This window comes from Variovorax sp. OV700 (assembly GCF_900099805.1).
Taxonomy (GTDB): domain Bacteria; phylum Pseudomonadota; class Gammaproteobacteria; order Burkholderiales; family Burkholderiaceae_C; genus Variovorax.
Window position 1 is genome coordinate 1 of record NZ_FNDR01000021.1, and the last position, 48,298, is coordinate 48,298.

Sequence of the window (48,298 nt, forward strand, 5' to 3'; positions counted from 1 at the left end):
GAACCGCGTGCCCCGTGGCGACAAGTTTTTTCACCGTCTCGGGCGTAACGGCCACACGGGTTTCGCCGGCCGTCGTCTCGGCAGGCACGCCTATCTTCAATGTCACAGCGCGGCACCCAGCGAAGCGCGCAGCAATTTCCCGACGGCCGACCGGGGGAGCTTTGTCCGAAATTCGATGATCTTCGGCCGCTTGTACGCGGTGAGGTTGGCCTTCATGTGTTGCCTTATCGCCTCTTCAGTGAGGGCATCACTGCGAGGCACCACAACCAGCTTCACGGCTTCTCCCGTGAGCTCATCAGGAACGCCGACAGCCGCGCACTCGAGCACCTGGTCCATTTCAATGGCCACGGCTTCGATCTCGCTGGGATAGACGTTGAAACCGCTCACGAGCATCATTTCCTTCTCTCGACCAGAAATGCACAGATAGCCGTGTTCATCAATGCAGCCGAGATCGCCTGTCAGGAAAAAGCCGTCTTTTGTCATGAATCTGGCAGTTTCTGCGTCGCGCTGCCAATAGCCTTTGAACAGCTGTGGGCCTCGGACTGCAATTTGTCCAATCTCTCCCAGCGGCAGGGTCTCGAATTTTTCGTCAAGGATCAGTACTTCAGTTGACGGTGCCGGCGGCCCGACGGTTCCTTGGCGAATGTCGCCGTGAGGCGGGTTGCAGCTTACGGTTCCGGATGTCTCGGAAAGTCCGTATCCCTCGCTAATGGCACAACCCGTTCTTTCGAGCCACCGGGCGGCGATGGGACGCTGCGTGGCCATTCCGCCAGCCGTTGTAACTTTGAGATGTTGCCAATCGACTGTGTCGAACTCAGGGTCATTCATCAAATTGCTGAACAGCGTGTTGATGCCGGGCAGCATGTGAAAGGGGGCTTCACGCAGTTTCGCCAGCATCTTTGCCGAATCACGAGGATCGGTGATCAGGAGCATGGTTCCGCCCAGTTTGATGCTCGCCAGAAGTGTTATGAAGGAAACGATGTGATATAGCGGCAATGCGCATGCGAACACAGGGACTGGTATGTCCGCCAATGCGGGCTGAAACCAGGCGGAGTTCTGAGCTGTGTTGGCCAGTAGACCTTCATGTGAGAGCATTGCTCCCTTGGAAACTCCCGTGGTCCCGCCGGTGTATTGCAGAACCACGGTGTCATTCTTGTCCAGCTTTGGCATTGAGTAGGTCGCGGACATCCCAAGCGAGAGCGCTTGAGGCATATCGACGACTGATTTGGCGCCGGCACGGTCTGCGCGAAGGCTTTCTCGTGTGGGTTCCAAGGCAACGCGCAGATTGCACAGAATCAAATGATCAATCTGCGTCTGGGGGAGGCCGTCCTTCACTGCATCGAACTGACTCTCGAGCAATATGGCCGCCTCAGCCTCAGCGTCCGAGACTTGCAGCAGGAACTCCCGAGCGGTGTAGGCGGGATTGACGTTGACCAATACCATCCCCGCTCGAATCACCCCGATTGCCGCTATCACGTACTGAGGTGAATTGGGAAGAGCGACGGCTACTTTTGCCCCCGCCTCGAGTCCCAGCGTCTGCAGATACGCTGCGATTCCGAGGCTCAGTGAATCCAGATTTGAATAGCTGAGCTCACTGCTTTCGTGGCGAATGGCAATGCGATCGCCAAACTGATAAAACAAACCACTGAAGAAGTCGGCAAGGGTCTGGTACTCCTTCAAGGGCTCGATGGTGTGAGGAACTTGAGGTGGATAGCATGCCAGCCATGGGCGGTCGTTCATGAGTTGCTCCCGCTACTTCGCAGTTGCAGGAACGCCAGCGGTTGCCGGGAGCTTGATGAGCATTTTTCCGGTGTTTCCACCCTCAAACATGCGCTGGAGGGCAGTGGGGAAGGTATCGATACCCTCGAGCACATCTTCGTAAGACTTGATCCAGCCGGCGGCCAGCCAACCTCGCAATGCATGCAGTGCCTCGGGATAACGCTTTTCATAGTCGAAAATGACGAATCCTTCCATCGTGGCTCTGTTCATGAGCAAAGACATGTAGTTTTTTGGCCCACTGCCACGGGCTACGTTGTTGTACTGTGAGACGGCCCCGCAAACCACAATACGCGCACCGCGGCGAATGCGACCGAGAGCCAGATCAAGTACTTCGCCCCCGACGTTGTCGAAGTAGACGTCGACACCCTCCGGGCATGCTTTTGACAGCTGCGCGCGTGCGTCAGACTGCTTGTAGTCGACGGCAGCATCAAACCCAAGGTTGTTTACGAGGTGAGCACATTTCTCTGCCCCGCCCGCAATACCGACGACGCGACATCCCTTGATCTTGGCGATTTGGCCGACCACCGAACCTACAGCCCCTGCGGCGCCAGATACCAGGACCGTGTCGCCGAATTTGAGTTTTCCTATTTCGAGAAGACCGAAGTACGCCGTAAAACCAGGCGTGCCAAGGGCGCCCATGTAAGCCGTTGCTGGCACATTTGAAATATCGATCTTCGTGAGATCGTCGGCATTCATGGTTGCGAACTCTTGAACACCAAAAGCGCCTAGCACAGCGTCACCGACACTGAATCTCGCGTCCTCGGACTGCAGGACCAGACCTGCTCCTGCGGCCCGCATGACATCACCGATAGCGATGGCCTCCATGTAGGACTTGCCTTCATTCATCCACGACCGCATGGCGGGGTCCACAGAAATAAAGGTGACCGCTACAAGCACCTTTCCCTTCTCTGGCGCCTTGATTGCCGTTTTTACCTGCTGCCAGTCGCTTTCTTTGGGCAGCCCACTGGGACGCTGCCTGAGAACGAACTGCTTGTTGGAAAGTTGCGAAAGGTCGGTCATGGGATATCTCCAGAGTTGGAAGTGTTTAAAGTTGCCGATGGGTCGAAAGATTTGCGAATTCAACGACTTGGCTGGCCATGAGCTGAATCTGCTGCACAACGGAAGTCGATTGGCACGCGCCTACAGAATCGAGCGGAGCTTCGGAGATGTTGATGGCGACGCCCATCGGGGTCGGCCACCCTCTCAGGGCATGCACTATCTCCCTCAAGGAAGCCATCGTTCCGACGGCCGCCTGCCATCCCCCCGCTACGGCCATGCACCCGACCGCTCGTTCGCTGAAGTAGGGGCGCTTATCGCTTCTGGTCTCCTCGGCATAATCAAGCGCGTTCTTCATGAACCCGGACACGGTGCCGTGATAGCCAGGCGACGCGATGATGATTCCGTCGGCTCTGCGCAATTCTTCAACGAGCTGCTGGGCTGCACCGTCTGCGGCCGCGCTGGGTTCATAAAGCGGTAAACGAAGCGAATGGGCACCGAGGAAGGTTGTCGTTGCCCCGGCCTTCTCAGCGGCGCTCAGTGCAAGCTGTAGATAGCGCTCGGCACTTGAACCGGGTCTTGTCCCGCCCCCAATGCCAAGGATGCGTGGCGAGGAATTGGTCATCATGCGGCCTCGAAATACTGCAGTTGAGGCCCGCTTTCAACGGCGGACCAGTACTCGCGGATTAGCCTGTCCACCAAAGCGGCTGTCGGCTCAATCGCATTGAGCGATCCCACTCCATGGCCGGCTGACCACACCTTCGTCCAACGCTCGATGTCCGCGTTGTGCACCGGCTCAGCAGACGCGAGTTCGTCCGCATTGATGCCGACCGCGGCCAGACTCTTGCGCAACCAATACGCCGGCACGCCAGAAACAGCTTTGGTCAGGATCAGGTCGTCAATATCCGAATCCAGCAACATTCGACGATACGAGTCGCTGGCCATTGATTCGGGGCAAGCGATGAATGCCGTACCCATGGACGCCAGGTCCGCACCGAGCGTTTCCGCAGCCCGAATACCCGACCCATTGATGATTCCCCCGCCCAAGACGATCGTCCCGCCGAAAAACTCCCGAATGGCGGGCACCATTGCAAAGGCGCTCATCATCCCGGTGTGTCCCCCCGCGCCAGCAGCCACCAGGACTAGCCCGTCGACCCCGAGCGATACGGCTTTTCGGGCATGTTGAACAGAGTTCACATCGGCAAACACCCGTCCGCCATACGAATGCACGCATTCGATGACCTCTTTCGGACTTCCGAGGGCCGTAATGATCAGTGGTGGCCGATAGCGCGCCACTACCTCAAGGTCTTGGTTGAGCCGCTGATAGCTTTTATGCACCAGCAGGTTCACGCCCCACGGCGCATCAGCCGGTCCCAGCTGAGTTGAAATCCGATGAAACCATTCATCCAACATTTCAACAGTCCTGGCATTCGCCGCCGGAACGGTCCCAATGGCACCTTTGCGGCACGCAGCCACTACCAGCTCGACGGTAGACACCAGAAACATCGGTGCGATCAGGAGCGGCAATTTCAACCGGCTGAGCCAGTCTTCAGGCATTGTCATTTGCGTCCTCAAAGCATTGCGGAATTCGTTGGAAGGCCGAGATACAGCCGGCCCGTGAGCTCATACGTGGACTCGCTGACCATCATGTGCTGGGACGCAGTCAAGACATCGCGCAGGCAGCGCTGTAGTGGAGAGTCGTCAAAGATCGCGCTGCCCCCTGCGCAGGAATACACCCGGGTGACGACTTGGACCGCCTCTTCGCTTGCGTGGGTCGTCGCCAGTCGAAGGTCTCGGCGTAGCGCCACAGAAATCTCCCCCGAGTCGGTGGACGCCGACCATGCACGGTCAACTGCGTCAATCAAGAAAGCCCGAGCGGAGCGAAGCTGGGCTTCCGCCCTTGCGACATGCTGCTGAGTTGAGGCGCGCTCTGCCAGAAGACGGGCGCTGCCTTGGGGCGTCTTTTTTGTTGCGAGCTCTATCAAGCTGTCGATGGCAAGACGTGCAATGCCGAGCGCCACCGCCGCAATGCCGACGCCCAGAATGCAAAACACCGGAAACTTGAACAATGCGCCTGCGATCGGCACGTCTGTAAGGATGGATGCCGACAGGCTGGCAGGGACGAATGCATCTTTGACGCTGTACTCATTGCTCCCTGTTCCGCGCAAACCGAGCGTGTGCCACGTGTCGGCTATCGATACTTGCTCCGCCCGAAAAACCATGGAACGATTTTCAAGTGTTCCGTCTGCCAATTTTTCTGGCTTTCCATCCTTGTCCAAAATCACGCACCCGCCGGTGATGAAATCGGCGTTGTACGAGGCTGATCCCCACATCCAACTGCCATTCACCAAGAAGCCGGATACCCCGTCGACCACCGTGCGGACCGCAGTCCCGCGCGGCGCGAATACGCCGGCCATTTTGATGTTCGGATTCTCGAAGAGTAATTTTGCTTCGGGACTGGGAAGATAACCCCCGATGATGGTCGATGTGTTCGAGATAAACGTGCACCATGCCGCAGCAGCATTGGCTTGCGCCAGCTTTTCTACGACGGCCACGAATGTATGCACATCCGCCTCCAGACCGCCGAGTGCGCGTGGAACGAACATTCGATAGAGGCCGGCCTGCGCCAGTCTTTCGGCAAGTTCGTTCGGCAGATGTCGTTCTTTTTCTACGGTGTCGTTTGCCGCTTGCAAGATGGGGGTCAATTCTTGGCATGCGTAGAGCAGTTCATCACGCTGCGTCAACTCTGATGGTTCGTAATCAAACGTCATGGGTAATCTTTCGTTCATTGGCGAATAGAGATTTCTGCATTCACGCGCCGATCACCGCACTGGTGCCGCCATCGACGACAATGGCATGACCGGTCATGTGTTTTCCGGCTGCAGAAGCCAGCAAAAGAGCAGCGCCTTTGAGGTCGTCTGGATCGCCCAGTCGGCCAAGAGGCGTGGTGCTGATGATTCTTTCCTCACCGAACGCCGCAATCACCCCATCTGCCATCTTGCTTGGGAACAGCCCGGGAGAGATCGCATTGACGTTGATTCCATGCTTGCCCCATTCGGCGGCAAGTGCACGGGTGAACGTGATGACGGCTCCTTTGCTGGTGTTGTAAGCGACGCATTCCATCGGCGCCGGATTTCCGCCGAGCCCGGCAATTGAGGCGATGTTGATGATGCGACCCCGCTTGCGCGGGATCATGCTTCCCACGGCAGCCTGTTGGCTAAAGAGAAAAAGACTTCTGATATTCAGGTTCATGACGCGGTCCCACGCTTGAAGCGTGTGGGTCTCAGCCGATGCACCCCAGGAAGTCCCCGCGTTGTTGATCAGGATGTCCAAATGACCGAGCGTGTCGAAGGTTTTGCTGCAAACGCGTTGAACTTCGGACGGGTCGCTGGAGTCAGCCGCAATCCAGGAAGCGTCGATCCCGAGATTTTTCAGATGGGCGGCTGCGGCTTCGAGCTCGGCCTCCTTTCTTGCGGTCAGCATGAGCCGCGCACCAGCACTACCGAGCGCTTCCGCAATTTGGAGGCCGATGCCCCGTGATCCGCCGGTAATAAGAGCAGTGGATCCTTCGAGGTCAAAAAGAGTGTTGGAATAGTGATTCATAACTTGGCCTTAGTTCTCCAAGTGGAGTAATTGAGGGTAAATTTTTTTGGTTGTCGCTCAGGGTCGAGACATTCGACAGGTAGAAGGTCTTGAAACTTCTTCAGCGGTGAACTCCCGAACAGGGGCGAACGTCTTACCCGTGCCTTCGGCGCTGTAGGGAACTTGAGCGCTGACGCTCGTCCAAACAGTTACAAATAAAGGCTGCTGAAGTTGATGGTCCGATTTTCTCATTTCGACCAAACCATTAAAGCCTTTAAATTTGGCTCCTTCCATTTGCTCTGCTACGCGAATCACCTCCGCGGATTGCGCTTGGTGGATTGATTTGCTTAACAATTCGAAGACCAGAGCAACACCATGCGTGTAGAAATCCTCGTTGAATCGCTTCTGGAATTCTTTCATCCAGACGTTCATTTGACCGCCCATGTTGTAGTGGCTGTAAGCGACTTGAAACACGCGATTGTCATCAACTTGGCGAAGTGCGGTTGGAGTCCCGGCAACCACGGCGTAGTAGGTGTAGAAAGAGCCTTTCCAGCCGCTTTCTTCTGCGGCCTTGATAAGCAGTGAAAGGTCTGTACCCCAACTCCCCGTGATGATCGTATCCGCCCCGGATGCGCGCACTTTTGCCATGTAAGGCGCAAAATCGCGTATTTGCGCGAGCGGATGGCGATCGTCGCCAACAATTGTGATATCCGGTCGCTTATCTCGCAACCCAACCTTCGCAGCCTCTGCAATTTGGATGCCCGAGGAATAATTCTGGTTGATTAGATAGACCTTTTTTACCATTGGCCTGTCTTTAATGAAGCTTGTCAACGCCTCCATTTTCATTGCGGTGTCGGCTTCGAAGCGAAAGTGCCAATAGCTGCAGTTGCTGCCAGTCAACTCCGGATCGGTCGCGGCGTGATTCAGATAAAGAACTTCCTTTCCTGGATTGCGTTGATTGTGCTTTTCGATCGCGTTGATTAGCGCCAGTGCCGGCGCTGAACCGGTGCCTTGCGCAATGAACCGAATATCCTGATCCATTGCACTCTTGAGTGCTCCGAGAGTTTCAGATGGACTCAATTTGTTATCGAAGCCAACGATTTCGAATCTCACGCCCGCAGGGTTGGAGGCGCTGAATTGTTCCGCTAAGTATTGATAGGACTTCAGCAGGCTCGTGCCTACGGAGCCCATCAGCCCGGACAAGGGTTCGATCACCGCGATTTTCACGACCTGGCCCTTCAGTGCAGGCTTCTGGTTTTGCGCCAGTGCTTGTCTTGAAAGAGCTAACCCAGCCACTGCCCATGTCGCGATGCGGGCAAAGTGCCTCCGCGTGAAGGTTGAAGGTGCCATCAGGAAAGTACTCCAAGTGGATAAGTTTCGGTCTGGGTAATCTAACTGCCGCAGGATGGGGCGGACCTAGTACTTACCCGAGAGCTGTCGCGATGGCGTCTGAAGGTGATCTAAGGGAAGACTCCAAACGACTGACGACGCGGCGCCCCTGTTGCAATCCTCGAGGTGTCGGTCCCGATGGTCGAACGTTTTCTTCTGCTAAGCTGATGATCCAAACGACCCTTAAGAGCCTTCCGTGAGTGCCTTTGTTGAACCAGATTTGCCACTGAGCGCGCGTGGGTCTCAGCGTCACAAAGACTTGATCGCAGCGGCGCTTCGCGTATTGGTTCGCGACGGGCATCACGCTGTAACTTTGCGAGCGGTTTCAGTCGAAGCCAATGCAAGTCATGGATCGGTCAATTATTACTTCGGCTCCCGAAGCGCCCTGATGTGCGCAGTCGCCGAAGACGTTTGCCGACGAATTGCAAACAACATTACTCTTGTCACTCCTAAGCTTGGGAAGTGCGCGGATGATCCCGATCGGTTTGCCACCGTCCTTGCGGACCACAACATTAAATATATGGTCAACGACCATGCAATGGGCATGGCGATAACCGAACTTTCGCTTGCGGGGTCGCGCGACCAAGAGTTAGGTAGCGTGCTTGTGAAATGGGGAAAGACACATGCCCGTCTGATGCGGGATAGCTTTCTGAAACTTGGATCCAGGGATCCAGATTTGGATTATGCGTTTGTGTTGAACTGTGTTTCCGGTCTCATCATGGCCCAACTCGCCATACCCCGGCGCGACTTCGAGGCGCGTATTCTGCAGCCCTCCTTGCTTCGGCTGGTTCGCGCCATCGCCAATGAAAAATCGGGTGATCGCTCCGGCGACATTTCCTGATTGCGGGTCGACAAGTTCTTGCGAGATCGTCCAATAGCGCTGCATCCGATTGCCGCGGCGGGCAAAGCGTCGTGCTCGGTGCTGGCTCAATCGAACTGGACTTCGTAGTCCACCTGATGCCTGGCGATACGGACGCCAACCAACTCGTCGCGCACTCGCAAATGTTCCGGATGCACGGCATATGCGGCAAGTGCTTCCCAGGATTCAAACTCGCTGTACAAGACGACGTCGCAGGCATATTCCACTCCGCTTGCATCGTTGCCGACTTCCAGGTGAAGCAGCCCGGGAATACGGCCACGCAGGCCTTCGAAGCAACTTCGCAGACGCTCGATGTTTCCCTGCTTTTCCTCGGCCGTGGGGCCACTCACGTCCCACATGACGATGTGCCGAATCATTGCGTGCCTCGGTTCAGTGCGCGGGTTTGTCGTTGTCTTGCGTCCATGATGCGCTTGCGCCGCGGCTCAGCCGCCTGCGCCTGCCGCGCAAGCACGGCATCGATGATGGTGCGATGGTCTAGGTCGCGCATGATGGCTCTCCTTCAGTCCAGCTGCAGTTGGGTCCGCTGCGCGACCGCACCCCACTTGGCAAAGTCCTCCTGGCTTCGCCGTTGCGCCTCTTGCGTGCTGTAGCCCTCGACACGCAGGTCCATCTCCGCCAGCCGCGCCTTGACGGCTGGAGCCTGGAGCGCGGCGCGCACGTCGCGCTGAATTTTCTCGACCGTGGCGACCGGCAGGCTCGATGGCGCCATCAGGGTTTCGAAGAAGGTGGCGTCGAATCCCGGATGTCCGCTCTCGGCGACGGTCGGAACCTCAGGCAGCAGGCCCGATCGTTCTTTTCCGGAGACGGCGATCGCGCGCAGCCGCCCGCTTTGGACATGCGGCAGGACGATGGAGGAGACGATGAAGCCGCAGTCCACGTGGCCTCCCATCACGTCCTGCGCGGCCGGACCCGGACCTTTGTAGGGAACATGGGTGAGTTTGGTTCCGCTCGTCGCCAGCAGCATCTCCATTGCCATGTGGCTCGGTGTTCCTGCACCGCCGGAGGCGTAGAGCCGCGTCGGGGGCAACTGGACGAACTTCGCGAGCGACGTGATTTCTGCGGCGGGGTTGCACACCAGCGTCTGGTTGAAACTGGCGAAGTAGGTCACGGGCTTGAGCGAAGACCGCAGATTGAAGCTCAGCTTCCTGTACAGGTGAGGATTGATGGTGAGGATCGTGTCGGGCCCCACGAGCAGGGTGTGTTCGTCCTTGGCTTGGGCGACTTCTCCGGCGGCCAGGTTGCCTCCCGCGCCCGTCTTGTTCTCGATGACCACTGGTTGGTTCCAGGCGGCCTGAAGCGCCGGCTGTATCAACCTGGCGATCACGTCGCCTGGCGTGCCTGGCGGAAATGCCGCCACCAGGCGCACCGGCTTGGCAGGCCAGGTCTGCGCGAATGCAGAGGGAGCGATCGCCATGGCCATGGCAAGGGCGGAAAGCCGAAGAAGCAGGGTCGTGGCTTTCATGCCGGGTCTCCTCTCGTCGAAGCGACGGAAATTGTTGAAGGCATCAGTCGGCGCGAATGCCGCGCTCCCGGATCACGGCGCCCAGCCGCTTGAAGTCGGCCGCGCCCTTGTCGCCGAAGGCTGCAGGCGTGAGCGGCTCCGGCACGTTGCCGAGGGTTTCGATGGTTGTCCTGACGGCCGGCAGTGCCAGCGCGCGGTTGACTTCGGCATTGATCCGCTGGATCACCGCCGGCCGCGTGCCGGCAGGCGCGTAGAGGCCGAACACCGCATCGGCGTCGAAGCCCTTGAGCCCGAGTTCGTCGAGCGTCGGCACCTCGGGCATCTGGGGCGCCCGCTTGAGGCTTGCCACCGCCAGCATGCGCAGCTTGCCGGTCTTGACGTGCTGGATGCTGATTCCCGGGTCGAAGAGGAAGTCGATCTGACCGCCCAGCAGATCCGTCAGCGCGGGCGCCGCGCCGCGGTAGGGCACGTGGATGGCTGTGGTCCCTGTCTGGCCCGTCATCATCTCGGCGGCGAGGTGAGGCGAGCTCCCGTTGCCGGGCGATCCGAACGAGCGCTTGCCGGGGTTCGCCTTGAGGTCGGCGACCAAGCCCTTGAAGTCTTTGACCGGGCTGTCGGCACGGACCACCAGGTAGAACGGCACGCGTGCGACGGATGCGACGGGGACGAGATCCTTCGCTGGATCGAAGGGCATCTTCGCGTAGATGTGCGGGTTGATCGACACCATGCCGCCGGAACTCATGAGGAAGGTATAGCCATCGGACGGCGACTTGGCGACGAAATCGCCGCCGAGATTGCCGCCGGCACCACCCCTGTTCTCCACGAGCACCGGCTGGCCCAGGGCTTCGTGCAGCGGTGCGCTGATCACGCGGGCCAATTGGTCGGCCGCGCCGCCGGGCGCGAAGTTGGCGACGATCTTGATGGGCTGCTTCGGCCAGTCCTGGGCCTGGGCGATGCCGCACGGCCCGAGGCCGAGTGCCAGCGCCGCGGTTGCGAGCAGGGATTTCATGGGGTGTCTCCTGCGCTTCATCAGAACGGATAGTGGCGGTCGGTGGTCTGCACCGTGAGCCAGCGCAGTTCGGTGAAGGCGTCGATGCCGGCCTTGCCGCCGAAGCGGCCGTAGCCCGAGTCCTTCACGCCGCCGAAGGGCATTTGCGCCTCATCGTGCACGGTCGGCCCGTTCACGTGGCAGATGCCGGAGTCGATGCGGTTGGCCACATCCCAGGCACGCGCGATGTCGCGCCCGAACACGGCGGAGGACAGCCCGTAGGGGTTGTCGTTGGCCACGCGCACCGCTTCGTCGACGCCGTCGACACGCACCACCGGTTTCACAGGACCGAAGCTCTCTTCATGGTAGATGCGCATCTGCGGCGTGACATGGTCGAGCAGCGTGGCGGGCATCAGCGTGCTGTCGGCCTTGCCGCCGCACACGAGCTTCGCGCCCTTGGCGAGCGCGTCGTCGATCAGCGCGTTGCAGCGCTCGACGGTGCTCGCATCGACCACCGAACCCAGCACCACCGGCCCTTTGCGCGGATCGCCCAGCGGCAGCTGCACGGCCTTGGCGGCGAGCTTCGCGACGAAGGCGTCCGCGATCTTGCGGTCCACGATGATGCGCTCGGTGCTCATGCAGATCTGGCCGCTGTTGGCGAAGGCGCCGAAGGCCGCGCCGTTGACCGCGGCATCGAGATCGGCATCGTCCAGCACGACGAGCGGGGCCTTGCCGCCAAGCTCGAGCACCGCCGGCTTCAGGTACTTCGCGCAGGTCTGCGCGATCAGCCTGCCGACGCGGGTGGAGCCGGTGAAGTTCACACGACGCAACGCCGGATGGGCAATGATCGCTTCGACCACCTCGGCTGCATCGGCCGGCGCATTGGTCACGAAGTTGACGACGCCCGGTGGGAAGCCGGCATCCTTGAACGCTTCAACGATCAGTCCGTGGGTCGCAGGGCTGAGTTCCGAGCCCTTGAAGACGACCGTATTGCCGCAGGCCAGCGGCGTGGCGATCGCGCGCACGCCGAGGATCACCGGCGCGTTCCAAGGCGCAATGCCGAGCACTACGCCGGCCGGTCGACGCAGGCCCAAGGCCAGGCTGCCGGGCACATCGGAGGGGATGACCTCGCCGCTGATCTGGGTCGTCATGCCGGCCGCCTCCTGCAGCATGCCGGCCGCCAGGTGCACGTTGAACCCGGCCCACGGGGTGCCAGCACCTGTCTCGGATGCCATGGCATCCGTCAGGGCCTGTGCCTTGGCCTCGATGGCCTGTGCCGCCTTCAGCAGCAGCGCCCTGCGTTCGCCCGGGCCGGTGCGGGACCAGGCCGGAAACGCGGCAGCGGCGGCTTCGACCGCAGCCACCGCGTCGGCCTTCGTGGCGGCCGGCGCAATGGTCGCCACCGTGCCATCGAGCGGATTGCGGCGCTCGAAGGTGGCCCCGTCTGCGGCCTGGCGGTCTTCGCCATTGATCAACATCGATATCGTGCCCATTGTCTTGTCTCCTTGTAGATTCGAAAAAGCGAAAAACCGTCAGGCCACTTCGATCTCGACCAGCATCGGTGCGGTCGATTGCAGGGCCTGGTGCAATGCGGGACGCAGTTGCTCCGCGGTGTCGACGCGCAGCCCCTTCATGCCTTGCGCGCCAGCCAGCGCGACAAAATCGAGATCGGGCAGGTCGGTGCCCGGAACATGCGCGTCGGGCCGGTAGCCGAAGATGCGGGCGAACTCGTACAGCGCGGCATAGCGGCGGTTCTTCAGGATCAACACCGTGACCGGCAGCGCCAGCTGGGCTGCGCTCCACAGCGCCTGGATGGCATACATCGCCGAGCCATCGCCCACCAATGCAATGACCCTTGCGCCGGGCTTGCCAAGTGCCACGCCCACTGCGGCCGGCAGGCCGAAGCCCAGGCCGCCGCTGCACATGGTGTAGAAGGTTTCCGACTCGAAGACCGGCAAGTGGCTGTGCATCACGGGCCGTGCGCTCGGTGCTTCCTCGACCAGGATGCTATCGCGCGCGCGCACGTCGGCCAGCGTCTGCAGGACCCACGCGACCGGCAGGCGCTCGCCGGGCTCGGGCTCTGCGACGCGCGGTGGCCGCACATGGGCAGGTGGTGCCGGACGATCCTGCGGCGCGCTGCACTCAAGCAGATCGAGCAATCCCAGGCGGATGCTGCCGACCACGGAGGTTCCTGTCGGCGCCCAGGCCGCGACCTGCGGATCGTCCGTCAGCTGCACCAGCTCGGTCCCTTCGGGCAGGTGCGGCCCGTCGCCCGGAACATGGTAGGTGAACGCCGGCGCACCGAGCGCAAATACCAGGTCGTGGCCGGCGAGCCGCTCGACGATGCGCTCGCGCATTGGCGGCAAGAATCCTCCCCACAGCGGATGATCTTCCGGGAAGCTGCATCGGCCCGACATGGGCGCGACGTACACGCGCGCGTTGTGCCGCTCGGCCAATTGAACCGCCTCTTTCCAGGCCTCGTCGCGATCGACCGCGGCACCGACCACGAAGGCCGGGGAGCGGGCACCATCGAGGGCCGCGGCAATGCGCGCAAGAAGATCGGGATCTGCGCGCACGTGGCGGCTGACCTCTCGCGCATCGACCGGCAAGGTCTGGACGTCCCAGTCGTCCGACGGAATCGAGACCAGCACGGGGCCGCGCGGCGGCGTCATCGCGATGTAGTAGGCGCGCGCAATCGCCAACGGAACGTCTTCGGCCCGCGCCGGCTCGACGCTCCACTTCACGTAGGGCCTCGGCAGCTCGGGCGCCTGCGTGGAGCCGAGGAAGGGCTCGAAGGGCAGGATCGACCGCGCCTGCTGGCCGGCCGTGATCACCAGCGGCGTGCGGTTGCGAAAGGCCGTGAAGATGTTGCCCATTGCATGGCCGACGCCGGCGGCGGAGTGCAGGTTGATGAATGCCGCGTTGTGCGTGGCCTGCGCGTAGCCGTCCGCCATGCCCACGACCACGGACTCCTGCAGTCCGAGCACGTAGCGGAAGTCTTCGGGGAAGTCGATGAACATCGGCAGTTCCGTCGAGCCCGGGTTGCCGAACACGCTGGTCATGCCGAAAGCGCGCAGCAGCTTGAAAACCGCGTCTCGCACGGTCAGGGTGCTGCCGGCCGAGAGGGGCGCTTGCGCGGGAAGTTCGACGTGTCGCTCCATGAATGCTCCTAGATGAGGGCCGCAGTTTTGCGGTTCGCTTGGTATTCATCAATACAATGAAATGTCTAGAGCAAAATAAGCTGTATGCATACTGAAAAGCTGGACATGAACCTGCTCCGCCTGTTCGAGGCGGTGTACCGCCTGGGCAGCGTCAGCCGCGCCGCCGATGCGCTGGGGCTGTCCCAGCCGGCGGCCAGCCAGGGCCTGACGCGATTGCGGCTCGCGCTGGGCGATGCGCTGTTCGTGCGCGCCAACGGGCGCATGCGCCCGACGCTGCGCGCGGAGCGGCTGGCAAGCGTCGTTCAGCCGGCCGTCGCCGCCATCGAGGATGTGCTGCGGGACGAAGATGCCTTCGACCCCTCGCGCTCGCAGATGACCGTTCGGCTGCATCTGAACGACATCGGCGAGGCGCGGCTGCTGCCGGAACTGATGGAAGCCTTGCACCGCCAGGCACCCGGCATACGGGTGCATACGACGCCGCTGCCGCACGGGGAGATCACCGATGCCCTTGAAACCGGGGCTATCCATTTCGCACTCGGGTTTCTGCCCTCGGTCAGCGGAACGGAACGCGTTGAGCTCCTGCGCGACCGCTACGCGGTGGTGGTGCGGGCGGGGCATCCGATGGCCAAGGCCTCGAAGGCCTCGGATGTCCGCATGACGATCCAGGACCTGCGGCGCCTGGAGTACGTGGCCGTGCGCTCGCACTCGGAGACCTTGCGCATCCTGCAGCAGCTCGGCCTCGATGGACGGCTGGTGCTGAACTCGGCGCACTTCCTTGCGCTCCCGGCCATCATCGCGCGCACGGATTTCGCGGCTGTCATGCCGCAGGCGATCGCACGCAGGTTCATCGAACCGAAGCGCTACGCGGTGCTTCCGGCGGAGCTTCCCCGCAGCGCCTTCACCGTGTCGCTCCATTGGAGCCGCCGCTTCGAGTCGGATCCGGCGCACCACTGGATGCGGAATCTCTTCATTGGCCTTTTCAAGGACTAGGCCGCACTCGCGATCAACAGTGAGCGCTCTGCGCCATAGAGCTTCACACGCTTCCCATCAGCGGAGCGTGATGCCCGCCGTCTGGATGGTCCTGGCATAGCGCACGCGTTCGGCGGCGAGCGTGCGCGCCATGTCGGAGGGCGTGCCGCCTGCGATCTTGAAGCCTATGTCCTCGAGCTTCGCCCGCGTCCCCGGCGCGGAGATCACGGCCTGGATGTCGCGGTTGATCTTCGCCACCACCGCGGCCGGCGTGCCGGCCGGCGCGAAGTATCCCTGCCAGCTCTCCACGGCAAAGCCGGGCAGGCCGGACTCGGCCATGGTCGGCACATCGGGCAGGGCGCTCGAGCGGTACGCGGTGGTTACGGCCAGCGCACGCAGTTTGCCGGCGCGCACGTGGTCGGTGACCGCGGCCAGCGTGATCAGCGTGGCATCCACATGGCCGGCGAGCACGTCGAGGGTGGCGGGGCCGCCGCCGGAGTAGGGGATGTAGTTCACCTGTGCGCCGGTGTCCTGCGCGATCATTTCGTGCGCCACGTGGGCGATGCCGCCGTTGCCGGGCAGGCCGAGACTGATCGACTGCGGCTGCGCCTTTGCGCGAGCCAGGTAGCCGCGGAAGTCGTTGATGCCGGTCCTCGGGTTGACCACGAGGATCTGCGGATTCACCACCGCCTTGATCACCGGCCTGAAGGCCTTCTGCGCGTCGTAGGGAAGGCGCTCGAAAAGAATGGCGTTGAGCGTCAGGCCCTCGCCCTGCTGCAGCAGCGTGTGGCCGTCGGCCGGCGCCTTGGCCACGCGCGCGGCGCCGATGGTGCCGCTGGCGCCGGCCAGGTTCTCGACCACCACCGGCTGGCCCCAGCGTTCGGTCAGGCGTTCGGCGATGAGTCGCGTGAGCTTGTCGGCGCTGCCACCCGCGGCCACGGGCACCACGATGTGCACCGGTTTCGACGGGAATCCGGCCGCATCGTCGGCAGCGGCAGCGGCAGCGGCAGCGGCAGCGGCAGCGGCAGCGGCGAAGGGGTGAAGGCTTGCAAGGGCCAGGGCGCTTAGCAGCAAGGCGCGGCGACGTGCAGAGGGCATGAGGAATGTGTGCATCAGGCTGCGCAATCTAGAGGCGCATCCGCTCCAGGCCAACGAAGCAAACCGGATATGCGTAATCGAAAAACTTCGTTGGGAGCGCGCAGCCTGCTGCGTAGGCTGTCCGCAGCCTTGCTTTTCTTCTCTTGCCTGAAAGCCCCCATGAGCCTTAGCGAACTGTCCATCGAAACCGCGGGAAACGATGTCGCCAGCGACCGCGCGCGCGCCGTCGAAGCCTTCCTCGCGCAGGTCCGAAGCCTGCTGCTTCCCGGCGCAGCCGTCTCCCACGACACGTTGCAGCCCGTGGCCGATGCGCTGGTTCGGCTGGGTCAGCGCCGCGCGCTGTTTCCGGCCGCCCACTTCCCGGTCGATGCCGAGCACCCCGCGCAGGTCTACCGGCTGGCCGAGGACGTCGACGGCGGGTTCGCGCTGTACCTGTCGGCCGGCGTGGCAGGCAAGGCCCAGCCGCCGCACGACCACACGACGTGGGCGGTGATCGCAGGCGTGGAGGGCAACGAACGCAACGAGCTCTACCGCCGCGAGAAGACGAGCGACCGGGCACGCGATGCGCTGGTGCACCAGCGCACCGTCGACGTGGCCGCCGGAAGCGCCGTCGTGCTGCTGCCCGACGACGTGCACACCATCGAGCTGGTCGGCGGCCAGGACGGGCGCCACCTGCACTTCTACGGCCGTGCGCTCGAGCTGCTCGACAAGCGCGTGGTGTTCGAAGGCGCGGAGGGCGGCAGCTACCGCTATTTCGCGGCGCCGAAGAACATTCGCCACCCGGCGATCACGCCGCAGGCATTGAAGGCAGCCCTGTCCGACGGCGAGGAGATCGCGCTGCTCGACGTGCGCGAGGCCGGCGTCTTCGTGCGCAGCCACATCCTGCTCGCGGCCTCGGCGCCGCTGTGGCGGCTGGAGGTGCTGATCGACCGGCTCGTGCCGCGCCGCAGCACCCGCATCGTGCTGACCGATGCCGACGAAGCGCTCGCGCACCAGGCGGCGGCCAAGCTAGTGTGTCTGGGCTGGCGCAACGTGTCGGTGCTGGCCGGCGGGACGCAGGGGTGGGCCGCCGCGGGCTATGAACTGTTCAGCGGCAGCAACGTGCCGAGCAAGGCCTTCGGCGAGATCATCGAGCACCAGAAGCACACGCCCTGGATCTCCGTCGACGAACTGCACGAGCGCGTGGAGCGCGGCGACGACATCGTCGTGGTCGACAGCCGCACGCCGGAGGAATTTGCCGACTTCAGCCTGCCGTTTGCTCACAGCCTGCCGGGCGCCGAACTGGTCTACCGTATCCAGGAGCTCGCGCCCCGGCCCGAGACGCTGGTGGTGGTCAATTGCGCCGGCCGCACGCGCAGCATCGTGGGCGCGCAGACGCTCATCGACGCGGGAGTTCCCAATCCCGTGGTTTCGCTGAAGGACGGCACCATGGCTTGGCTGCTGGCGGGTCGCAAGCTCAGCCACGGCCGTGCTGCGCCGTTGCCCGAACCGGGCGAACACGCGCGGCAGGCGGCCCGTGGCCGTGCCGAGAGCGTGGCGGCGCGCGCAGGCGTGCGCCGTATCGACGCGGCCACGTTGGCGCGCTTCGAAGCCGAGTCCGACGAGCGCTCGCTCTACCGCTTCGACGTGCGCACGCGCCAGGAGTACGAGGCCGGGCACCTCGAAGGCTGGCGCTGGGCACCTGGGGGCCAGCTGGTGCAGGCGACCGACGAATACGTGGGCACCCGCCGCGCCCGCATCGTGCTGGCCGACTGGGACGGCGTGCGCGCTTTGACCACCGGCGCGTGGCTTGGGCAACTGGGCGGCCACGAGGTGTTCGTGCTTTCGCCACCGGCCTTGCCGGTGCTGGTGCTGGGCCCCGAACCCGTGCGCGTGCTGCAGCTGCGCGCGGGCGCACCGGAGATCGCGCCGCGCGAAGCCGCCGCCGCTCTGGAGGCCGGCACCGCGGTGGTGTTCGACGTGGAGCGCCGGTCGGCCTACGAGCGCCGGCATATCGCGGGGGCGCGCTTCTCCGTCCCCGACCGGCTGCAGGAATTCATCGCCGACCTGCCCGTGTCGCAGCGCATCGTGCTCACCTCGTCGGACGGCGTGCTCGCGCGCGTGGTGGCGGCGGAACTCGGCGCGCGCATCGGCCGCGAGGTTCATGCACTCGCAGGCGGCACCCAGGCCTGGGCCGCCGCGCGCTTGCCCACGGCCAGCGGGCCGGAAGGCGTGCTGACGGGCGACGACGATCATTGGTACAGCCCCTATGCACACGCCGATCTTGCCAAGCGCGACGCCGGCTTCAAGCAGTACCTGGACTGGGAGGTGGGCCTCGTGGCACAGCTCGAACGAGAGGGTGATGTGGGCATCCGCCTCGTTGCGCCGGCTGCATCCTGAGCCCCTTCGGGCAGAAGGCGCCGGGTCAGACGGGTGATGTGCCCCGGAATGGGCCCCCGCTGAACTTCAACGGGCCTCGGTAGCCGACAGCGCTTGCGCCAGGTCGGCGATCAGATCCTGCGGATCCTCCAGCCCGATGTGCAGCCGCACGACCGACGCGTCGCCGGTCCACTGCCGGTGCTCGCGCAACCGCTCGGGCTGAGCGGCCAGTGCAAGGCTTTCGTAGCCGCCCCACGAGGCGCCGATGCCGAAGAGCGCGAGCGCATCGACGAAAGCGTCGGCAGCGGCCGGCGTGGCATGGCGGAATTCGAAGGAAACCAGCCCGCTCGCCCCGCTGAAATCGCGCTTCCACAGCGTGTGGCCGGGATCGGTGGGCAGCGCCGGGTAGAAGACGCGCGACACCTGCGGCTGCTGATGCAGGAACTCAGCCACCGCGGTGGCATTGCGCTGGTGCTGCGCCAGCCGAACCGGCAGCGTGCGCAGGCCGCGCAGCGCGAGGTAGGCATCGTCGGCGCCGATGGTCAAGCCCAGCGCCTCATAGGCGGTCGAGAGCTTTGCGGCCAGCGCCGGGCTATCGACCACCACGATGCCCTGCATCAGGTCGGAATGGCCCGAGATGTACTTGGTGGCCGCCTGGATCGAGATGTTGGCGCCCAGCGCAAGCGGCCGATGGAACCAGCCGCCGCTCCAGGTGTTGTCGGTTGCCACGGTCACGCCGCGGTCGCGCGCAATGGCGCTCAGCGCGGGCAGGTCCAGCACCTCGTAGAGCAGCGAACTCGGCGATTCGAGGTACAGAAGCCTCGTATTCGGCCGCAGCAGGCTGGCCAGGTCGTCGTGCGTCGGCGAGAAATACTCGACCGTGATGCCCAGCCGCTGGAGCAGCGTGCTGTCGACCCGGCGCAGGGGCGCATACACGCCGTCGGCCACCAGCGCATGGTCGCCGGGCGAGAGCAGCGCGAGCAGCACCAGCGTGATCGCCGACAGCCCCGAAGGCGTGAGGAAGGCGTGGTGCCCGCCTTCGAGACCCACTACCGCGTCTTCGAGTGCGCGGTGGGTGTCCAGGCCATGGCGGCCGTAGGAGGCCACGCGTTCGCCCGCCGCGCGGCGGTGGTGGTGGTCGGCATGCGCGGCCGTGTTCTCGAAGCGCACGGTGCTTGTGCGCACCACAGGCACGTTGACCGGCCCCGCGCCGTCGCGCAGCGCGGCGGCGCCCGCATGCAGCAATCGGGTCGAGGAGCGCAGGTTTGCTGCCGGAGCTTTCGCGCTCATGCCACCGCCTTGCCCGGCTTGAGCTGCGTGGCGTTGTAGTTCACGACCGCACCGGTTTCCAGGTTCACGCCGATACGCTGCGAGAGGGTTTCGAGCGGACGGCCATACAGGTGGAAATGCAGCGTGGGCGTGTCGCCGATCACGTGGATGCTGTGCAGGTCGTCGGGCAAGAAGGCGATCGGCGTGCCCGGCTGCACCGTCATTTGCCGCTCAAGCTCCAGCCGCACCACGGTCGGGTCGCTGCGGTCGTCGGTGCGGCGGTAGATGCGGTTCTCCTCCTGCCCCTGGACCGCCACGATGGCGGCCCAGGTCGTGTGGTTGTGCGGAATCGACGTCTTTCCCGGGTTGATGGAGTTCAGATAGAGCGCCAGGTCTTCGTTGCCATCCTCGGGATTCAGTCGGTAGCGCGTGGAGGCGCCCACGCCTTCGGTGACAGCCGGTGGCGGAAAATCGGCGCTGGTGAACAGTTCGGTCAGTCCCGCGAGCTTTTCGAGGCGCGCCGTGATGCGCACAAGAACGGCGCGATCGAGGGGGTACGTGTTCGCGATGCGGCGGATGTCGGTCAGGGCCTGGTCGACGGCGACGCGGCGCTGGGCGGCCAATGCAGTGCCAGAGAGGCTGTGAGATGTGTTCATGGCTTCACGGGAGTGGTGGGTTCAGAGCGCAAAGCGCAGCCGCTCGAAAGGCAGCGCTTCGGCAAGGGGAGCGGGTCGTGCAGGCGCCGTGCGCGCGCCTTCGCCGAGCGCGCGGCGAAGGAAGGCGCGGGTGCGTTCGCTTTCGGGCCGCCCGAAGATGCGCGGCGCGGGGCCGTGTTCGACGATGACGCCGGCCTCGGTGAAATACACCTGGTCGCTGATCTCCTCGGCAAAGCGCATCTCGTGCGTCACCAGCACGCAGGTCAGGCCCTCCTGAACCAGGTCGCGGATCACGGTCAGCACCTCGCCGACGGTCTCCGGATCGAGAGCGGAGGTCACCTCGTCGAACAGGATCAGTTCGGGGCGCATGGCCAGCGCCCGCGCGATCGCGACGCGCTGCTGCTGCCCACCCGAGAGCTCGCCGGGATAGGCCGCCTCCTTGTGAGACAGGCGCACCTTGTCGAGCAGGGCGCGCGCCTCTTGCTGGGCTGCGGCGCGGTCGCGGCCCGCCACACGCGTGGGCGCGATCACCAGGTTTTCCAGCACGGTAAGGTGCGGAAACAGGTTGTACTGCTGGAACACGAAGCCCACCCGCTTGCGCAGTGCGATGAGCTCGGCCTCGGAGCGCAGCGTGTCCACCTGCGTGTCGCCCACACGGATCGTCCCGCGTTGCGGCCGCAGCAAGCCGGTGATGCAGCGCAGGATGGTCGATTTGCCCGATCCCGAAGGACCGATGATGGACACGGCCTGGCCCCGCCGCACCTCGAGGTCGATGCCCTTGAGCACCTCGTTGGCGCCGAACCGCAGGTGCACGTCGCCGAGCGCCACGAGCGGGGCTTCCTCTGCGACAGACGTGGAGCGGGTTTTATCAATGGCGGTCATGGCGGCGCTCCAGCGCGCGGGTGGCGCGCGCAATCGGATAGCAGTAGGCGAAGAACAGGCCCAGCAGCGTGAAATAGACAAGGATGGTGAAGTCGGTGCGCGCGACCGTGTTGCTCGCGATCTGTGCCGTGTCGACGACGTCGTGCACGCCCACCAGCGAGGCCAGCGCCGTGCTCATGGTGATGCTGGCGTACAAGTTCATCCACGGCGGCAGCATGCGGCGCAGGCACTGCGGCAGCACGATCAGGCGGAAGATCTCGCGGCGCCTGAATGCCAGCGACTGCGCGGCCTCCCACTGCGCGCTCGGGATCGACTGGATCGCGCCGCGGAAGATTTCCGCTACGTTCGCGCTGGCCGGCAGGGCCAGGCCCAGCACGACCTTGATCCAGTCGGGAAAGGGAAAAGTCCACGACACCAGGTGAAGCTCGAACGGAAACACGTACGTCGTGAAATAGACCAGCACCAGCACCGGCGCATTGCGAAAGACCTGCACGTACCATCGCGCGGCAACGCGCAGCACCCGAAGCGGCGAGAGCGCCAGCGCTCCGACCAGCAGTCCGGCCAACGTGCCCAGCGCCATTGCGAGCACACTGATCTCGATGTTGGCCAGCAGGCCGCGCAGCAGCGTGGGCAGCCATTTCCAGAGGTGGACGAAAGCCATGGGCGTGGTGCCTGTGCCGGCCCAGAACACCATGAGCGCCAGCGTGGCCCACGCCGCCAAGACCCAGGGACGGCGCCATGCGGGCGTGCCGGCCTGCGCGTCGAGAGCGGGGGCGCTGCCCTTCGGAAGTGCGAACTCACTGGCCATAGCCGGGCATCCTCAGGCGTACTTCGAGCCAGCGGCCCGCCAGGCTCACGAGCCAGGTCAGGAGGCCGAAGAAGATCAAGATCAGCAACAGCAGTTCGAGGACGTTGTCGCGCTGCGTCCAGATCATGATGGATTCATAGGTCACGTCTCCCACCGCGATGGCCGAGGCCACCGCGGTCATCTTGACCAGGTCGACCAGGTTGTTGACCAGCGAGGGCAGCGCGAAGCGCAGTGCCAGCGGCAGCTCCACGCGCGACAGTAGCTGGCGCTGCGAGAAGCCGAGCGAGCGCGCGGCCTCCAGCGTGACGCGCGGCACGGCCTCGATGCCCGCGCGCAGCGCCTCGGCGTGGAACACGCCCTTGTGCAGCGACACCACGATCACCACCCACACAAATGGCGTGAGCGGATTGCCGCCGGGTAGCTTCACGTGCTGCGTGATCAGCATGTTGAGCACGAGAAACGCGCAATACAGCTGCACCAGCGTGGGCGTGTTGCGCGTGAGTTCGACGAATGCGCGCGCCGGCTGCACCAGCCAGGAACGGCCCGAGGTCAGCGCCGCCGCGATCAGCACGCCTGCCGCGAGGCTCGCCGGAATGGTCAGCAGGCACAGCTGCAGCGTAACGCCGAGACCGCGCAGGAAGGCGCCGCGCTCGCCGGTGTCGAGCACGAAGGCGTAGTTCAGGCCCACCGCCCTGAGGGCGGCCACGGCCTGCGCGAGCAGCGTTTCGCTCATCGACGCTCAGGGCGCCTTGAACCTGGCCTGCAGTTCGGGCAGCAGTGGCTGCGGCGGCTCGATGCCGTTGCGCTTTTCGGTGGCGATCAGCCAGCCGCTGCGGTGCCATTGCTGGACCACCTTGTCGACGGCGGCAATGGTGTCGGCCTCGCCCTTGCGGGTCCACACCACCGACGGCGCGGGCAGGATCTCATCGCGGATCGGCGCCGCGTATGCGGCCCATTCGGCGTTGTTGCGCAACAGTGGCTGGATCAGCGTGGCGTCGTGCACGGCCGCCACGCAGTTACCGCCGCGCAGCGCGAGCAGCGATTCCGCAGAGCTCTTGAAGCCGCGCACCTGGGCACCGTATTGCTCCTGCAGCGGCTTCACGTAGCTGCTGCCCTGGGAAGCGCACACGACCTTGCCGCGCAGGTCTTCCCACTTGGCGATGCCGCTGGTCTTCTGCACCGCGGCCGTACCGCCTACGCGGTAGAAAGGCGTGGGCGCATGGCCGAGGATCTCGCCGCGGTCGGCGTTGTACTCCATCGAGGCGATCAGCAGGTCGACCTTGCCGGACTGCAGGAACTGCACGCGGTTCGAAGGCTGTACTTGCACCAGCTCGGCCTCGACACCGAGCTGCTTGGCCAGGTCGCGCGCCAAGTCGGGGTTCCAGCCGACCAGCTGCTGTGTGGCGGGGTCGATCGAGCCGAAGGGACCGCCGCCCACCACCACGCCGATGGCGACCTTGCCACGCTGCTTGATGCGGTCGAGCGTGGCGTCGGCATGCGCCGCGCCGGCGCACAGGCCGAGCACCGCGGCAAGCGCGATGACGGTGCGGGAAGAAACCAGTGAAGAGGGGAAGGAGGGCCGCGGGTGGGAAGTCATCGAATGCGTCAACGAATGCGAAATGCTAGAGAGTCGAAGAGAAGGCAGGCGGCGATCTTCCGGGGCCGCGGCTGCTGCCGCAACGAACGCCTTCGACTATCGATATGCGTTTTTTCACCCGGGAAACCGCATCGCATCCTCAGACCAGTTGGTTGTTTAGAACCGACTCTTCGGTTGTTGGAGCTTCATCACCCCGCTCCTACAGTGATGGTCATCGCCACCAAGCCGGATGGTGAATGAAGAAGCAATGCACAGGAACCCAAGCGGCGCTCACGCGCAATCCACGCTTCGTGCGCTCGAGGCCAGGTTTGCGAAGCACGGCGGCATAGTCGTTGACGTGGACATCCGTGTCGATCACGGGATGGTCGAGGCCGGCCAAGCTGCGACGTCCATGCCCTCCCGAGACCGGAGATCGAGCTGAGGTGTTCGATAGGACACAAAGTGTCCTATAATGATGTTCCTTCATTCGAACGGCTGGACCGCCGCTATCAAGGAGCGTTGAACATGACTACTCCCGCAGACCAACCATCGCATCTCGCGGAACGGGATGTCCTTCCCGCATGGACGGGCATCGTTCGGCACCTGCACATCACGCCTCGAGCCTTCCTTCCCATGGAGTCATTCGATCAGTTGACGCTCGTGGCCGGCAAAGGCATCGAAGGGGACAGGTACATGATCGGCCGGGAGTCCGGCTTCTACTCCCACAAGCCGGAGGAGGGGCGGCAGATCACGCTTTTCGAGATCGAGACGCTTGAGGCCTTGGCGCGCGATGCAAAGATCCAGATGCTGCCCGAGGAGCATCGCAGAAACGTGACCGTGCAAGGTGTGCCGCTCAATCATCTCGTCGGCCGCCAGTTCTGGGTCGGGGAAACGCTTCTCGAAGCCACCCGGCTGTCCACGCCGTGCCGCCACATCGAGGAGATCCTCGGCAAGGCGGTGTTCGATCCATTGATCAACAGGTCGGGGCTCAATTGCCGGATTCTGAAAGGCGGCGTCATCCGCGTGGGCGACGCTGTCCGCGGGGCGTGATATGCCGAAGGCGATCAAGCATCTTCAAGCTGTCGTTCGTGAAATCGACGCGCCCCTGGCGGGAGTCAAGCGGCTTGTGTTGACCGACCAGGACGGCTGGCGTTTGCCTGCGTTCAGGCCCGGAGCGCACATCGATCTTCATCTGGGCAATGGGCTCGTACGTACCTATTCCTTATGCAACGATCCCGCCGACTGCAGGAGATACGTTGTTGCGGTCAAACGCGAAGAGGAGGGGCGCGGCGGGTCTCGCCACATACACGACGAGCTTTGTGCGGGGCAGGTCATCGGTGTTTCGGTACCGCGCAGCGGGCTGGAGCTCTCGTCCACCGGAATGAACATCTTTGTTGCGGGCGGCATAGGCGTCACACCGTTCGTCTCGGCCATCCTGGCACTGGAGCGTGAAGGCAAGTCGAACTATCAGCTGCACTGGGCCAGCATGGGCGAGCCGAGCCTGATCGACATGCTGGAGCCGGCGGTAAAGGGTGGACGGGTCCACTTGTACAACACGCTCGAGGTCAGTCCGCCCGACATCCGATCCATCGTGGAGGGCTTCGGCCCGGACGCGAAGGCATTCTGCTGTGGGCCCACGGGGATGCTCGATGCATTCGAATCCGCTGTCGCCGAGTGGCCCGAAAGCCGCAAGCACGTCGAGCGGTTCACCGCGCCCAAGCTTGTGCCAACCCTGAACGCGCAGCCGTACAGCGTGGTGCTGGCCAAGAGCGGACGCGAGATGGAGGTGCAGCCCGAAGTGGGCCTTCTTGCCACGTTGGAGGCGATGGAGGCGGACATTTCCGTCTCATGCGCAGGCGGCATCTGCGGCGCATGCCGCACACGCTGGACCGAGGGGCCGCCCATCCATCATGACCGGGTACTGAGCGCTCAGGAGCGCGCGCATGAAGTGATCGTGTGCGTTGCGGAGTGCGCAGGGCCCCGGCTGGTGCTCGACCTCTAGGCTGCTGGGCGAGACACTCGTGCCAGAATCGGACCCCGCAGCAATTTCCAGAGGGTTGCAAGCAGCCGATCGGCCTGCCGTAGACCCGTTCAAAGCCTTGGCACTACACCTCAAGTACCTGCGCGTCCAAAGCGGACTGACGCTGGAGAATCTGGCTCGAGATTCAGGGCTGACGCGCAGCTATTTGTCGAAGATCGAGCGGGGCGTATCCACCCCGTCGATCGAGTCGGCGCTCAATATCGCCAAGGCCCTGGGCGTGACGGTGGACCGGCTCTTCGGACAACAGCCGGAGGAAGACGTCGTTTCGATCGTCCGGGGCAACGGATCCATTGCGGGAGATCCCACGACGCATCTCTCGCTGGTCGCGGGCCTTCGCGACGATCGCGTGATGCGGGCATTCATCGTGCGGCCGGGAAAAACCCAGAAGCGCGGCCGGATCATGAGCCACCATGAGGGCGAAGAAGTCCTCTTCGTTCTCACCGGCCACATCGAGATGCAGATCGGGGCGCGCAAGGAGCGGCTGGAGCCAGGCGACTGTGTGCAGTTCGACTCCACCATTCCGCACAAGCTCACGGCGCTCACCGACGAACCGGCCTCGGCCCTGGTCGTGATTGCCGCCACCGCATAGGCCCTCAGGCGCGGCTCGCCCCGCAGCCTGAACCCAGCCTCAGCGGGACGGCGCGAGCACCCCATTCGAAGAGAATCGCCGCAGCGTGGGCGCCGGCTTCAGCGGCGCTCCGGTGAGCTGCTGCACCGATTCAAGCGATGCACCCTCGAAAAGCGCCTGCACGACGAATCCATCGGCGGTGACGTCGATGATCGCGAGATTCGTGAACACCTTGGCCACGACACCCACTGCCGTGAGCGGCAAGGTGCAACGCTCGACCAGGCGCGGCTGGGCGTCGCGCGTGGTGTGCTCCATCATCACCCAGATCTGCTTGGCTCCCACGGCAAGATCGATCGCTCCGCCGATGGCCGGCGGCGCACCGTTCAGATCGCCCGTGGTCCAGTTGGCCAGGTCACCGTGCTGGGAGACCTGGAACGCACCGAGGATGGCGATGTCGAGGTGGCCTCCGCGCATCATCGAGAACGACAGGCTCGAGTCGAAGAAGGAGCCGCCGCGGGCGAGTGTGACGGGCATCTTCCCTGCATTGATCAGGTCCAGGTCTTCCTCTCCCTCGGCCGGTTTTGGCCCGACGTTGAGAATGCCGTTCTCGCTGTGGAGCATGACCGAGGTATCGGAGGGAAGATAATCCGCCACGCTCGTCGGTGCTCCGATGCCGAGGTTGACGAACCCTTGCTTGGGAAGCTGGTGTGCGACCAGGCGCGCGAGTTCCAGTCTGGATAGCGAGTTCATGCGGGCCTCGAGAGAAAGACGCGGTCGACAAAGATGCAAGGGGTGATGATGCCTTCGGGGTCGAGCTCGCCGGGCTCCAGGAGTTCGTCGACTTCCACCGCGACCACCTCTGCGGCAGTGGCCATCACCACGGAATGATTTCGTGCCGTCTTGTTGTAGTTCAGGTTGCCGAGCACATCGGCCTGCCGACCCTTCAGGAGCGAGAACTGCGCGTGCAAGGGCTTCTCCAGAAGGAACTCGCGGCCGTCGACCACGACCTTCTGCTTGCCCTTCTCGAACACGGTGCCTACACCCGTGGGAGTGAGGAATCCGCCAAGGCCCGCACCGCCGGCCCGGATGCGCTCGACCAGCGTGCCCTGCGGGACCAGTTCGAGTTCGACATCGCCGGCCCGGTATTGGTCGGCGAACACGTCCGCGCTTCGCGGATAGGAACAGATGATCTTGCGGACGATGCGCGCACCGAACCACAGCGAAAGGTCCTGGCCGCCGGAGCCTGCGTTGTTGGAGATGACGGTCAGTTCGCGCACCCCCAGGTCCAGTACCGCCTCGATCATCCCGCGCGGAACGCCCGCGCCGCCGAAACCGCCGACCATCACCGTGTCTCCGTCGCGCAAGCCAGCTACCGCGGCGCTCGCATCCTTGACGACCACATTTCTCATCGATCAGATTCCTTTTGCGCGGGCGAAGGCCCGTAGTCTTTGGCCAGGCCCTTGGCGATGCGGTCGAGCAGCATCTGACTGGTGCCGTCGCCAAATGCCGCCAGCCTTGTTTCGCTCGACAGCATGGAAAGGCGGTGATCGGCGCTCGCGCCGGTGGCGCCCATTGCACGCTGGCACTGGTCGAGTGCCCAGACGGCCACGTCGACGGCGAACTTCTTCGCCTGCGCGGCCAGCGTCAGGGCCGCCTTTCCCGTTTGCACGGCAATCGCAGCGCGCAGCACGAGTGCATTGGCTGCTTCCAGGCGCAGGGATACCTCCGCGAGTTCCCATCCGAGTCCCTGGTGCCTGAGCAGCGGCTTGCCGAAGGCTTGCCTTGATTCCGCGTAGCCGACCGTCTCTGCCAAGGCGGCCCTGGCAGAGGCGACGCACATTGCCGCGACGTGAACGCGTGCGGCATTGACGGATGCCATGGAAGACTTGAACGCCTGCCCCGGCGGGTCGAAGAGACACCAGTCGGGAACGAAATGATCCTGGAAGATCAGGGAGGCCAGCCTGAAGGACCGTGCCCCCGGCATGACGAGCTCTTCCCTGCGCAGCGTCGGCCCGTCAACCAGGGGCACCAGAAAAGACGCGATATCGTCAGCTTCCGCGCCGGCTGGGTCCTCAACTCTTGCAAGCAGGTTGGCGCACTGGATGATCGAACCGTTGGTGATCCACGACTTCGTGCCGCTGATCAGCCATCCGCCGTCCACGCGCCGTGCCATTGTCTTCAGCGCGGCCAGGTCGCTGCCGCCGTCCGGCTCCGACATGGCGGGGGCGCACAGCGTGCGCCCGCCCAGCATGGCGCCGAGGAGCTCGGCACGTTGCTTCTCGGAGCCGAAGCGGGCCACGCGAGTCACGGAGCCCTGCAGATTGTTGATGGCAAAGGCGGCGGCAAAGCCATGCTCCGCCATCGTCTGGGCCACACGGATCTTGCAGAGGAACGAGGCATCGTGGCCGCCGAATTCCCTTGGTGCTTGAAGCCCCAGGAAGCCTTCCTTTGCCCACCTGTCGATCCACGAAACATCGTAGGCGCGACCCTGCGTGTGCGACTGCAGGAGATGGGCGCTGAATTCGCCGCGGCAGAAGTCGCCGGCGGTCTCGACCAGCGATCTTTCCGCCGCGGACAGTCTCTCGTCGTAGAGGTCGTAGAAGTTCATCGGGTTCGAATACTCGGGTGGGATTCGTTCAGCGGGCCAGGGGCGTCGTCAGTGTCTTCGCCCAATCGTTCCAGAACACGATCTCCTTGGCCACCTGCTTGGTGTACAGATCGGGTGTCGACGCCTTTACCGGGACGGCGCCGAGCGTCTCCAACTGCGCCAGGAACTCGGGGCTCGTCACCACCTTGTCGAGCGCCGCCGCAATCTTCTGGACGACGGGGCCCGGCGTGCCGGCAGGTGCCGCAATGCCGAACCAGGGCGAAAGATCGATCGGCTTGCTGCCGGCTTCCTGGAGCGTGGGAAGGTCCGGGAATGCGGGCGAACGCTCCGGCGCGGCGACTGCAAGGGCCTTGATCTTTCCGGCGCGGATGTGCTGGGCGACCGTTGCCTCGGTGAAAAAGCCGACCTGCACCACGCCGGCCATGAGATCGGTGATGGGCTGTGCGCCGCCCTTGTAGTTGACGAACGTGAGTTGCGTGCCGTTGCGTGCATCGAACAGCGTTCCGCCGATGTGCGATGTCGCGCCGAAGGTGCCGCCGAAATTCAGCTTGCCGGGGTTTGCCTTGGCGTAGGCGATGAGCTCCTTGATGCTGTTGACCGGCACCTCGGGATTCACGACGACGAGGTTGCGCTGCTTGGCGACGTTCCTGACGTAGGCGAAATCCTTGAGCTGGTCATAGGAAAGCGTCGGATTCAAGGCTTGGCCGCGCGTCTGCGAGGACTCCACCGCGACGAGCAGGGTGTAGCCGTCCGGCTTCGCTTTGGCCACGGCGTCGGCACCGACGATGCCGCCGGCGCCCGCGCGGTTGTCAATGATGATCGTGCCATTGAGTTCCTTGCCCAGAGCCTGGGCAATCACGCGGGCAACGATGTCCGTGGGCCCCCCTGGCGGGAAACCCGCCACGAGCTTGATGGGCTTCGACGGATACGGCTCGTCGGCCAACGCGGTGGTGATGGCCAGGCAGGCGAGGCCGGCGGCGACAAGCCAGTTCTTGATGGAGTGGGGCTTCATGGGGCTTCCTTCTGCAGAAGTGAGGAGGTGGTAGAAGTATTGGCTACAGGACACATTGTGTCAATTAGGACTCGTATCAGGGTTTACGAGCAAGACTCGGGCCTGCGCTCAAGTCGGGAGAAATCTGCAGATTCGATCCTTCGGTCTCGCAATGAAGTGCGAATCGCCCAATGAAAGTGCGTGCGCGTCCGCATGTTGGTGCGACTCGGCGGATGCGCGAACGCCTTCGAGAAAGCAGTGGATGATCTCTAAGCGATCGGTCTAAAATTGCCGCATGATAGAAAAACCCAGAACGGCCGTGGCGCGCGGCAAGCGGCCTTCGCCGGCGTATGCGGCAACGCGCGATGTACTGATCCGATGCGGGATGGAGCTGCTCACCGAGCAGGGCTTCAGTTCGACGGGCCTGGATGCCGTGCTGAAGCGGGCGACCGTGCCCAAGGGCTCGTTCTATCACTACTTCGCAAACAAGGACGCATTCGGAGCGGCCGTGATGGACGCGTATGACGACTACTTCAAGCGCAAGCTCGATCGGTGGCTGCTGAACCAGGAACGCGCACCGCTCGATCGGCTTGCCGACTTCATTGCCGATGCATCCCGGGGCATGCGCAAGCACCGCTTCACGCGCGGCTGCCTGGTTGGCAACCTGAGCCAGGAACTGGGTGCCTTGCCTGTGGATTTTCGCGAACGACTCAATGCCATTCTTGTCGGCTGGCAGGAGCGGGTGGCTCGCTGCCTGCGAGAGGCCCAGTCCGCAGGAACCATTGCGGCAACGCTGGACGTCGAGCAGCTCGCCGAGTTCTTCTGGATCGCCTGGGAGGGGGCCGTGCTCCGAGCCAGGCTGGTGCAGTCGGACCGTCCCCTGGTGACCTTCATCGAGGCATTCCTGTTCAGCCTGGGCGCGCGCGCCCAGGCCTCGCCCCGCCACGCGGCGGATCAATGATTTTTATATTGGAGTGAAAACATGTTCAAAGGCATCGTCATTGAGAAAGACGCGGAGGGCTACCGCGCCTCGCTGGCCGAGATCGATGAAAACCGCCTGCCCGCAGGCGACGTCACGGTCCGTGTCGACTACAGCACGCTGAACTACAAGGATGGCCTGGCCATCACCGGAAAGGGTCCCGTCGTCCGGAGCTTCCCCATGGTCCCGGGCATCGACTTTGCGGGCGTGGTGGAGCAGAGCGACCATCCCGAATTCAAGCCGGGCGACACGGTGGTGCTCAACGGCTGGGGCGTTGGCGAAGCGCACTGGGGCGGGCTCGCACAGCGGGCGCGCGTGAAGGGCGACTGGTTGATTCCGCTTCCGAAGCGTTTCAGCACCAGGGATGCCATGGCCATCGGGACCGCGGGGTACACCGCCATGCTGTGCGTGCTGGCCCTGGAGCGGCATGGGCTCAAGGCGGGCGATGGGCCGGTGCTCGTGACGGGTGCGAACGGCGGCGTGGGAAGCGTTGCGATTGCCCTCTTGGCCAAGCTCGGGTACACGGTCACCGCGTCCACGGGGCGGCCGGGCGAGTCCGACTATCTTCGGCGGCTCGGTGCTACCGACGTGATCGATCGCAAGGAGTTGAGCGAACCGGGCAAGCCGCTGCAGAAGGAGCGCTGGGCCGCCGCCGTGGATTCGGTTGGCAGCCACACGCTAGCCAACGTATGCGCGCAGCTTCGATACAACGGCGTGGTCGCCGCGTGCGGCCTGGCCCAGGGGCTCGACCTGCCCGCGTCGGTTGCGCCGTTCATCCTCCGCGGTGTAAGCCTCGTCGGCATCGATAGCGTGATGCGGCCAAAGGCAGACCGCGTCGCGGCGTGGGAGCGGCTGGCGCGCGATCTGCACGGACCGTTCCTGGAAGACATTGCGACCGAGATCGCGCTGCCGCAAGCGATCGATGCGGCCGCGAGGCTCATGCGGGGCGAGATCCGCGGTCGCGTGGTCGTCGACGTGAACGCGTCTTGAGAATAGGACCGTCATGACGTATCGAGTGGCCGAGGCCATTGTCGACAGCATGGTCGCGCATGGTGCGGACCGTGCATTCAGCGTTCCCGGTGAAAGCTTCCTGGCGCTGCTGGACGCGCTTCATGCGCGGGAGGACTTCGATCTGGTGACATGCCGCCATGAAGGATCCGCGGCCCTGGCTGCGATTGCCGACGCCAAGCTGACGGGCCGCGCCGGCATCGTCATGGCGAGCAGGGGGCCGGGAGCCTTCAATGCCGCGATCGGCGTCCACGTGGCGGCCGAAGAAGCGGTACCGCTGATCCTCTTGATTGGTCAGGTCGAAACGCCGAACCTGGGCCGCGGCGCCGTTCAGGAAATCGATTCCGCCAAGGCTTTCTCCGGCTTGCTGAAATGGTCGGGGCGCATCGACAAGGCGGCGGCCGTCGCCGAAGTGATGGCCCGCGCCTTTGCCGCAGCTGCCTCGGGAACGCCGGGGCCGGTCGCGGTCGAGCTGCCCGAAGACGTGCTGACCGAACTGGTCGAGCGGCAGCCCGCGCGGGTTCACGGTGTGGCATTCGCCGAGGCGACCCTGGAGGATGCGGCGCGTGTGCACGATCTGCTTTCCAAGGCCAGCCGGCCGATCCTGATCGTGGGCGGTGAGTGCCGGACCGATGATTTCCGCAACGATCTCCAGGCGCTGGTTGGCCGATGGAACATTCCCGTTGCGGTCACCAACAAGAACCAGGACCAGTTCTCCAACGCAGACCCTCGCTGGTTGGGTCAACTGAGCTTCTTCACTTCGCCCGCGCACACGGCGCTCTTCAGCGAAGCCGACCTGATCGTTGCGATCGGCAGCCGCATGGGCGACGTGTCGTCCCTGGGGTTCGCCTTTCCGCGGCAAGGCACCAATCCGCAGAAGTTCGTTCACGTGTATCCCGATCCGTCGATTATCGGGCGCCACTTCGCCACGGAACTGCCGATCGTCTCGACGGCGCACGGCTTCGTGCGTGCCGCATTGCGCCATGGCGGCTCCAGGGCGGTGTCGAGCCAGTGGCTCGAGCGGGTGCGTGCGGCGGCCGACCGCGCGCACGGCTGGCAGCCACAAAATGTGGTGGCGAACGACGTTCTGGGCCACACCATCATGGCGATCGCACGGTTGGCCCGGAACGATGCAGTCCTGACCACCGATTCGGGCAACTTTGCAGCCTGGGTTCACCGCATCTTCAAGATGACGCCGGCAAACCGGCTGCTCGGCTCGGCTTGCGGAGCCATGGGAACGGGTGTCCCGGCAGGCATAGCGGCTGCCTTGCGCCATTCCGGGCGAGAAGTACTCGCCTTCGTCGGCGATGGCGGATTTTTGATGAACGGCAACGAATTGATCACCGCGGTCGACAGGGGGCTGAACCTGCGCGTGGTGGTGTCGAACAACGGGTCGTACGGCACCATCCGCACCCACCAGCAGCGGCACTTTCCCCATCGCATCAGCGGCACGGACCTGGCGAATCCCGGCTTTGCAAAACTAGCCGAGGCGTTCGGCGCCCGCGGATTCAAGATCGAGCACTCCAGGGATGCCGCAGGCATCGTCGAGCAAGCCATGAGCGTCGAGGGACCGGCGTTGATCGAAGTCTGCAGCGATCCGGACATGTCGGTGGAACGCTCCCTCAAGTGGGATTGAGCGCCCGTCCATTCTTCCGGCGTGTCGCCGCGCGAAGCTCATAGCTGCTATGAGCTGGGCTGCATGGTGTGTCGAGCCGAAGCCCAGGATACTTTGTGTCATTACAAGGACACGGAGACACGCCACATGGCTGAAGACCTGCGATCAAAGAACTACTTTGACGATCGTGCCACCCGGGAGATGGCCAAGCACCTGGCGTCACCTCGCCGGACCTTGAAGGAAAACCTGGCCTGTGCTTGCCGGATCCTTGCCATGACGGGGCAGGAAGCGGGTCTTGCAGGCCAGATCAGCGCACGGTCCGAGAGAGCAGGCGCGTACTGGACACTCAGGTTCGGTCTCGGCTTCGACGAAGCCACCCCGGACGACTTCATCGAAGTCGATGGCGACCTGAACACGCTGACGGGGAGCGGCATGCCGAACCCCGCGACGCGGTTCCACCTGTGGGTGTACGAGGCGCGGCCCGACGTTCAGTCCATCGTCCACACGCATTCGCCCTGGGCCTCCGCGCTCGCCGCAGCCAGGCAGCCACTGGTCATCGCTCAGATGGACATGACGCCGCTGCATGACGATTGCGCATTCCTCGCGGAGTGGCCGGGGGTGCCGATTGCGGATGATGAAGGGGTCATCATCTCGCGGGCGCTCGGATCGAAGCGAGCCATCATCCTGGCGCACCACGGCTACCTGACGGCGGGGACAACGACACAGGAAGCCACCTACCTGTCGGTGTATCTCGAGCGTGCCGCGCGGATGCAGATCCGGGCGCAGGCCGCATTCGGCCCGTTGACGCCGGTGGACGACACGCTGGCGCGCGAGGCGCACGACTATCTGCTGAAGCCTTCGATCGTGAACAGCACCTTCGATTACTGGTGCCGGCAGGCCGAAGCAAGCTCGGCAGCGCCGCTCGCCGGCCGGCCGCGCCCCTAGAGCACTCGCCCCACACCTGCGCCTTGAGTTCGATGGGCGTGCATCCGGCATGTCCGTCCCGGACCTCGTTCGCCCGCCCGCTCTCCATGCCCAGCGTCCGCGCTGAAAAACCTCCAGTCCACAAGAAAGATCGCCATGAAACTTGTCCGCCTCGCGGCCGCCGCCCTGATGGGCCTTTGTCTTTCAGGCATGGGCCATGCCGGCCAAACATTCGATACGGTGAAGAAGCGAGGCTTCGTGCAGTGCGGGGTCTCGACGAATCTCCCCGGATTCGCATTCACCGACAGCAAGGGAGAGTGGCAGGGCATCGACGTGGACACCTGCCGCGCCATTGCAGCCGCGATGTTCGGCAATGCGACCAAGTTCAAGGTGATCCCGCTCACCACGCAAGCACGCTTCACTGCGCTGCAGTCCGGCGAAGTCGACGTGCTGACGCGCAACACCACCCAGACGATGTCGCGCGACACCACGCTGGGCCTCATTGGCGTTGGCGTGAACTTTTATGACAGCCAGGGCATCATGGTGACCAAGGATGCCAACGTCAGCAGCGCGAAGAACCTGGCTGGCGCAACCATCTGCGTCCTTCCGGGGACCACCACCGAGCTGAACCTCACCGACTGGTTTCGCGGTCTCAAGCAAAGCTTCAAGCCGGTGCTGCTGGACACCGTCGACGAGATCAAGCGCGCGTTCGCGGCGGGCCGCTGCGATGGCATCACGATGGACAAGTCGCAGCTGGCGCTCGCGCGTATCGCCTTTGGAAACACGGACAAGTATGTGATCCTGCCCGAGCCGCTGTCCAAGGAGCCTCTCGGACCGATGGTCCGCCAAGGCGACGAAGCCTGGTTCAACGTCGTGCGCTGGTCGCTCAATGCGCTTCTGGAGGCGGAGGAATACAACCTGACGTCCAAGAACGTCGACGAGATCGCAAAGGGCAGCATCCCGCCCAACATTCAGCGGATCCTCGGTACGTCTCCTGGCATGGGCAAGGGACTCGGGCTTGACGACAAGTGGGCATACAACATCATCAAGCAGGTCGGCAACTACGGCGAGATGTTCGACCGCAGCCTGGGCGCCGGGAGTCCGATGAAGCTTGATCGCGGCCTGAATGCCTTGTACACGAAGGGCGGCTTGATGTACGGGTGGCCCATTCGATAGCGCCACGCTTGTGCGACAGGCCTCCCCATGAGCTCACACCACCGCGCTCCGCTCAAGTTCAGCTGGAACAATCCGGAGTTCAGGGCACTTGCCTACCAATTCGTCGTCGTGGGGCTGGCCGCCCTCATGGCGTACTACCTTGTCTCCAACACCTTGCACAACCTCGCGACCCGCAACATCGCAACCGGTTTTGCATTCCTGGAAAGAGAAGCGGGGTTCGCCATCGGCGAGTCGCTGATCGAGTATTCCCCTTCGGACACCTACGCCCGCGCCATTCTCGTGGGACTCGCCAACACGCTGCGGGTCTCCGCCGTTGCGCTGGTGCTGGCCACGGTGCTCGGGGTCGTCGTCGGGATCGCCCGGCTGTCGAGCAACTGGCTCATCGTGCGGCTGGCAAGTGCCTACGTCGAACTGATCCGCAACGTGCCGCTTCTGCTGCAGCTCTTGATCTGGTATGCCGTCATCGGTGAACTGCTGCCGGGTCCGAAGTCTGCCTTTCATCCGCTTCCGGGCGTCTACCTGTCGAACCGCGGCATGCTGATGCCATCGGTCGACGGACCGGCCGTTGCGGGAATTCTTTGGGGATTGGTGATCTCCGTACTCACGATCGTGGCAGTTGGCCGATGGCAGCGCTCCAGCCGGCGCCGGACCGGCACCCAATCGAAACTTTGGCCTCTCGCCGTGATGCTCTTGCTGCTCATGCCAATGGCCGGCTGGCTGCTCGGAGGCCGCGAATTTCATCTCAGCATTCCTCACCGGAGCGGATTCAACTTCGAAGGAGGCTGGGCGCTCTCTCCCGAGCTGTTCGCATTGCTGGTCGGCCTCGTCACCTACACGGCCGGGTTCATTGCAGAGATCGTCCGCGCCGGCGTCCAATCGGTGAGCCACGGCCAATGGGAGGCGGCACAGACGCTTGGGCTTCCGAGGTCCCGGGTGCTCCGGCTCGTCATCCTGCCCCAGGCGCTTCGCGTGATCGTGCCCCCCACGACGAGCCAGTACCTGAACCTGGTCAAGAACAGCTCGCTCGCCGTCGCGATCGGCTACCCCGACCTGGTTTCCGTCGTCAACACGGTGTTGAACCAGACCGGCCAGGCGATCGAGGGCGTCCTGATCATCATGGCCGCCTTCATGACTGTGAGCCTCACAGTTTCGCTGTTGATGAACTGGTACAACAAGCGCATTGCGCTGGTGGAAAGATAAGCATGAGCACCACCACCCAAATGGATCGGCCCGTCTTGCTGGCGCCGCCCAGAGTCCGGGCCAGGCTCATGACCAGGCTGCGCCAAAGCCTCTTCCAGTCTCCAGCGAGCGCTGTATTGACGATCCTGACGATCTGGTTCGTTCTGATGCTGGCACCGCCACTTGTGCAATGGCTGTTGGTCAAGGCCAGCTTCCAAGCCCCCGACGCCCAGGCCTGCAGGGAGGCGGGTGGGGCTTGCTGGGCTTTCATCCGGGAGAAGTATCGGCTCATTCTCTTCGGCACCTATCCGCATGCCGAGCAATGGCGGCCATTGCTGGCGACGGCGCTGCTGGTCGCGTCGATCGTGTGGACCGCCACGCGCAGGCTGGCCGGACTCCAGATCGTCGGGCTGTGGGCGTTCACGATCCTGGCCGTGGCGACCTTGATGTGGGGCGGCTTGCTCGGTCTGGCCTTCGTCGAGAACACGCGCTGGGGCGGCTTGCCCCTGACGCTGATCCTGTCGACATTCGGGATCGCGTTTGCCTTTCCCATCGGCATCCTGCTCGCCCTGGGACGCCGCTCCCGGATGCCGGCCATCAAGGCAATGTGCGTTGCATACATCGAGCTGATACGCGGCGTGCCCTTGATCAGCCTGCTGTTCATGTCGTCGGTGATGCTGCCCCTGTTCTTGCCGGAGGGCTTCAGCATCGACAAGCTGTTGAGGGCACAGCTGGCGATCATCTTTTTTGCGGCGGCCTACGTTGCGGAAATTGTCCGCGGCGGGCTCCAGGCCATTCCCAAGGGCCAATACGAGGGCGCCGAGTCCATCGGATTGAGTTACTGGCAGCAGACGCGCAAGATCGTCCTGCCCCAGGCCCTCAAGGTCGTGATTCCGCCGCTGGTGAGCACCTTCATCGCGCTGTTCAAGGACACCTCGCTGGTCGTCATCATCGGGATCTTCGACCTGACGCAAGCAGCGAAGGCGGCTCTTGCGGATCCCGCATGGACAGGCTTTGGCGTGGAGGCCTACTTGTTCATCGGCCTGATCTATTTCGTCTTCTGCTATTCCATATCGAGGTACAGCCGATCTCTCGAGTTGGATCTGAAGCGCTAGCGTCCAAAGGGAACATCAATGAGCGAAGTCATCGTCAGTCTGCAGAAGGTCAACAAATGGTACGGGGACTTTCATGTCTTGCAAAACATCGATCTGAACGTGCAGAGGGGAGAGCGGATCGTGATCTGCGGACCGTCCGGGTCGGGCAAGTCCACGATGATCCGCTGCATCAACCGGCTCGAGGAACACCAGTCGGGGCTCATCATGGTGGATGGCGTTGAACTGATCCATGACCTGAAGCGCATCGAGGCCATCAGGAAAGAAGTGGGCATGGTGTTCCAGCACTTCAACCTGTTTCCTCACCTCACCGTGCTGGAGAACCTCACGCTGGGGCCGACCTGGGTCCTGAAGAAGCCGCTGGCCGAGGCGCAGGCAATCGCAATGAAATACCTGGAGCGGGTTCGCATTCCGGATCAGGCGCACAAGTACCCGGGCCAACTGTCCGGGGGACAACAGCAGCGCGTTGCTATCGCGAGGTCGCTGTGCATGTCGCCCAAGGTCATGCTGTTCGACGAACCCACTTCGGCGCTCGACCCCGAAATGGTCAAGGAAGTGCTCGACGTGATGGTGAGCCTCGCCGAGGAGACGAAGATGACCATGCTCTGCGTGACGCACGAGATGGGCTTCGCCCGCAAGGTGGCGGACCGGGTGATCTTCATGGACCGGGGGGAGATCGTCGAAGAGAACGTTCCAGAGCGGTTCTTCGGCAACCCGCAGACAGATCGCGCCCGCCAGTTTCTGAACCAGATCGTCCACTAGGCGCAGGCGCTGCCGCCGGGATGCCGGCATGTTTTTATCGACGGAATCAAGAATGAAAGAGTCAAGCATGAACGAGGATTCGCAAGGCCTGGGATTTCAGACGCGCGCGCTGCACCATGGCCACGACAGATCCGATCCCTATGGAGCCGTTTCTCCGCCGATCTACATGACCTCCACCTTCGCCTTCGACAACACGGCCGAGGCCGCAGCAGTGTTCTCCGGAGAAAGCGACCGATACGTCTACGGCCGGCAGCACAACCCGACGCAGCATCTCCTGGAGACGAGGCTCGCAGAGCTCGAAGGGGCCGAGGCCGCACTGGCCACCGGCTCGGGCATGGGAGCCATCTGCTCCACCTTGCTCACGCTTCTCTCGGCCGGAGACGAACTGATCGTGCACCAGACGATGTACTCGACTGCGACTTCATTGGTCGACGAGGGCCTGCCGCGCTTCGGGGTGAAGGTCACGAAGATCGACCTCACCAAGCCTGAGAACCTCAAGGAGGCCCTGTCCGATCGGACACGGCTCGTGTACTTCGAAACGCCCGTGAATCCGACGGCTCAGCTCTTGAACATTCGTGAGCTTGCAAAAGTGGCGCACAGCCGTCCCGGCGTCCGGGTGCTCGTCGATTCGACATTCGGCTCGCCCGCGCTGCAGCGGCCGATCGAGCACGGTGCGGACCTCGTGGTGCACTCCATGACAAAGTACATCAACGGGCACGGCGATCTGCTCGCAGGGGTCGTGCTTGGAGACCTGACGACGATCAAGCGCATCAGGTCGGAGGGCCTCAAGTACATGACCGGCGCGACGCTCTCGCCCATGCTGTGCTTCCTGGTCCTGCGTGGACTGAAGACGCTCACGCTGCGGATGCGTCAGCACAGCGAGAGTGCATTGAAGGTTGCCCGCATGCTGGAAGCCCACCCGGCGGTGAAGCTCGTGCGGTATGCCTACCTCGAAGGCAGCCCGGATCGTCCACTCGGCCTCTCGCAGATGAGTGCGGGTGGTGGGATGCTCTCCTTCGAGCTGCATGCCGGTGGCGACGGCGCCATCGCGATGATCGACCGGTTGAAGCTCATCTCCAGGGCCATCAGCCTGGGCGACACCGAAACCCTGATCACCCATCCCGGCACCCTGATCCTGGCGCGCCAGAAGGTCGAGCCTGCCGCGCGCCTGAGCGCCGGCGTGACGATGGACCTCATCAGGCTGTCTGTCGGGCTGGAAGATGTGGATGACATCCTCGCCGATCTTCGGCAGGCACTGGACTCATTGCAGTAGCGAGAGGAAGCCGGTACTCCAAGGGCAGCCAATGCGGCGCTGAAAGATCAGGTCGAGCGTTGCAGTTGTTCGGCGACCTGCAAGACGCAAGCGAGCAGGTCGGAGGTCAACGGCGCCATTGCCTTGCCCGTGCTGGAGATGGCCACCACCCGTCGGCGCAGTGCAGGGCGCTCGATGGAAACCTTGCGAAGTCCGTAGTCGGCAAGCAGCCTGTCGGGAATGCGCGAGGGCAAGATGCAATGGCCGACCCCGGAAGAGACCAGCTTGAGCATGGCGTCGATGGTCTCTGCTTCGGCCACATAGGTGGCCTGCAACCCGGCGCTGTGGATCATCCGCCTCAGAGCGTAGTGCGCGGGAAAGCCGACAAGGCGCAGGCTGAGGGTCGACAGGTCTTGGGGCGATTCCAGGGGGCTGCTGTCGAGGACGACCAACGCCATTTCGTCCTCGAACAGCGGCTTCGATGCCAAGGTTCCGCAGTCCACCGCGGAGTCGTAGACGAAACCCAGGTCCGCCTTGCCGTTCTCGACCAGAGCGACGACTTCTGGCGAGCTGCGGCTCAGCAGCGAGAGATTCACATCCGGATGTGTGCTGACGAAGAGCGAGAACACCTCAGCGACGAAGTAGTAGCTGAGCGTATGGACCGTTGCCAGGCGAACCGTGCCGTGCGTAACCCCTTGCCGGCGCACGCTGTCCACAGCGCGATCGATCTCTCTGAAGGCCGGCGCCAGGGCGTCGTAGAGTTTCGTACCGGCTTCGGTCAGCTCCACGCCGCGACCCGTCCGGACAAACAGCGATTGGCCAAGGTTCGATTCGAGCGTGCCCAGTTGCTTGCTCAATCCGGACTGTGTCTGGTCGAGTTTTTCGGCAGCCTTGGAAAGTGAACCCAGCTCTGCGATGCAAAGGAAATACCGCAGTGGCCGGTCAAGTGTTTCGATCGCCATCGTGTTTCGTGGTTAGTAGTTGACGGGCGACGCGAAAGAGTTGCTGTCGGACCCGTGCGTTCGGGTGACGCGGTCGCCCCGAAGTCCCGGCCTGCCATTCTGGCGCCCTTTCTACCCGATCGTTCTGGCTTGGTCAAAGGACACGTTCATCGACGAGGTCAAGGGTGGTGAGAGCGAACCGCCGCAGTTTCTCCGGCGTGTCAAGACGGGTCTTGAGGCGACGCTTACATTCCTTCTTAGAGCCGAACGCGCGATGTAGCGGATGCCCAGGGCTCGACATCTTCACGGGTGGTATCTGGATTTGATCCACGCCGGCGAGCCAATTCCGCAACGAGGCGCTGCAGCGGAATGATGGACACGAAGGGTCGCAGCAGATAGTCGACGCTTGCAAACGGCAGGTCGCAGTCTCCCTCGCCCAACGTCAGGACTTCCACGCCAAGCTCCTTGAGCAAGATCCGCAACGCTTCCGTACGGCCGCCGTCATCGACATTGGGAATTGCCGTGATTGCAGCCATGCGCGCCTCGAAGACGGCCGGTGTGCCATGCAGCGCGAGCTCAACAGACATTGACTCTGCCCATAGATAGGCGCCCTCCTTGATCTTCAGAGCAGCTTCCAGAACAGACAGCTCGTCAATACCAAAACCCGTAAGAAACAGGGGCTCCCTGTTGATCAAGCGAGGCAGGATGTCCACGGGAGCGGGCTTGCTGAGTGTTTCCTTAATCGCAGTCGGCACCTTGTCAAGCTGGTTGTCAAAGGCGATGCCTTGACTTCCCAGCATCTTTGCGACCAGGCGTCCGAGGACCGCGAGTGCAGTGAGATACGAAACCGTGTGCGTGCTTGCCCTTTCGTCAGCGCAAGTGCGAAGTACCACGTCTCCGCCCGGATTCTCTGCCCCCTCACCAGCAACGGCGATTGTCGTTGCACCGACCTTTTTTGCACGCTCGAAAAGGTGATGAGGAAAGCGCTTCGTGCCTCTATGGCTAACAACAACGATCTGGTCTTCCGAGCGGATCTCGCCGCGCAATGCATAGTCATGAGTCTCGACTGCGGCTGGACGCAGACGTCCACCTGACAACTCGGATACCCAGTAGGCAGCCACCTTGCAAGCATGTAGCGACGTTCCGATGCCAGCGAAGATCACCGGGCGGGTCGGGTCCAGCGCTGGGACGTCGATGGTCTTGAGAACCTTGGCAACAGCGTCGTACTGCGAAGCGATTTGATCGTCGAACGCAAAATGTTTCATGAGAAGCTCCTGTAAGTGAACATTGAGCCTCTCATCGTATTGATTATTGGACTTGCTAAAAGCTCCACTTTTGGTTCTTCAGATGGTCCAATTTGACCGGCCGTCAGTCGTTGAGGATTGCTTGGCGCAGACGATCGACCGCCCAAGCCGCCTGTGTTCGAGGAGTGTTGGCAAAACCAACAACGAACCCATTCAAATCCGAACGTTCCAATCCGTAGCCCGAGAGAGCGGTCGCGTTGATTCCTAAATTCAAGCCGCGCGCGGACGCTTCGGCATCAGGAACCGCGAGCCTGAGATTTGCAATGAAGTGCAGACCGGCGCCATGGTCGATCGGCTCGACCAGGTCCTTGATGGCGGAGAAGGCCTCCAGCAGTGCCTGTCGCCTTTCATCGTAGATAGGTCGCAGTCGTCGCACATGAGCAGCAAGATGCCCCCCGTCGATGAACTCCGCCGCAGCGGCTTGCACTTCGATGGAAACATGTCGGTCCCCGACACTTCTTGCCGCGCTGAAAGCATCGACTAGATCGAGCGGAACGACCATGTAGCCTAGCCGCAGAGATGGCGCCAGTATCTTGCTCAACGTCCCGATGTAAATGACTCGCCCACTCGCGTCCAGCGAGTGCAGCGAACTCACGGGCTTGCCCACATATCGAAATTCGCCGTCATAGTCGTCTTCGAGAATCCAGGCGTCGGCCCGTTCCGCCCAGTCGAGCAGCGCCATTCTTCGAGGCAGGCTCATGACCGAACCCAAGGGGTACTGATGTGAGGGCGTGACCATGGCAAGCCGCGCGTGAGGTGCAAGTACTGTGCCAGCCCCAGTGTCCATTCCATGAGAGTCGATAGGAATGGGAGCTAGTCGAGCCCCGTTTGCCGCAAGCGCGCTACGGCCGGCAACGTAACCGGGATCTTCGACCCAGACCGTGTCTCCTGGATCAAGCAAAACCCGCGCGGCGGTATCGATTGCTGCCTGCGATCCGGAAACGATCAGTACCTGCTCGGGCTCGCATGAGATTCCGCGGGCAGCTCTCAAGTAAATAGCCAGAGCTTTGCGAAGAGGCAGGTACCCGGCAGGGTCGCCGTACGGCAGCAGACGCTGCGGTTCCGCTCGCCAGAACCGTCCGGTCATTCTAGCCCACAAGGCGAAGGGAAACTGGTCCAACGCAGGGAGCCCCGGAGTGAGCGGTAGTGTTGAACTCGCGACGACGCCGATGCCCGCGTTGAGCATTCGCTGTCCTCGGGTGGAGGGCCGCCGCACCGGCACATCGTGCCCAACGGTTTTTGCGCGAGGAAGTCCTTCTGTGACATACGTCCCCGAGCCAACGCGGCCGTTCAGATAGCCCTCAGCCATCAGGCGTTCGTAGGCCAGTGCAACCGTATTCCGCGCTACTCCGAGCTCCGTTGCGAGTTCGCGGGTTGGCGGAAGACGGGTGCCCGATCGCAAGTTTCCGGATGAAATCGCCTCGCGAAAGAACATCACGATCTGGTCCTGAATCGGTCTTTTGTCGGTGCGATCGAGCGCGAAGCTACTCCACAGAGGATAGGTTGGGTTGGATTTCACTTCGAATTGGATCAGTCGACGTTAAAAAACTGGCACTACCTTGTGGGCCACATTGGTCATATTCTGCGCGCTATTCGAGGTCTTGTGCCTCATCAATTGCGCAAGGAAGACGCCGGAGATTCGTATGTCTGCTACCTCACTCCCAACCTACCTCCCGCGAGTCGAAGTGCTGAACCCATTCAGCGGATCGATCGTTGGCAATGTTCCGAACGACAACGAAAAAACCACGCGGGCTGCACTGGAAGCCGCGGTGCGGGGGTTCGAAGTGAGCCGTCGGCTCCCACGTCATCAGCGGGCTGCAATTCTCGAACGCGCCGCGTCGATCATTGAAGGTCAGAAAGATGAATATGCACGCCTGATAACGCATGAAAGTGGGAAGGTCCTGAAGGCTTCGCGGAAGGAGGTCGCGCGATGCGTCAATACCTTGAGAATTTCCGCAGAAGAAGCCAAGCGACTCGCGGGCGAAGTGATCCCTTTCGATTCGTACGTTGGGTCGGAAAGTCGCACTGGTTTTTTCACCCGAGAGCCCATCGGCGTAGTAGTCGCGATCACCCCATTCAACGATCCTCTCAACCTCGTAGCGCACAAGCTTGGTCCAGTCATCGCAGCGGGAAACTCGGTTGTGTTGAAACTGAGCGATCTCGCACCTTTGTCAGGGCTTCGGTTGGTACATGCACTTCTGGAGGCGGGACTGCCTCGGGATATCGTCACGGTCGTAACCGGAAAAGGCGACGTTGTCGGACCGCTGCTTGTCTCCAGCCCCTGCGTGAGACTCGTTTCATTCACTGGCGGCTTCAAAACCGCACATGCAATAAAGCGAGAGATGGGACTGGCGCGCATAAGCATGGATCTCGGAGGAAACGGGGCAGTGATCGTCCTGGACGACTGCGACATTGACGATGCTGTAGAGGCGATATCGTCTGGCGCCTTCTGGGCGGCGGGCCAAAACTGCATCGGAGTTCAACGCGTTTATGCGCAGAACCGCGTGTTTGCAAGATTCCTCGAGGCGCTTGCGCAGAAGGCAAATGCCTTGATCGTGGGGGATCCGTTGGATGAGAAAACCGATGTCGGACCCATGATCACAGTTGCGGCCGCTGAACGCGCTGAGGAATGGATTGGACAGGCCGTCGAACTTGGTGCGCGAATCGTCGCCGGCGGGACCCGCAAGGGTTCCATTCTTAGTCCCACCGTCATGGCTGATGTTCCTGACACCGCCATGCTGGCTTGCGAAGAGGCCTTCGCTCCTGTCGTATTCGTCAATCGAATCTCTTCGCTTGAGGAGGGTGTGATGAAAGCGAATGCCACACCTTACGGGATTCATGCCGCGATCTTCACGGGCAGTCTTGAGTCGGCGCTTGCGGCAGCGGATTTGTTGGAAGCGGGTGGAGTAATGATCAATGACTCTACCGACTTTCGGCATGACGCGATGCCGTTTGGTGGGGTGAAGGCTGGAAGTCTGGGTCGGGAGGGTGTCAGGTTCGCCATCGAAGAGATGACGCAGCCCAAGGTCGTCTGTATCAAGCGGCGAATCCGGAACGACGTTGCACTCGCAAATACTTAATCCAATAAGGTCCAACAAATGCTTCCGAAATGCGATCTGTTCGATAGCGCGCCTGCTCTTTGCCAGTTGGGTGCTGAAGAACTGGCGGAAAGATATTCGACAGGTGATGTTTCTCCTGTTGAGGTTGCCAAAGCAACAATCGAACAGGCTTTCCGCGTTCAGGAGTCCTTGAACGCGTTCACGTTCATCGACGTCGAAGGAGCCATGAAGGCTGCGAAATCGTCTGAGGATCGATGGCGGCTTGGTTCCCCGATGTCTGAGGTTGACGGCATTCCCACAACGTTGAAGGAGCTGGTTTGGGTTGATGGGTGGAAGGTTCGGTTCGGGAGCAATGCATCCTCTGAAGTCCCGTTGAAGTCAGATGCTCCCTCCGTAGCCTTACTACGAAAATCTGGAGTCGTATTCATCGGACAAACGGCGTCACCAGAATTTGGATGGAAGACCGTTACCGACAGCCCCATATGGGGAGCTACCCGCAATCCTTGGAACCGCTCGAAGACGCCCGGCGGATCCTCTGGAGGAGGGGCAGTCGCCGCTGCTGCCGGTGCAGGAGTTTTCCATCTCGGAACCGACGCAGGTGGATCGATTCGAATTCCCGCATCGTTCACGGGCATCGTCGGCATGAAGCCGACCTTTGCCCGGGTTCCGAACTACCCGCCAAGCGGATTCTTTTCCTTGTCACATACGGGCCCAATGGCCAGGACCGTGGATGACGTCGAGAGAATGTTGCGCGCCATGTTAGGGCGCGACCTGAACGATTGGTCCCAGCGCCAGGGCGACGCGCTCGAGTTGATGACGCATGCGGTCGATATTTCACAGCTCAAAGTGGCCTTTTGGTCAAAGCCACTCGCAGGTCCGCTCGATCCAGAGGTAGAGCGGGCCGTGAATGCAACACTCGCGGAACTGGCGAGTTACGGCGCCGCGATTGTGCCTTTTGATTTTCCGGCGATGGATGTGGTGTCGATCTTCGATCGACATTGGCTGTCCGGAGCTGCGCTGAAGTTTGCCACTCTGTCTGAGATGGAGCGCAACTTGCTCGATCCAGGCTTTCATGCCGCGGCTGAAAGAGGAAGTTTGCTTAGCGCCACCGATCTGCTCGACGCCCAAGTCAGTCGCGCGCGCTTCGGTGCGGCCATGGATCGGCTGCTATGCGAAGTCGATGTGGTGATCTCGCCTGCCACATCTATTTGCGCGTTCGACGTTGGACTCGAAGTCCCACCAGACAGTGCGATGAAGAGTTGGCCGGAATGGTCCAGCTTTAGCTATCCGCTCAACCTGAGCGGACAGCCTGCATGTGTCATCCCGTGTGACGTCCTGCCAAACGGACTGCCAATTGGCATCCAGATATTTGGGGCTAGAGGTCAGGACGATCGCGTCCTTGCGATCGCAAGAGCCGTTGAAGCGTTGATTGCCGAGAGAGGGTTGAATACATCCAATCGGATGGCATCCACCGCCGCTCTCTAGGCGGCGGCAGATTTCTTAACAAGCAGAGAAAGACGGTAATGAAGTCAAGAATGTTATCAGTGGGACTTGTTGCGCTTGTGATCGCAGCGTGCGGCAGGAGTCCGGAAGGAACTCCACCGCAATCTGCCGCTGTACCAAGCGCGGTGGCTGGAGCTTTCGAGAGCGCGCTTGTAGTCAAAATTGGGCATGTTGCGCCCACGAGCGGGCCTATAGCGCACCTTGGCAGAGATAATGAGTTGGGTGCAAGAATGGCGATCGACGACCTGAATGCAAAGGAGCTCAAGATTGGTGGAAAGGTCGTCAAGTTCCAACTGGTGGCGGAGGACGATGCCGGAGATCCGAAGCAAGGTACGGCCGTTGCCCAGAAGCTCGTGGATGAAAATGTCAACGGCGTGGTGGGACACTTGAACTCAGGCACTTCCATCCCCGCGTCGAAGCTCTACAACGATGCAGGCATTCCGCAGATTTCACCTTCTGCTACAAACCCAAAGTACACACGGCAAGGTTTCAACACGACGTTTCGCGTCGTGGCCGACGATACACAACTGGGTGGAGTCCTGGGAAAGTACGCAGTCGAGACGCTCAAAGGGAAGCAAATCGCGGTGATTGACGACCGCACCGCATATGGCCAAGGCGTGGCTGAGGAATTCGAGAAGGCTGCCAAAGCGGCCGGCGCATCCATCGTTGGGCACGAATTCACGACCGATAAATCGACCGACTTTGCAGCGATCTTGACCAAGCTCAAGTCTGCCAAGCCGGACATTCTTTTCTTCGGTGGGATGGATGCTGTGGGAGGTCCGATGCTAAGGCAAGTTAAGCAACTCGGCCTCGATGTCAAGTTTGTTGGCGGGGATGGTCTTTGCACCGAAGAGTTGCCGAAGTTGGCGGGTGATGCCATCGGTGACGGAACGGTGGTTTGTGCCGAAGCTGGTGGAGTGGACGGTGAGTTCAAGACGATGCAGCAGAAATTCAAAGCGGATTTCAAGGCTAAGAACGGCATCGACGTGCAGGTCTATTCGCCGTATGTATACGACGCCGTGCACCTTTTGGCAGACGCGATGACGCGTGCCGATTCTGTCGATCCCAAGGAATACCTGGCCGAACTTCGGAAGACGGACTACCGCGGGGTGACGGGGCCGATCCGATTCGATGAGAAGGGTGACATAAAGAATGGTGCCCTGACGCTATACACCTACAAATTAGGAAAGCGGCAGCAGCTGGCCGTGGTTCGTTGAGCGATCGGCACATCACGGGGTGCGAGACCGTCGATGTGCTTCTTGATAGTTCTTCCTGCGCGGAATCGCCTGTGATTCTCGTCAACGTATAAATAAGATTCGTGAGACATCTATGGAAATTTTGCTGCAGCAGATCATCAACGGTCTGGTTCTCGGCAGCATGTATGCCTTGATAGCCTTGGGCTACACCATGGTGTACGGCATCA

47 protein-coding genes and 1 pseudogene are annotated in these 48,298 nt (G+C 62.6%); 19 read left to right on the forward strand and 29 right to left on the reverse strand.

Features of this window, described 5'->3' with window-relative positions; all coding sequences use genetic code 11:
* The 8 genes from BLR24_RS29340 to BLR24_RS29375 all read right to left on the reverse strand — a co-directional run.
* A partial coding sequence (locus BLR24_RS29340) for a hypothetical protein (protein WP_139188816.1) occupies window positions 1-100 on the reverse strand: 100 nt, incomplete at its 3' end.
* Window positions 101-102: 2 nt separating this feature from the next.
* Window positions 103-1,740 (reverse strand): AMP-binding protein, encoded by a 1,638-nt coding sequence (locus BLR24_RS29345; RefSeq protein WP_093024057.1) that lies wholly within the window; start codon window positions 1,738-1,740, stop codon window positions 103-105.
* Between the two features lie 12 nt (window positions 1,741-1,752).
* The gene (locus BLR24_RS29350) at window positions 1,753-2,799 is read right to left on the reverse strand and encodes an NADP-dependent oxidoreductase (RefSeq protein ID WP_093024059.1); all 1,047 of its coding nucleotides are present in this window, start codon (window positions 2,797-2,799) and stop codon (window positions 1,753-1,755) included.
* Window positions 2,800-2,824: 25 nt separating this feature from the next.
* A complete protein-coding gene (locus tag BLR24_RS29355) occupies window positions 2,825-3,403 on the reverse strand; it encodes an NADPH-dependent FMN reductase (protein WP_217636350.1) in 579 nt (192 codons plus the stop codon).
* Entirely contained in the window at window positions 3,400-4,332 is a 933-nt protein-coding gene (locus BLR24_RS29360; RefSeq protein ID WP_217636351.1) for an NAD(P)H-dependent flavin oxidoreductase, read from the reverse strand. Before BLR24_RS29360 ends, BLR24_RS29355 begins: the two co-directional genes overlap by 4 nt.
* Before the next feature lie 14 nt (window positions 4,333-4,346).
* Window positions 4,347-5,564 carry an acyl-CoA dehydrogenase family protein gene (locus BLR24_RS29365; protein WP_254787650.1) on the reverse strand — a complete coding sequence of 406 codons (1,218 nt, stop codon included), beginning with the start codon at window positions 5,562-5,564 and terminating at the stop codon, window positions 4,347-4,349.
* Between the two features lie 22 nt (window positions 5,565-5,586).
* The gene (locus BLR24_RS29370; protein ID WP_093024065.1) at window positions 5,587-6,378 is read right to left on the reverse strand and encodes an SDR family oxidoreductase; all 792 of its coding nucleotides are present in this window, start codon (window positions 6,376-6,378) and stop codon (window positions 5,587-5,589) included.
* Window positions 6,379-6,435: 57 nt separating this feature from the next.
* Window positions 6,436-7,707: a branched-chain amino acid ABC transporter substrate-binding protein gene (locus BLR24_RS29375; RefSeq protein WP_093024067.1), complete on the reverse strand. Its 1,272-nt coding sequence runs from the start codon at window positions 7,705-7,707 to the stop codon at window positions 6,436-6,438.
* A 235-nt stretch (window positions 7,708-7,942) separates the two neighbouring features.
* Here BLR24_RS29375 and BLR24_RS29380 point away from each other — a divergent pair, with 235 nt between their 5' ends.
* On the forward strand, window positions 7,943-8,587 hold the full coding sequence (locus BLR24_RS29380) for a TetR/AcrR family transcriptional regulator (RefSeq protein WP_093024069.1): 645 nt from the start codon (window positions 7,943-7,945) through the stop codon (window positions 8,585-8,587).
* 86 nt (window positions 8,588-8,673) lie between these two features.
* Here BLR24_RS29380 and BLR24_RS29385 read toward each other — a convergent pair whose 3' ends face one another.
* From BLR24_RS29385 to mdlC, 6 genes are read right to left on the reverse strand one after another with little or no spacing between them, the layout of a single operon-like run.
* The gene (locus BLR24_RS29385) at window positions 8,674-8,982 is read right to left on the reverse strand and encodes a Dabb family protein (protein ID WP_093024071.1); all 309 of its coding nucleotides are present in this window, start codon (window positions 8,980-8,982) and stop codon (window positions 8,674-8,676) included.
* Window positions 8,979-9,113, reverse strand: coding sequence for a hypothetical protein (locus BLR24_RS31210; protein ID WP_302848524.1), 135 nt, complete (start codon window positions 9,111-9,113; stop codon window positions 8,979-8,981). Before BLR24_RS31210 ends, BLR24_RS29385 begins: the two co-directional genes overlap by 4 nt.
* 12 nt (window positions 9,114-9,125) lie before the next feature.
* Window positions 9,126-10,088 carry a Bug family tripartite tricarboxylate transporter substrate binding protein gene (locus BLR24_RS29390; RefSeq protein ID WP_093024073.1) on the reverse strand — a complete coding sequence of 321 codons (963 nt, stop codon included), beginning with the start codon at window positions 10,086-10,088 and terminating at the stop codon, window positions 9,126-9,128.
* A gap of 43 nt (window positions 10,089-10,131) precedes the next feature.
* Window positions 10,132-11,097, reverse strand: a complete 966-nt coding sequence (locus BLR24_RS29395; RefSeq protein ID WP_093024074.1) for a Bug family tripartite tricarboxylate transporter substrate binding protein — start codon at window positions 11,095-11,097, stop codon at window positions 10,132-10,134.
* A gap of 20 nt (window positions 11,098-11,117) precedes the next feature.
* Complete coding sequence (locus tag BLR24_RS29400) at window positions 11,118-12,569, reverse strand: aldehyde dehydrogenase (RefSeq protein ID WP_093024076.1); 1,452 nt, start codon at window positions 12,567-12,569, stop codon at window positions 11,118-11,120.
* 39 nt (window positions 12,570-12,608) lie between these two features.
* Window positions 12,609-14,237 (reverse strand): benzoylformate decarboxylase, encoded by a 1,629-nt coding sequence (gene mdlC, locus BLR24_RS29405; RefSeq protein ID WP_093024078.1) that lies wholly within the window; start codon window positions 14,235-14,237, stop codon window positions 12,609-12,611.
* Window positions 14,238-14,321: 84 nt separating this feature from the next.
* Here mdlC and BLR24_RS29410 point away from each other — a divergent pair, with 84 nt between their 5' ends.
* A complete protein-coding gene (locus BLR24_RS29410) occupies window positions 14,322-15,227 on the forward strand; it encodes a LysR family transcriptional regulator (RefSeq protein WP_093024080.1) in 906 nt (301 codons plus the stop codon).
* Window positions 15,228-15,284: 57 nt separating this feature from the next.
* Here the strand turns inward: BLR24_RS29410 and BLR24_RS29415 are convergent, their stop codons facing one another.
* The gene (locus BLR24_RS29415) at window positions 15,285-16,280 is read right to left on the reverse strand and encodes a tripartite tricarboxylate transporter substrate binding protein (protein WP_093024134.1); all 996 of its coding nucleotides are present in this window, start codon (window positions 16,278-16,280) and stop codon (window positions 15,285-15,287) included.
* Between the two features lie 183 nt (window positions 16,281-16,463).
* Between BLR24_RS29415 and BLR24_RS29420 the strand changes: the two genes are divergently transcribed.
* Entirely contained in the window at window positions 16,464-18,683 is a 2,220-nt protein-coding gene (locus BLR24_RS29420; RefSeq protein ID WP_093024082.1) for a rhodanese-like domain-containing protein, read from the forward strand.
* A gap of 66 nt (window positions 18,684-18,749) precedes the next feature.
* Here the strand turns inward: BLR24_RS29420 and metC are convergent, their stop codons facing one another.
* From metC to BLR24_RS30830, 7 genes are all read right to left on the reverse strand, one after another.
* Entirely contained in the window at window positions 18,750-19,952 is a 1,203-nt protein-coding gene (gene metC / locus BLR24_RS29425; RefSeq protein WP_093024084.1) for a cystathionine beta-lyase, read from the reverse strand.
* The gene (locus tag BLR24_RS29430) at window positions 19,949-20,587 is read right to left on the reverse strand and encodes a cysteine dioxygenase family protein (RefSeq protein WP_093024086.1); all 639 of its coding nucleotides are present in this window, start codon (window positions 20,585-20,587) and stop codon (window positions 19,949-19,951) included. The genes metC and BLR24_RS29430 overlap by 4 nt, the downstream gene beginning before the upstream one ends.
* A gap of 21 nt (window positions 20,588-20,608) precedes the next feature.
* Window positions 20,609-21,469 (reverse strand): amino acid ABC transporter ATP-binding protein, encoded by an 861-nt coding sequence (locus tag BLR24_RS29435; protein ID WP_093024136.1) that lies wholly within the window; start codon window positions 21,467-21,469, stop codon window positions 20,609-20,611.
* On the reverse strand, window positions 21,456-22,277 hold the full coding sequence (locus tag BLR24_RS29440; protein ID WP_093024088.1) for an amino acid ABC transporter permease: 822 nt from the start codon (window positions 22,275-22,277) through the stop codon (window positions 21,456-21,458). Before BLR24_RS29440 ends, BLR24_RS29435 begins: the two co-directional genes overlap by 14 nt.
* Window positions 22,267-23,010: an amino acid ABC transporter permease gene (locus tag BLR24_RS29445; protein WP_093024090.1), complete on the reverse strand. Its 744-nt coding sequence runs from the start codon at window positions 23,008-23,010 to the stop codon at window positions 22,267-22,269. Before BLR24_RS29445 ends, BLR24_RS29440 begins: the two co-directional genes overlap by 11 nt.
* 6 nt (window positions 23,011-23,016) lie before the next feature.
* On the reverse strand, window positions 23,017-23,874 hold the full coding sequence (locus BLR24_RS29450; RefSeq protein WP_093024092.1) for a transporter substrate-binding domain-containing protein: 858 nt from the start codon (window positions 23,872-23,874) through the stop codon (window positions 23,017-23,019).
* A gap of 211 nt (window positions 23,875-24,085) precedes the next feature.
* Complete coding sequence (locus tag BLR24_RS30830) at window positions 24,086-24,253, reverse strand: hypothetical protein (protein WP_175543380.1); 168 nt, start codon at window positions 24,251-24,253, stop codon at window positions 24,086-24,088.
* A gap of 125 nt (window positions 24,254-24,378) precedes the next feature.
* On the opposite strand from BLR24_RS30830, the gene BLR24_RS29460 reads away from it, so the two are divergent.
* From BLR24_RS29460 to BLR24_RS29470, 3 genes are read left to right on the forward strand one after another with little or no spacing between them, the layout of a single operon-like run.
* Complete coding sequence (locus tag BLR24_RS29460) at window positions 24,379-24,903, forward strand: MOSC domain-containing protein (RefSeq protein WP_093024138.1); 525 nt, start codon at window positions 24,379-24,381, stop codon at window positions 24,901-24,903.
* A 1-nt stretch (window position 24,904) separates the two neighbouring features.
* Window positions 24,905-25,855 carry a PDR/VanB family oxidoreductase gene (locus BLR24_RS29465; RefSeq protein WP_093024096.1) on the forward strand — a complete coding sequence of 317 codons (951 nt, stop codon included), beginning with the start codon at window positions 24,905-24,907 and terminating at the stop codon, window positions 25,853-25,855.
* 19 nt (window positions 25,856-25,874) lie between these two features.
* Window positions 25,875-26,483 carry a helix-turn-helix domain-containing protein gene (locus BLR24_RS29470; protein WP_217636352.1) on the forward strand — a complete coding sequence of 203 codons (609 nt, stop codon included), beginning with the start codon at window positions 25,875-25,877 and terminating at the stop codon, window positions 26,481-26,483.
* Between the two features lie 39 nt (window positions 26,484-26,522).
* On the opposite strand, the gene BLR24_RS29475 is transcribed toward BLR24_RS29470, so the two are convergent.
* From BLR24_RS29475 to BLR24_RS29490, 4 genes are read right to left on the reverse strand one after another with little or no spacing between them, the layout of a single operon-like run.
* Window positions 26,523-27,212 carry a 3-oxoacid CoA-transferase subunit B gene (locus tag BLR24_RS29475; RefSeq protein ID WP_093024098.1) on the reverse strand — a complete coding sequence of 230 codons (690 nt, stop codon included), beginning with the start codon at window positions 27,210-27,212 and terminating at the stop codon, window positions 26,523-26,525.
* On the reverse strand, window positions 27,209-27,871 hold the full coding sequence (locus BLR24_RS29480; RefSeq protein WP_093024100.1) for a CoA transferase subunit A: 663 nt from the start codon (window positions 27,869-27,871) through the stop codon (window positions 27,209-27,211). The genes BLR24_RS29475 and BLR24_RS29480 overlap by 4 nt, the downstream gene beginning before the upstream one ends.
* Complete coding sequence (locus BLR24_RS29485) at window positions 27,868-29,070, reverse strand: acyl-CoA dehydrogenase family protein (protein ID WP_093024102.1); 1,203 nt, start codon at window positions 29,068-29,070, stop codon at window positions 27,868-27,870. Before BLR24_RS29485 ends, BLR24_RS29480 begins: the two co-directional genes overlap by 4 nt.
* 28 nt (window positions 29,071-29,098) lie before the next feature.
* The gene (locus BLR24_RS29490; protein WP_093024104.1) at window positions 29,099-30,082 is read right to left on the reverse strand and encodes a Bug family tripartite tricarboxylate transporter substrate binding protein; all 984 of its coding nucleotides are present in this window, start codon (window positions 30,080-30,082) and stop codon (window positions 29,099-29,101) included.
* A gap of 274 nt (window positions 30,083-30,356) precedes the next feature.
* On the opposite strand from BLR24_RS29490, the gene BLR24_RS29495 reads away from it, so the two are divergent.
* From BLR24_RS29495 to BLR24_RS29535, 9 genes are all read left to right on the forward strand, one after another.
* Window positions 30,357-31,022 carry an acrylate utilization transcriptional regulator AcuR gene (locus BLR24_RS29495; RefSeq protein ID WP_093024106.1) on the forward strand — a complete coding sequence of 222 codons (666 nt, stop codon included), beginning with the start codon at window positions 30,357-30,359 and terminating at the stop codon, window positions 31,020-31,022.
* A gap of 21 nt (window positions 31,023-31,043) precedes the next feature.
* Entirely contained in the window at window positions 31,044-32,030 is a 987-nt protein-coding gene (locus tag BLR24_RS29500; protein WP_093024108.1) for an acrylyl-CoA reductase (NADPH), read from the forward strand.
* 13 nt (window positions 32,031-32,043) lie between these two features.
* A complete protein-coding gene (locus BLR24_RS29505; protein ID WP_093024110.1) occupies window positions 32,044-33,684 on the forward strand; it encodes a thiamine pyrophosphate-dependent enzyme in 1,641 nt (546 codons plus the stop codon).
* 126 nt (window positions 33,685-33,810) lie between these two features.
* Window positions 33,811-34,608 carry an aldolase gene (locus tag BLR24_RS29510; RefSeq protein ID WP_093024112.1) on the forward strand — a complete coding sequence of 266 codons (798 nt, stop codon included), beginning with the start codon at window positions 33,811-33,813 and terminating at the stop codon, window positions 34,606-34,608.
* A gap of 135 nt (window positions 34,609-34,743) precedes the next feature.
* Window positions 34,744-35,763: an amino acid ABC transporter substrate-binding protein gene (locus tag BLR24_RS29515; RefSeq protein WP_093024114.1), complete on the forward strand. Its 1,020-nt coding sequence runs from the start codon at window positions 34,744-34,746 to the stop codon at window positions 35,761-35,763.
* Between the two features lie 27 nt (window positions 35,764-35,790).
* Window positions 35,791-36,963, forward strand: a complete 1,173-nt coding sequence (locus BLR24_RS29520) for an amino acid ABC transporter permease (RefSeq protein ID WP_093024116.1) — start codon at window positions 35,791-35,793, stop codon at window positions 36,961-36,963.
* A gap of 20 nt (window positions 36,964-36,983) precedes the next feature.
* On the forward strand, window positions 36,984-38,057 hold the full coding sequence (locus BLR24_RS29525; protein WP_254787652.1) for an amino acid ABC transporter permease: 1,074 nt from the start codon (window positions 36,984-36,986) through the stop codon (window positions 38,055-38,057).
* A gap of 18 nt (window positions 38,058-38,075) precedes the next feature.
* Window positions 38,076-38,816 carry an amino acid ABC transporter ATP-binding protein gene (locus BLR24_RS29530; RefSeq protein ID WP_093024120.1) on the forward strand — a complete coding sequence of 247 codons (741 nt, stop codon included), beginning with the start codon at window positions 38,076-38,078 and terminating at the stop codon, window positions 38,814-38,816.
* A gap of 67 nt (window positions 38,817-38,883) precedes the next feature.
* Window positions 38,884-40,089: a trans-sulfuration enzyme family protein gene (locus BLR24_RS29535; RefSeq protein ID WP_093024122.1), complete on the forward strand. Its 1,206-nt coding sequence runs from the start codon at window positions 38,884-38,886 to the stop codon at window positions 40,087-40,089.
* 47 nt (window positions 40,090-40,136) lie between these two features.
* Here the strand turns inward: BLR24_RS29535 and BLR24_RS29540 are convergent, their stop codons facing one another.
* From BLR24_RS29540 to BLR24_RS29550, 3 genes are all read right to left on the reverse strand, one after another.
* Window positions 40,137-41,024 (reverse strand): LysR family transcriptional regulator, encoded by an 888-nt coding sequence (locus BLR24_RS29540; protein WP_093024142.1) that lies wholly within the window; start codon window positions 41,022-41,024, stop codon window positions 40,137-40,139.
* A 242-nt stretch (window positions 41,025-41,266) separates the two neighbouring features.
* A complete protein-coding gene (locus tag BLR24_RS29545; protein WP_093024124.1) occupies window positions 41,267-42,274 on the reverse strand; it encodes an SIS domain-containing protein in 1,008 nt (335 codons plus the stop codon).
* 103 nt (window positions 42,275-42,377) lie between these two features.
* Window positions 42,378-43,832 (reverse strand): MocR-like pyridoxine biosynthesis transcription factor PdxR, encoded by a 1,455-nt coding sequence (locus BLR24_RS29550; protein ID WP_093024126.1) that lies wholly within the window; start codon window positions 43,830-43,832, stop codon window positions 42,378-42,380.
* A gap of 124 nt (window positions 43,833-43,956) precedes the next feature.
* On the opposite strand from BLR24_RS29550, the gene BLR24_RS29555 reads away from it, so the two are divergent.
* From BLR24_RS29555 to BLR24_RS30535, 4 genes and pseudogenes are all read left to right on the forward strand, one after another.
* Window positions 43,957-45,393, forward strand: coding sequence for an aldehyde dehydrogenase family protein (locus tag BLR24_RS29555; RefSeq protein ID WP_093024144.1), 1,437 nt, complete (start codon window positions 43,957-43,959; stop codon window positions 45,391-45,393).
* Between the two features lie 18 nt (window positions 45,394-45,411).
* Window positions 45,412-46,857, forward strand: a complete 1,446-nt coding sequence (locus BLR24_RS29560; protein WP_093024128.1) for an amidase — start codon at window positions 45,412-45,414, stop codon at window positions 46,855-46,857.
* A gap of 38 nt (window positions 46,858-46,895) precedes the next feature.
* Window positions 46,896-48,092, forward strand: a complete 1,197-nt coding sequence (locus BLR24_RS29565; RefSeq protein WP_093024130.1) for a branched-chain amino acid ABC transporter substrate-binding protein — start codon at window positions 46,896-46,898, stop codon at window positions 48,090-48,092.
* Window positions 48,093-48,204: 112 nt separating this feature from the next.
* A pseudogene (locus tag BLR24_RS30535) lies at window positions 48,205-48,298 on the forward strand (branched-chain amino acid ABC transporter permease); the annotation flags it as partial.

Excerpts from the sequence above, each read along its gene's own strand:
- BLR24_RS29560 (WP_093024128.1), top strand. The coding sequence starts at position 45,412 with ATGCTTCCGAAATGCGATCTGTTCGATAGCGCGCCTGCTCTTTGCCAG.
- BLR24_RS29395 (WP_093024074.1), bottom strand. The coding sequence starts at position 11,097 with ATGAAATCCCTGCTCGCAACCGCGGCGCTGGCACTCGGCCTCGGGCCG.
- BLR24_RS29565 (WP_093024130.1), top strand. The coding sequence starts at position 46,896 with ATGAAGTCAAGAATGTTATCAGTGGGACTTGTTGCGCTTGTGATCGCA.
- BLR24_RS29430 (WP_093024086.1), bottom strand. The coding sequence starts at position 20,587 with ATGAACACATCTCACAGCCTCTCTGGCACTGCATTGGCCGCCCAGCGC.
- BLR24_RS29355 (WP_217636350.1), bottom strand. The coding sequence starts at position 3,403 with ATGATGACCAATTCCTCGCCACGCATCCTTGGCATTGGGGGCGGGACA.
- BLR24_RS29555 (WP_093024144.1), top strand. The coding sequence starts at position 43,957 with ATGTCTGCTACCTCACTCCCAACCTACCTCCCGCGAGTCGAAGTGCTG.
- BLR24_RS29410 (WP_093024080.1), top strand. The coding sequence starts at position 14,322 with ATGCATACTGAAAAGCTGGACATGAACCTGCTCCGCCTGTTCGAGGCG.
- BLR24_RS29375 (WP_093024067.1), bottom strand. The coding sequence starts at position 7,707 with ATGGCACCTTCAACCTTCACGCGGAGGCACTTTGCCCGCATCGCGACA.
- BLR24_RS29505 (WP_093024110.1), top strand. The coding sequence starts at position 32,044 with ATGACGTATCGAGTGGCCGAGGCCATTGTCGACAGCATGGTCGCGCAT.
- BLR24_RS29480 (WP_093024100.1), bottom strand. The coding sequence starts at position 27,871 with ATGAGAAATGTGGTCGTCAAGGATGCGAGCGCCGCGGTAGCTGGCTTG.
- metC (WP_093024084.1), bottom strand. The coding sequence starts at position 19,952 with ATGAGCGCGAAAGCTCCGGCAGCAAACCTGCGCTCCTCGACCCGATTG.
- BLR24_RS29460 (WP_093024138.1), top strand. The coding sequence starts at position 24,379 with ATGACTACTCCCGCAGACCAACCATCGCATCTCGCGGAACGGGATGTC.
- BLR24_RS29390 (WP_093024073.1), bottom strand. The coding sequence starts at position 10,088 with ATGAAAGCCACGACCCTGCTTCTTCGGCTTTCCGCCCTTGCCATGGCC.
- BLR24_RS29535 (WP_093024122.1), top strand. The coding sequence starts at position 38,884 with ATGAACGAGGATTCGCAAGGCCTGGGATTTCAGACGCGCGCGCTGCAC.
- BLR24_RS29475 (WP_093024098.1), bottom strand. The coding sequence starts at position 27,212 with ATGAACTCGCTATCCAGACTGGAACTCGCGCGCCTGGTCGCACACCAG.
- BLR24_RS29350 (WP_093024059.1), bottom strand. The coding sequence starts at position 2,799 with ATGACCGACCTTTCGCAACTTTCCAACAAGCAGTTCGTTCTCAGGCAG.
- BLR24_RS29465 (WP_093024096.1), top strand. The coding sequence starts at position 24,905 with ATGCCGAAGGCGATCAAGCATCTTCAAGCTGTCGTTCGTGAAATCGAC.
- mdlC (WP_093024078.1), bottom strand. The coding sequence starts at position 14,237 with ATGGAGCGACACGTCGAACTTCCCGCGCAAGCGCCCCTCTCGGCCGGC.
- BLR24_RS29345 (WP_093024057.1), bottom strand. The coding sequence starts at position 1,740 with ATGAACGACCGCCCATGGCTGGCATGCTATCCACCTCAAGTTCCTCAC.
- BLR24_RS29360 (WP_217636351.1), bottom strand. The coding sequence starts at position 4,332 with ATGCCTGAAGACTGGCTCAGCCGGTTGAAATTGCCGCTCCTGATCGCA.
- BLR24_RS29530 (WP_093024120.1), top strand. The coding sequence starts at position 38,076 with ATGAGCGAAGTCATCGTCAGTCTGCAGAAGGTCAACAAATGGTACGGG.
- BLR24_RS29420 (WP_093024082.1), top strand. The coding sequence starts at position 16,464 with ATGAGCCTTAGCGAACTGTCCATCGAAACCGCGGGAAACGATGTCGCC.
- BLR24_RS29495 (WP_093024106.1), top strand. The coding sequence starts at position 30,357 with ATGATAGAAAAACCCAGAACGGCCGTGGCGCGCGGCAAGCGGCCTTCG.
- BLR24_RS29500 (WP_093024108.1), top strand. The coding sequence starts at position 31,044 with ATGTTCAAAGGCATCGTCATTGAGAAAGACGCGGAGGGCTACCGCGCC.
- BLR24_RS29370 (WP_093024065.1), bottom strand. The coding sequence starts at position 6,378 with ATGAATCACTATTCCAACACTCTTTTTGACCTCGAAGGATCCACTGCT.
- BLR24_RS29440 (WP_093024088.1), bottom strand. The coding sequence starts at position 22,277 with ATGGCCAGTGAGTTCGCACTTCCGAAGGGCAGCGCCCCCGCTCTCGAC.
- BLR24_RS29510 (WP_093024112.1), top strand. The coding sequence starts at position 33,811 with ATGGCTGAAGACCTGCGATCAAAGAACTACTTTGACGATCGTGCCACC.
- BLR24_RS29450 (WP_093024092.1), bottom strand. The coding sequence starts at position 23,874 with ATGACTTCCCACCCGCGGCCCTCCTTCCCCTCTTCACTGGTTTCTTCC.
- BLR24_RS29515 (WP_093024114.1), top strand. The coding sequence starts at position 34,744 with ATGAAACTTGTCCGCCTCGCGGCCGCCGCCCTGATGGGCCTTTGTCTT.
- BLR24_RS29385 (WP_093024071.1), bottom strand. The coding sequence starts at position 8,982 with ATGATTCGGCACATCGTCATGTGGGACGTGAGTGGCCCCACGGCCGAG.
- BLR24_RS29490 (WP_093024104.1), bottom strand. The coding sequence starts at position 30,082 with ATGAAGCCCCACTCCATCAAGAACTGGCTTGTCGCCGCCGGCCTCGCC.
- BLR24_RS29545 (WP_093024124.1), bottom strand. The coding sequence starts at position 42,274 with ATGAAACATTTTGCGTTCGACGATCAAATCGCTTCGCAGTACGACGCT.
- BLR24_RS29445 (WP_093024090.1), bottom strand. The coding sequence starts at position 23,010 with ATGAGCGAAACGCTGCTCGCGCAGGCCGTGGCCGCCCTCAGGGCGGTG.
- BLR24_RS29435 (WP_093024136.1), bottom strand. The coding sequence starts at position 21,469 with ATGACCGCCATTGATAAAACCCGCTCCACGTCTGTCGCAGAGGAAGCC.
- BLR24_RS29520 (WP_093024116.1), top strand. The coding sequence starts at position 35,791 with ATGAGCTCACACCACCGCGCTCCGCTCAAGTTCAGCTGGAACAATCCG.
- BLR24_RS29400 (WP_093024076.1), bottom strand. The coding sequence starts at position 12,569 with ATGGGCACGATATCGATGTTGATCAATGGCGAAGACCGCCAGGCCGCA.
- BLR24_RS29365 (WP_254787650.1), bottom strand. The coding sequence starts at position 5,564 with ATGAACGAAAGATTACCCATGACGTTTGATTACGAACCATCAGAGTTG.
- BLR24_RS29525 (WP_254787652.1), top strand. The coding sequence starts at position 36,984 with ATGGATCGGCCCGTCTTGCTGGCGCCGCCCAGAGTCCGGGCCAGGCTC.
- BLR24_RS29485 (WP_093024102.1), bottom strand. The coding sequence starts at position 29,070 with ATGAACTTCTACGACCTCTACGACGAGAGACTGTCCGCGGCGGAAAGA.
- BLR24_RS31210 (WP_302848524.1), bottom strand. The coding sequence starts at position 9,113 with ATGCGCGACCTAGACCATCGCACCATCATCGATGCCGTGCTTGCGCGG.